Genomic DNA, 57,360 nt, shown 5'->3' with positions numbered 1-57,360 from the left:
TGCTGCTGGCGCTGGTGCTGCTGGTGACGTGGCTGCAGCGGAGGCTCGTACCCGACGAGAAGGCGGAACTGACGTGACCGACAAGCGCATTGCCGTCCGCCGGGCCACGGCCACCGGGCTGAAGTACCTGTCGCTGGTCCTCGCCTCGGCCGTCGTGATCGTCCCGCTGATCGTCATCTTCCTGACGTCCCTGAAGACCCCGCAGGAGGCGGCCGCGGACGACGCCGCCTTCTCGCTGCCCGGGGACTGGCTGAACTTCTCCAACTACGCCACCGCCTTCCGCGACGGCGAGATGCTGCGCGCCTTCGCCAATACGGGCTTCATCATGGTCTTCGCCGTCGCCGGGACAGTGGTGATCGGATCGATGACGGCGTACGCGATCGACCGCTTCCACTTCCGCTTCCGGAAGCTGGTGGTGGGGCTCTTCCTGTTCGCGTCGCTGGTGCCTGGGGTGACCACGCAGGTGGCGACCTTCCAAGTGGTCACGAGCATGGGGCTGTTCAACACCCGGTGGGCGCCGATTCTGCTCTACATGGGCACCGACATCATCTCGATCTATATCTTCCTGCAGTTCATCCGCGCGATCCCGGTGTCCCTCGACGAGGCGGCGCGGCTCGACGGGGCGAACTACTTCACCATCTACCGGAAGATCATTTTCCCGCTGCTGAAGCCGGCCACCGCGACGGTCGTGATCGTCAAGGGGATCACGGTGTACCAGGACTTCTACATCCCGTTCCTGTACATGCCGGCGAAGGATCTGGGCGTGATCTCCACATCCCTGTTCCGCTTCAAGGGCCCGTTCGGCGCGCACTGGGAGAACATCTCGGCCGGGGTGATCCTGGTGATCCTGCCGTCGCTGCTGATCTTCCTGTTCCTGCAGCGGTACATCTACAACGGGTTCGCGCGGGGCGCGGTGAAGTGAGGGGCGCGGTGAAGTGAGCGGCGCGGAGCACCGGCTGCGTACGCACCTGGAGGCGTAACACCCACGGCGCCCGGAGGCCCCGTTGTCACCGGGCGCACGACCTGCGGAGCACCTCCTTGACGTTTTGCGACCGATCGGTTCCTATCTGTTCGGCCACGCATCCGTCCACTCGACGAGGAGTGCTCCATGCCCCGACCCACCCACCGCCGGCGCCTGTTGACCAGAGCCGGCTCCGCACTCGCCGCAGGCGGCGTGCTCGCGGCGCTGCTCATCGGCCAACCGACGGCCGGCGCCGCCGAGGACAATCCCCATGAACGCGGCCCGGCCCCCACGCAGCAGAGCATCGAGGCCGAGAAGGGGCCCTTCGAGGTCGACAAGGTCACCGTCCCCGGCGGCGACGGCTTCGCCGGCGGCACGATCTACTTCCCCAAGGACACCAGCAAGGGCAAGTTCGGCGGAGTCGCCATCTCGCCCGGCTTCATGTCGTTCGAGGCCATGGTCTCCTGGTACGGCCCGAGGCTCGCCTCGCAGGGCTTTGTGGTCTTCACCATCGGCACCTTCACCCCGATGGACATACCGAGCAGTCGCGCCGACCAGTTACTGGCTTCGCTGAAGTTCCTGGTCGAGAAGAGTCCCGCCAAGGACCGGGTGGACGGCACCCGGCTGGCGTTGATGGGCCACTCGATGGGCGGCGGCGGCACCCTGCACGCGGCGGCCAGGACGCCGGGCCTCCAGGCGGCCATCCCGCTCACACCGTGGGAGCTCACCTCGGACTTCTCGAAGGTCCAGGTGCCGACGCTGGTCTTCACCGGACAGGCCGACTTCGTGGCCCCCGCCTCCATGGGGAAGTCGTTCTACCAGAGCATTCCGGACTCCACCGAGAAGGGCTATGTGGAATTGGCCGGGGGCAGTCATTTCGACCCCCTGTTCCCGAATGTCACCTACGCCAAGTACAGCATTTCCTGGCTGAAGCGATTCGTGGACAACGACACCCGCTACGACCAGTTCCTGTGCCCCGTCCCGAAGGACCCCAAGCTCTCCGCGATCGAGGAGACCTGCCCGCTCGGCTGACACAGCGGATCGACCGTACCGGGCCGCTCCCCCGCGCGCAGGAAGCGTCCGGTACGCCGCCGACCGCAGCCCGCGGCGCGCAGCCTGCCGGCGTCGATGCCGTACCACTGGCCGAGCTCACCGGTGAGCCGGTGCATGTTGCGCAGATGCGCACCCGCGTCGGACAGGAGCCGAAGACGACGGTCGTCGCGCCGTGCCGTACCGACTCGGTGAGGCCAGGAGCGAGCAGCACCTCGGCGTCGTAGTGGGTGTCGATGTCGATGAAGCCCTGTCAATACGTCCGGCCGCCGCTGCCGGAACCGCAGGTCGACTTAGGCTGGGGCGCATGGTGGACAACTCGGCGACCATGCCGCGGCGCCCGGAGCGGCGGACCCAGCAGGAGCGGCGCGAGGCGACGATCGGCCGGCTGATCGACGCGACGGTCGAGGCGATCGCCGAGGTCGGCTACGCCAGGGCCTCGCTCGGCGAGATCTGCACCCGCTCCGGAGTCTCCCGCGGCGGCCTCTTCCGCCATTTCGACTCCCGCCTCGACCTGATGGTCACGGCGGCGGACGAGGTGGCGCGGCGGCATATCGACCGGATCCGGGAGCAGTTCGCCGAGCTGCCGGAGCCGCCGACGCTCGCGGAGGCGTTCCGGCTGATGCGCGCCCGGCACCGGGCCACGGAGAACGTGGTGTGGTTCGAGCTGATGGTGGCCGCCCGTACCGACCCGGACCTGCGTGCCCGGCTGAGCGAGGTGGGCCGGCGCTTCTTCGACGACATCGTCCGGGTCGGCCGGACGGTGCCGGGCAGCGAGCTGTTCACCGACGCCGAGCTGGAGATGCTGCTCAACACCGTGGAGCACACCTTCGACGGCGAGGCCATCCGCCGCGAGATCGACCCCGACCCGGAGGCGGAGGAACAGCGCCTCCAGCTCATCAGCGAGTTCGCGGAGTTCTACGTCACGCGGCGCCTGACGGAAGCGGCGGACGGCGACACGGAGCGCGGGTGACCGAGCGACTTCGGGGCTAGCCGGCCTTGCGTCCGACGCCGGCGTATATCCACTGCCGTTCGGCGCCCGGGGGCACGGTCCAGCCCGGGCCGGGGCGCGGTGGCGATGGGGTGGCCGGCTCGGGGTGCCACAGGGATACGGTGGTCAGGCCCGGGTCGAGCAGGTCGAAGCCGTCGAAGAGCCGCATAATCTCCGCCCGGCCGCGCAGGGTGAGCGGGGCGCCGGCCTTCTCGTAGACGTCGGCGGCCTTCTGCACCCGGCCGTCGGTGTCGAACTCCGAGGTGGAGTGCGTGATGACCAGGTGGCTGCCGGGCGCCAAGGCGGCCCGCAGCCGGGCCAGGATTCCCGGCGGGTCCTCCTCGTCGCGGACGAAATGCAGCAACAGCAGCATGATCACGGCGACCGGCTCGTCGAAGTCGATGACGCCGTGCAGCTCGGGGGCGGCCAGGATGTCCTCCGGGCGCCGGACGTCGCCCTGGAGCACGGCTACCCCGGGCGCCTTGCCGAGCAGCGCCCGTCCGTGGCTGAGCACCACGGGGTCGATGTCGACGTAGGCGACGCGCGCGTCCGGGGCGGCGTCCTGGGCGATCTCGTGCAGGTTCTCGAGGCCTTCGACCGGCATGCCCGAGCCGATGTCGATGAACTGCCGGATGCCGGCGGCGGCCAGGTGCCGCACGGCGCGGCACAGGAAGGCGCGGTTCTCGCGGGCCAGCAGCGGCGCGTCCGGCACGTGCCGCCGGACCTCCTCCATGATCTCCCGGTCGGCGGCGTAGTTGTCCTTGCCGCCGAGGAAGTAGTCGTATATCCGGGGGACGTTGGGCGTCCGCAGGTCGAGCGGCGCCTTCGGTATCCGTCCTCCGCCGGCCTGTGACGGCTTGTCCATTCGCGGCCTCCCCTCGCGTCCCGGACGGGCCACAGAATACGTGCAAGCATGCGAGCATACCGACCTGGCCTTCCCGGACCCCCACCAACTCCGGTGCGGAGCAGCCGAGTTACCGGGAAGCGACGTAAGGAAGGAGCGCCATGCCGGACCACGGCATCGACCGGATCCCCGGCCCGTCCGCGGAGAGCGACGGCGTCAAGGCCATCGTGGCGGCGGGAGGACTGCACAACTACCAGCTGCAGCTGCACGCCGAATACGGCCCGGTGGTGCGGTTTCCGCTGCCGGGTGCGGACCTGGCGGTCTCGGTCGCCGATCCAGTGCTCCTGGAGGCGACCGCGAAGATCAACAAGCGGCCGGAGAAGCTGTTCGAGTTCCTGGTGCCGCTGCAGGAGTCGGGCAATGTGCAGACGCTCCCGGAGGCCGAGCACGTGCCCTGGCGTCGCGTCATGCTGCAGGTGCTGGCCGGACGCCCGTCGCACGAGGCGCACTTCGCGCAGTTCACCGCGCTGACGACCGCGATGGCCGACCGGTGGGCGGAAGCCGCCGCCCGCGGCCCCGTCGCGCTGCAGCAGGACCTCAGCCGGCTGTCACTGCAGATGGTCTGCGAGTACGCGCTGGGCAGCGGGCTGGAGTCGGAGGAGACCGCCGGCCGGGTGGTGGCCGCATTCGAGGACCTGCTCACCGACCAGCTGGCGAAGCTCTACCAGGTGGACGTGGGAGGCACGGAGGAGGAGCGCCGCACGCGCTCCGCGGAAGCCCTGACGTATCTGCGCGGGACCGTCGACCAGGTGCTCGCCGCACACCAGGAGCGCGGCGCCGGCGCGCGGACCGAGCAGAGCGACCTGGTCGCGGCCCTGGCCGAGGCGGGCGAAGCGGCGCCGCGGATCCGCGACACGGTGCTGATGACGATGATGGCCGCCCACCACACCACCGGCGTCGCCATCTCGTGGGCGCTGTACCTGCTGTCCCGGCACCCGGAGGCGGCCGAGCGGGTCGCGGAGGAGGTCGACCGGGTGCTGGGCGACCGCGAGGCGCCCGGTTACGGCGACCTCCGGCAACTGTCCTACCTGGACCGGGTGCTCCGGGAGGCGATGCGGCTGTATCCGCCGGGTCCTTACGGCGCCCGGGAGGCGACCGAGGAGCTCCGGCTGGGCGAGTACACCGTGCCCGCGGGCACGACCCTCTTCTATCCGTTCTGGGCCGTGCACATGAACCCCGAGTACTGGCCGGAACCGGAGGTGTTCGACCCCGACCGGTTCACGCCCGAGGCGTCGGCCGGGCGGCACCGGCTCGCCTACATCCCGTTCGGGATAGGGCCGCGCAGCTGCGAGGGCGCCGCACTGGCGATGGTCGAGGCCACGCTGGTGCTGGCGACCCTGCTCAAGCGGTTCCGGTTCCGGCCGGCGGAGGGCCGGACCGTCACGCCCATCGAGCGCTTCGTGCTGTGGGCCGCCGAGGACATCCACATGGAGCTCACCCCGCGCTGAGCGGCTCCGGTCTTCAGTCCTCCGCCGGGTCGGTCATCATCAGCGCCCGCAGCCCGTCCCTGATGACCTCGCCCACCTCCTCGCCGAAGAGCGCCTTCTGGAAGATGAAGCCCTGGGTGACCGCCATCAGCGTGCGCACGATGTGGTCCGTCGGGATGTCCTTACGGAGCTGCCCGGCCTCCTGGTACGCCGTGATCAGCTCGCCCCAGATGCCGCGCATCCGGTCGTAACCGTCGCGCAGTGCCGCGCGCAGCGACTCGTTGCGCGCGGCTTCGCCCCACACCTGGACCACCAGGCGCGGGAAGGCCTGCGGATCGCTCGCGCCGGCCAGCTCGCTCTGCTTCCTGAAGGCGACGTCCAGCACGCCCGTGAGCACGTCGGGCAGCGGGCGCAGCGGCGCCTCGTGCACCGCCGACTCGTACGCCGCCCGCATCTCACCGAAGGCGTCCGCGGCGACCGCCTGGATGAGCTCTTCCTTGCTGCGGAAGTAGCGGTACAGCGCCCCCGCCGACAGGCCCGTCTCGGCCAGCACGTCCTGCATGGATGAGGCGTGGAAGCCGTTGCGCGTGAAGGTGCGCTTGGCGCCGTCGATGATCTGGCGGCGCTTGGCGTCGAGGTGGGCCTGGGATACGCGGGGCATGCCCTCACCTTAAAACGAACGTTCATTCTTGACAAGGCAGCAGACCGGTAGGACAGTGGTGCCCAACGCAAAAACGAACGCTCCTTCTCTTAGAATCGGCACCCTGCCCGGAGGCCCGGATGTCCACCATGAACCGCAAGACGATCATCGCGATGATCCTCGTCCCCGTCGTGATCGCCCTCGCCCTGCTCGCCTTCGTCTGGCCCTCCGCCCGCCTCGCCCCACGCGACCTCCCGGTCGGCGTGGCCGGACCACCGACCGCCACCGCCCAGCTCGCCCAGCAGCTCGGCGCCCGCGGCGACGCCTTCGACGTCACGTCGTACGACACCGAGGCGCAGGCCCGCGAGGCGATCAAGGACCGCGACATCTACGGTGCCTTCGTCGTCACCCAGCAGGGCCCGAAGGTGCTCACCGCCACCGCCGCGAGCCCCACGGTCGCCCAGCTGCTGACCACCGCCGCGAGCGAGCAGGCCCCGCCCGGCACCAAGGTCGACACCGTCGACGTCGTGGCCGCGCCCAAGGCCGACCCGCGCGGCTCCGCGCTCGGCTCCAGCGTGCTGCCGATGGCGCTCGCCGGAGTGATGGCCGGCGCCGTTGTCACGATGATGGGGCTGCGCGGCACCCGCGCCGTCATCGCGCTGGTCGGCGCGTCCGCCGGGATCGGTCTGATCGGCGCCGCTGTCGCGGACAGCTGGCTGGGCATCCTGGCCGGCGACTGGTGGCAGGAGGCCGGCGCCTTCGGCCTGACCGCGCTCGCCGGCAGCGCCGCCGTGGCCGGTTTCGCCGCGCTCATCGGCCCGGCCGGCATCGGCATCGGCGCGCTGTTCAACGTCTTCCTCGGCAACCCCTTCTCCGGCGTCACCTCCGCGCCCGAGATGCTGCCGCAGCCGGTCGGCATGATCGGCCAGTGGCTGCCGCCGGGCGCCGGCGGCCAACTGCTGCGCTCCGTGGCCTTCTTCGACGGCAGTGCGGTGACCGGGCCGCTGATCGTGCTCGGCGCCTGGTCGGTGGGCGGCCTGGCGCTGATCGGGCTCGGCAGCGTCATCAAGCGCCGCCGGGACGACGACGGCACGAAGATCCTGGCCCGCTCGGACGACGACGCCGTAGAGCCGCTCCTCGCGATGAATTCCGCGGCCCCCGCGGGTCAGTAGCAGCAAGGGCCGCGAGACCTCCGTCACAAGGCCCGCGCAGGACGTCACAACCGCGGCGGGAGATCCGTCAAAAGAACAACAGCACAGTCGGCCATCGCGGACAGGATCTGTCCTATATGGCTCATAGATTGAAGACGTGAGCAGGGAAGAAGACGAGAGGACGGTACGGCCATGAACGGCTTCAACAGCCTCGCGACAGCGCTGATTCTGGCGCTCGTGTCGGCAGCCGCGTACGCCGGTGCGGCCGTCCTCCAGGAGCGGGTCTCGGCAGGCGGCGCCTCCGCCGCGAAGGCGCTGCTGCGCGGCAGCTGGTGGCTGGCGGTCGGGCTGAACCTGGCCGGCGCGCTGCTGCACGTGCTGGCCCTGCGCTACGGCCCGCTGACCATAGTCCAGCCGCTCGGCGCGCTGACCCTGGTGCTGGCCCTGCCGCTGCAGGCCGCGGTCGTGCACCGCCGGGTCAGCGCGGTGCAGTGGCGCGGCGCTGCACTGACGATGGCCGGGCTCGCCGGCATCGTGCTGCTGACCCGGCCGACCGGCCCCGACCAGGTCCTCTCCCCCACCCAGACCGCGATCACCGTGACGGCAACCGCCGTCGCGCTGGCGGCACTCGGCCTGACGGCGCTGCGGACGGGCAGCTCCACGGTGCGCAGCCTGGCGTACGCGACGGCCTCCGGCGTCGCCTTCGGCATCGGCTCCGTGCTGAGCCAGACGGTGGCGGTACGGCCGACGCTGGACACCGCGACCGTGCTCACCTCCATCGCGGTGATCGCTCTCGCCCCGGCCGGGCTGATGCTCGCGCAGGCCGCGTACCGCGGCGGGCTCGGCGCCCCGCTGGCCACCTCGAACCTGGTCAACCCGGCCGTCGCCGCGCTGGTCGGACTCACCCTGCTGGGCGAGCAGTTCAGCGGCGGCGCGCTCGGCATCGTGGGCGCGCTGGCCGCGGCGGCGGTGGCGGCGCGCGGGGTGTTCGCCCTGACCCAGCCGGAGCCCGCGGTCGCGCCGGCGCCGAAGCCGCGCTGGGCCGTCCCGCCGCAGCGCGGCACCGCGGCCGCCACGGAGGCGTACGTGCTGACGCCCTGATCCGGCCCCTCGGTCCTCGGCCCCGGCAGCGGTAGCGGGTTGCCGGGGCCGAGTCATGTCCGCTGGTCTATTGCGGGTCTTGACCTCAAGTTTGGTTCAGCTCCTAACGTCGCTGCCATGACGACAAACAACGCAGTCACCGTGCTCGGCCTCGGCGCCATGGGATCGGCCATTGCCAAGACCTTCCTCGACCGCGGCTACCGCACCACCGTCTGGAACCGCACCCCGAGCAAGGCCGCACCGCTCGCCGACGCCGGCGCGACGGTCGCCGCGACCCCCGCCGAGGCGGCGGCGGCCAGCCCGCTCGTCGTGATCGCCCTCCTCGACGGCCCCGCCGTCGACGAGGTGCTGAAGTCCCTCGGCACCGCCGTGGACGGCAAGGTGCTCGCGAACGTCACCAGCGGCTCCCCCGCCCGCGCCCGGGACACCGAGCGTTGGGCCCGCGAGCACGGCGCCGCGTATCTCGATGGCAAGATCATGGGCGACCCGCCCTACGTGGGCACGCCGGACATCATGTTCCCGTTCAGCGGCTCCCGCGACGCCTTCGCCGCCCACGAGACGACGCTGAAGGAGCTGGGCACCGTCGCGTACCACGGCGAGGACGCCGGCGCGGCCGCGGTGGAATTCCTGGCCCAGGTGGCGGTGTCGTACGAGCTCCTCATCGGCTTCCTGCACACGCTGCGTCTGGTACGGGCCGAAGGCGCCGACGTCACCGCTTTCGCCGACCGGGTCGGCGGCTCGCTCCCCCTCTACCCGGCGCTGCTCTCCTCGATGGCGCAGGCGGTGACCACCGGCGCGTACGGGCCCGACCTCGGCTCGCTGGACGTACAGGCCGCGCTCATGGATGACATGATCAGCCACCGCGAGTCCGTGGGCGTGGACGCGGTCCGGATGCGGGAGGTCAAGAAGCTGATGGACCGCCGGATCGCGGACGGCCACGGGGATCAGGGGTTCTCGAGCCTGTTCGAGGTGCTGGGAAAGGTGTGACCCAGCAAAAGACGAGCCGGCCCTCGCCCGGGGGAGGAGGCGAGGGCCGGCTCATCGCGGCAGCTGTGGGTTACAGCGCCTTGATCCGCACATCCCGGTACGAGACGACATCCGTCGTCCCGTGCACCTGGAGCCCGACATAGCCCTGGACCCGCTGCCTCCCGTCCGTCCCCGGGTCGTCCGCCCGGGGCGGGGAGAAGAGCTGACCGGGGGTGTTGTGGAACTCGTTGATCAGGATGCCGTTCCGGTAGACCGAGTAGTGCTGCCCGACCACCTTGATCTCGTAGTCGTTCCACACGCCCTTGTCCGTCGCCATGCCCTCGCCGTGGTTGTTCACGTCGAAGCCGTAGACGGACCCGGTCTTGTACTGGTCCCCGTACTCACCGTCGAAGATCTGCACCTCATGGCCGTACTTGATGGCCACCCACTCGGGCCGCGACTCCCCGGGGAAGTCGTGCGGCTGCGGGAAGCGGACGAAGACGCCGCTGTTGGCGCGGCTCGTCGACGGTGCGTCGTCGCGGAACTGCAGCTTCAGCGAGAAGTCGCCGTATTTCTGCTGCGGATACCAGAGCATCCCGAGCCCGGCCTTCGTAGTCCCAGACGTCATCGAGCCATCGCCATTGAGGCCGAACGACCCGCCGCCGACCTGCTCCCACTTGCCGAAGGTGTCTTGGGTGCCGTCGAAGAGGGTCTTGTAGCCCTTGCCGTCGACGCCGACGTCGCTGCGCTGCGCCGCGTCGTCGATCTCGGCCTTCTCGGCCTTGTCCAGGACGCCGTCGCCCTGCCACTCGGCGGTGAGCGTCTTGACATGGTCGACGAAGGCGGCGTGGCCCGGCCAGGCCTTCTCGTCCTGGATCACCTCATTGATCTTGCAGCCGGTGCCGGTGACCCGGTTCGGGACGCCGGTGGTCTCGGCGCCGACGAAGACGATCGGACGGTCGTCGTTCTCGGCGCAGTTGGGATCGGGGTCCGGGTCGCCCGGGGCGATGGTGAAGGTGACCGTCTTCGGCTCGGAGGCGTTGCCCGCCTTGTCGGTCGCCTTGTACGTCACCGTGTGAGTGCCGAGGGCGTGCACCATGAACGGCGCCGTATAGGTGGCGAACGCGCCGCCGCCGATCGAGTACTCGATCTTGCCGACCCCGGACCCGCCCTCGTTGTCCGTGGCCGTCAGCGTCACCGTCGCCATGTCCTTGAAGTAACCGGCGGAGTTCTTCTCCCCGGTGACCTCCGCGGCCACTTCGGGCGGCGTCGCATCACCGCCCGGCGCCTCGACGACCTTGAAGGCCACCGATTTCTCGGTCTCCACATTCCCGGCCTTGTCGGTGGCGCGGTATTTGACCGTGTGATCCCCGACGGTATTCACGACGACCGGCGCCTCGTAGGCGGAGAACTCCCCGCCGTCCACCGCGTAGTCGATACGGTCCACGCCCGAGCCCGCGTCCGTGGCCGCGAGGTTCACGGTGGCGCTGCCGACATAGTTACCGGCCGTGTCCTTGGTGCCGGTCACCTCGGCCTTCGTCTCCGGCGGCGTGGTGTCGGGCCCGCCCTCGGTGACGATCAGCTCGCCCTGCATCTGCTCATGGCCCGGGATGGCGCAGAAGAACCGGTACTTGCCCGGGGTGAGATTGACGTCCACCTGCCATTTGCCGCCCTGCGCGTCGTTCGGGCTGGCGGTGAGGTTCACCGACACGTCGTGGTTGTAGCCGGGCGTGGACGTGTCGAAGGTGAGGGTGTGCGTCATGCCGGTGGTGTTGCCGGTGGCGGCGCTGTTCTCGAAGACGATGGTGGTCGCGCCCGCGACCGCCGTCGACGGCTGGGTCTTGTACGCGGTCATGCTGTTGTCCGCGGTCCAGGTCAGCGTCTGCGCGGCGGCCTCGGACCGCTCCTTGTCCGGGTCCGCGGCCTGCGCGGTGAGCCCGGGCGACAGCAGCGCCAGGCACCCGACGAGCAGCGCGATCAGCGCGCGTCGTATCGACATGATCCGGTGTCTCTCCCTCACTTCCCCACCACCTGCTCGGCACTCGGCGTCGGCCCGCCACCGGTGTACGTGACCTGCCACAGCGCCGACTTGTCGTCGTAGTTGAAGAAGCCGCGGCCGTAGTCGAGGACGTAGAGCGTCCCGTCGGGGCCGAACTTCCAGTCCATGAGGTTCTTGATGCCGTCATTGCCCTTGGGGATCATCTTCGCCAGCGACTCGGCGTGGACGGGCGTGCCGCCCATGTTTCCCGGATCCATCAGCACGGCGTGCCGCGGCTGGTCCTGGTCGTAGAAGTCGCCGACGAACCACTTGCCGGACCAGTACGCCGGCCAGGCCCCGGCCCCCGCCTTCTCGGCGTCGTAGCGATAGACGGGCCCGTTCATGGTCGCCTGCCCGCCGCCCTTCAGCCACGGCAGCAGGAACTTCTCGTCACCGAGCTTGTAGCTCGGGATGCCGTTCGCGTCCCGCGGATAGTCGGGACCGCCGCCCTGGGGCGAGTACCAGATGGTGTTGTTACGGGCCGGCGGGAGGTCGGTCAGGCCGTCGTTGTTGGGCGAGTTGTTCTCCAGGTGCTGGCAGTCGTACCAGCCGAGCGGCTGCGTCGGGTCCGGCAGATTGCGGTCCCGGTACGGCTGCCGGTTGCCCATGCAGTACGGCCAGCCCTGGTTGCCCGCGCTGGTGATCACGGCGAAGGTGTCGTACTTCGCCGGGCCCCAGGTCGCCGACGGCTCGCCGGCATCCGGGCCGACCCACCCGGCGTAGAGGTAGTCGGTCTTGGGATCGACCCAGATGCGGGCGGGGTTGCGGACGCCCATCACGTAGATCTCTTTACGGGCCTTGCCCCCGCCGCCTTCCTCGCCGGTGAAGAGATTGCCGGCGGGGGTGGTGTACGTGCCGTCCGGCTCCGGGTGGATGCGCAGGATCTTGCCGTTGAGGTTGTTGGTGTTGCCCGCGGTCCGACGGGCGTCGGCGAAGGAGACGCCCTGGAAGTTGGGCTCCGGGTTATTGCCGGAGTAGCCGTCCGAGAAGCGGGAGGAGTTGTTGTCGCCGGTGGCGATGTAGAGATTGCCCTTGGAGTCCCAGGCCATGCCGCCGCCGGCGTGGCAGCAGCTGTGCGCCTGGACCGGCCACTTGAGCAGGGTCTTCTCGGAGGCCGGGTCGAGCTTGTTGGTGGTGAGATCGACCGTGAAGCGGGAGACGCGGCGCTCGGCCAGGTGCTTGGCGCGATCGAGCCCGGAGTGCGGCGTGTAGTGCAGGTAGACGTAGCCGTTGGTGAGGAAGTCGGGGTCGAGGGCGATGCCGAGCATGCCCTCCTCGACCTTCACCAGCTCATCGCCGCCGCCCTTGTTGCCGAAGACGTCGAGCGAGCCGACCTGGGTGACCTGCTTGGTCTTGGGGTCCCACACGTGGATGGTGCCGGGCCCCTTGCCCATCTCGGGGTTGTTCCAGTCGGTGACCACGGGGGCGCTCGGCCAGCGCCCGCCGCGCCCGATGTAGAAGACCCGGCCGTCATCGGCGACGGCGATGCCGTGCGGCTCGCCGATCTGGTCCTGCCGCTCGGGCTGGTTGGGCTTGGTCAGCCGCTCGGCCTTGTAGTTGGCGTCGATGGTGGCCTTGCAGTCGGCGCGGGAGAGGCGGGTGGTCCAGAGCAGCCCGCCGAAGAGGTGCTTGCGGAAGTTGTTCTCCGTAAAGCTCGAGGCGGTGCCGCCCATGCCCGTGTAGAAGGACCGGCCGCCGTCGTAGTCGCGGCACCAGGAGATCGGGTGGTCCCAGCCGTTGGCGCCCTCGCCGGGTGCGTACGAGCGCTCGCGGACGCGGGCGACGGTGTGCACGCTGCCGGAGGGGTTGGGCGCCCAGTTGAACCAGGTGTCCTTGCGGGCCCACTCCACCGGCAGCCCCTTCGTGCTCGGGTGCTGCCGGTCGCCGGCCTCGACGGTGGCGGTCTGCGGGTCCGCGGGGCTGGTGGCGGCCGGGCGGGTGCCGATGAGCTTGGTGAACCACTCGGAGGCGGGCTCGGACTTGGCCGCCTCATGGATGCCGAGGAAGCCGCCGCCCGACTGGACGTACTTGGTGAAGGAGGCTTCCTGCGCGTCGCTGAGCAGATCGCCCCCGGAGGAGAGGAAGACGACGGCGTTGTACGAGGCCAGGTCGGCGTCGTTGAAGACGGCGGGGTCCTTGGTGGCCGTGACGTCGAACTGCTGCTCCGCGGGCGCCTGTTGCCCCAGCTCGGTGATGGCCTTCACGCCGGCGGCGGTCACCGGGTCGGCCGCGTCCTTGCCGTGGAAGACCAGCACCGCGGTCTTGCCCGCGATATTCGAGCCGGGCGGCCCGTCGGCGGGAGGTGCGTCGGTACGGGCGGCGGCCGGACCGCCACCGCCGAATATCAGGCTCATGACAAGCCCAGTGGCGATGGCACCACCGGCCCAGCCGCGCACCTTCCGGCCTCTGTGCCTCATCGCGCACCCGCCTCCCCTGACGTGACAGCGTTGTCGGGGGGAAGCTAGACCGCTTTGGCCAACTCGCCAATACCTACTACCGAGTTTCAACGAACTTTGTCCTGCGACTGTTCAAACTCTTGTCGTGCTCATACCATCCGTGGCCGGTAGAGCTGGCTCATAGCGGAGGGCAGGCAGCGCATGCGGATGCCGGAGCGTCGCTTCTCGAGGAGAACCTTCACCACCGGCGCCGCGGCAGCGGTCGTGGCCCCCGCGGCCGCGCTGTCCACCAGCGCCGCGACCCGGCCGGACGGCGAGGTGGAGCCGAAGGGCGTCGTCAAGAACGTGACCATGTACGCCGAGGCCCTCCCCAACAACCAGCTCGGCTACGGCCTGGAGCCGGGAAAGGCCACGATCCCCGGCCCCCTGCTGGTCATCGACGAGGGCGACACCCTGGTCATCGAGCTGAACAACACCCTGGATGTCCCCGTCAGCATCCACCCGCACGGCGTCGACTACACGATTGACAACGATGGCACGGCGATGACCGACAGCGTCGTCCCCCCGGGCGGCAAACGCACGTACACCTGGTCATCGCACGCCCAACGGGAACGCTCCGACGGCACGATCGTGGCAGGCAGCGCCGGCTACTGGCACTACCACGACCACATGGTGGGGACCGAGCACGGGACGGGCGGCGTACGGAGGGGCCTGTACGGCGGCTTGATCGTCCGCCGGAAGGGCGACCCCCTCCCGGACAAGACCTTCACGATCGTCTTCAACGACATGACGATCAACAACAAGACTGGTGTGGCGGGTGACGAGGTCCCCAACTTCACGGCGAAGCTGGGTGATCGGGTCGAGATCCTGATGATCACGCACGGGGAGCTCTACCACACCTTCCACCTGCACGGACATCGGTGGGCTGACAACCGGACGGGGATGCTCACGAGTGCGGATGACCCGACGCCGCTGACGGACAACAAGATCTGCGGACCGGGGGATTCCTTCGGCTTTCAGGTGGTGGCCGGGGAGCTGGTGGGGTCCGGGCATTGGATGTACCACTGCCATGTGCAGTCGCACTCGGATCAGGGGATGGCGGGGATGCTGATCGTGCAGAACCCGGATGGGACGGTGGCGGGGAAGCATCGGCCTATGGCGGTGCCTAAGGCTGCGGGCAAGGATGCGAAGGGCGCCGAGGGCGCCGAGGATGCGAAGGCTTCGGGGCACGACGCGCACTGAGCCGCTGCCAGGCTCCGAACCGCCGCCGGCCTTGCCGGTCCTTTCACGGCTGCTCCGAACCGCCGCCCGGCTTCGAACCTCCGCAAGGCTCCCAACCGCCGCCCGGCAAGCCAAGGCGCCCCGCCCCCCTCTCCCCTTCCGCAGCCAGCCATCCGTTTCTCGCACCGCGCCCGGACGCGTCGCCGTCTCCCGTCGTAGCTCGGTGTGAGAAACGGAAGGCTGGCTACGGAAGGGGAGAGGGGGCGGGGGGCTTTCCGCTGCCGGGTGGTGGTTGGGAGCGGGGGAAGAAGAAAGAGGTCAATCCCCTTTTCCACTGAAAGCCAGCAGCCGCGGCACCCGTATTGCCACCGCCGTCAGGATGATGACCAGCAGCAGGCTGCTGACCACGGTCGTGGCCCGGACGCCGTATTCCTCCGCCACCGCCCCCAAGCCCAGCGACGCCACCGGGATCGCGCCGATGGCCAGTTCCTGAATGCCCAGAGCGCGGCCCTGGACCTCCGGCTCCGTCGTCATCAGGAGCAGTGTCGTCTGCAGGACGCCGAAGAAAGCGCTCAGTACGCCGATGCAGGCCATCAGCGTGAAGGCCAGCGGCAGTACCTCAGAAAGGGAGAACAGAGTCCACAGCCCACCCCACGTCGCCGTGCCGATGACAAAGACACCGCCCTTGAAGCGGAAGTCGCCCAGCCGCGCGATGATCAGCGAGCCCACCAGACCGCCCACCCCACTGCACGCCAGCAGCCAGCTCAGCCCCGTGGCATCCAGCGACAGCTCAGCCGCGAAAGCCGGCATGAAGCCCTGGAAGATCGGCCACAGAAGGACGTTGGTCGAGAGGGTGACGCCCAGGACCGCTGCCGACAGGCGGTTGGTGAGGACCGTGCGGATGCCCGCGGTGAGCATCCGCGTCACCGACTCGCGGTCGGCGTCCGATGCCGCCGTCTTACGGACCGAAGCCCGCCCCCGCAACGGCCACAGCGCCGCCAGCGACACCCCGTACCAAGCCGTCGAGATCCACAGCGATGCCTCCGCGCCCACCGCGCTGATCATCGCGCCGCCGATGGCGGGACCGACCACCTGGGTCATGTTCATCGCCATCGCGTTCAGGGCGTTGGCGTTGGACAGGTTCTCCCTCCCCACCAGGTCCATCACCAGCGCCATCCGCGCCGGCTGCGACGGTGACTGCGACAGGCCCAGCACCAGACCGCCCGCCAGGAGCAGCCAGTACGGGACCGTGAACAGCGATTCCGCCGCCGCCACCACCGACACCGCCACCAGCGCCCACACGCACGCCACCACCAGCAGCCGCACCCGGTCGTAGCGGTCCGACAGCACCCCCGCGACCGGGCCGAGCAGCATCGGTGCCAGCCGTACGGACGTGAACACCGCCAGCAGGAACTCCGACCCCGTCGACTCGAAGACCAGCCAGCCCAGGATCAGGGTCTGGGTCCATGTCCCGCAGAAGAAGAACAGGTTGGAGCACCAGAGCCAGCGGAATCCCGGGCTGGCCCGCAGCGATGAGAAAGCCCCCCTCGTTCCCATCTACGAGGTCGTGCGGCTGCCGAGCCGCTCCGCGGCCACGTACACCACCAGCGCCACCACCAGGCCGCTCACCGCGTCCGAGAACTGCGGCGCGTACCAGTGCACCAGCCCGCCCACCAGCGCCCCCGCCGCCCAGGCCGCGAAGGCCGTCGGGCGGACCGCCGTATCGGCACGGCCCTCCGCCCGGCGGCGCAGCAGCACCTGGTCGGCGATCAGCACGCCGCCCAGCGGCGGGACGAAGACGGACAGGATGACCAGCCAGTCGAGGAAGTGGTTCCAGACCCCCGCCAGCGCGGCGATCGTGCCGATGACGCCCAGGATCAGCGTCATCAGCCGCATCTTCGTCCGCGTCAGATGCGACCAGCTCAGCGCGCCGTTGTAGAGGCAATGGCTGCACACCGAGCCGAGATTGACGAAGACGAAGACCGCCGCCAGGGCGTCCAGCACCACGCCGTGGCCGCCCGTCAGGATCGGCAGGAAGTTGCCGCCCACCGTCGCCGCCGAGGCGATCGCGCCGGCCGCCACCACGATGCCGCCGGTGATCTGCGCGATCAGCGACGCCACCGGGAAGGCGGTCGCGGTCGCGAGCACCGCTTCCTTGCCATTACGGGACCAGCGCGTGAAGTCCGCCGTCATCGTCCCCGAGTCGGCGAAGGTCGCCATGATCATCGAGACGGCCGCGCCGAAGGTGATCGCGCTGTCGCCCGCCACGCCCTGGTAGTCGAAGATCGCGCCGAGGCTGTGCTCCCGCGCCACCAGGACGATGGCGATGACGCCGACGAGGATGAAGAGCGGGGCCGCCACCGCGCCCAGCCAGGACAGGGCGCGGATGCCCAGATACGTAATGCCGATGAAGAGCACGCCCGCGAGCACCGACACCAGCTGCTCCTGCCAGCCGAAGGCCTGGTGCAGCGTGGCCCCGGTGGCGCCCGTATTGAAGGCGAACCAGCCCACCACGATCGTCGCCAGGAAGCCGGACGCGACCACGTACCCGATGCGGCCGAACGTCTTCGTCGCCTGGAGCGCGAAGTTCTCGCCGGTCGCGCCCGAGCGGTAGCTGAGCAGACCGACGTACGCGAACATCACCAGGTTCGCGACCATGATGGCGCCGAGGCCGCGCCAGAAGCCCAGCATGGCGACGACGACGCCGCCGGGGACGGCGTTGGTGAGGATCATCGGGAAGCCGAACCACACCGCCGACACGGTCAGCAGCGACTTGCGGCGTTCTACGGGAACGGGGCTGTGCTCGTACTCGGAGTCGGCCGCCGCGCTGTCCGCGGCCGTGTCCAGGCCGGCCATCAGCCGATGACCTCGGCCAGCGCCGCGGCGGCCTTCTCGAAGGCCTCGACGGGCGGGTTGACGACGCCGGCGCCGATCATGCCGATGCCCGCGTCCTTGTGAGCGATGGCGGTGTTGATGATCGGGAGGATGCCGGTGTCCAGCACCTTCCGTACGTCGATGCCGGTCGGGATGCCCTGGAAGTCGAGGGCCGGGATGGTGACGTTGGGGTTCTGCGACGTCGTGATCTCGCCCATCTCCCGCGTGTACGCCATCGCCTCCTGCACCGTGCCGCCGACGAGCGCGACGATGGCGGGCGCGGCCGACATCGTGAAGCCGCCGAAGCCGTACGTCTCGGTGATCGCGCTGTCGCCGATGTCGCGGCCGGAGTCCTCCGGCTTGTAGCCGGCGAACATCGGGCCGACGACTGTCCCCGCCGGGCCGGTGAACCACTGGTTGCCGGCGAGGCCGGAGACGCGGATGCCGAATTCGACGCCGTTACGGGCCATGGTCGTCACGACCGTCGAGTTCTCGATGCCGTGCGCGGCGTCCAGGGCGGCCTTCGCGGTGGCCATCCAGGTCGGGCCGGAGAAGTAGTCGGACGACGCGATGAAGTCGAAGACCTGCTTCTTCTGCTCCGTGGTGAAGGACGTCTGGAGCAGCGACGGGGCCAGCGCCTGCTGCAGCAGCAGCGTGCCCGCGTTGTTGCGGTTGTGGCACTCGTCGCCCATGTGCAGCGCCTGCGCCAGCATCAGCCGCAGGTCGATCGGGCCGCCGATCTCCATGGCCTCCTTGAGCATGGGGCCGAGGACGTCGCGCATCCACACCAGCCGCTCGACGACGGAGCCGTCGTTGGCGCCCATGCGGAGGATCTTCGCCATCTGCTCGGAGAGGTTCGTGTACGCGTAGTTGCCGTGCGTCTCGTTCCTGACGATGTGCATGTACATCGACGCGGACGTCACGCCCGCCATCGAGCCGACGGCGTCGTGCTCGTGGCAGGGGGAGAAGGTGATCTCCCCGGAGGCGGCGAGGGCAGCGGCCTCGTCGAGGTCCTTCGCCAGGCCCTCGAAGACCAGCGCGCCGGTCACCGCGCCCTGCATCGGGCCGTTCATCCGGTCCCAGGTGATGGGCGGGCCCGAGTGCAGGATCGTCGTCGGGGTCATGCCGGGGACGACGTCGAGGGCGCGGCCGAAACCGACCAGCATCGGCTGGGAGTTGGCGATGCGCTCGACGGCCTCCGCATTGGCGGCCTCGATTTTCTGGGCGACCTCGAGGTCCCCCAGCGCGTCGAGGGCGGCGAGCACCTCGGGCTTGCCGCCGGCCGGCGGGGTCCAGTCGAGGGTGGTGACCTCGGCGCCCTGGGCGGCTATGTCGTCCTCGAACATGGCGAGGCCGACGTTGACGACGTTGAGGTCGCTGGAAAACAGGCTGTTGGTGGTGCTCATGCGTTCGTGACCTTCCGGGCGATGGCGCGGGCGTACTGGCCCGTCTCGGTGCTGCTGGCGGTGACGGTGACCCCGGCGGCCTCGAGGGCCGCGATCTGGTCGGCGAGGACCGGGGCGTCGCGGTCGGTGCCGAGGACGTAGCCGACGATCTCCAGGTGACGCCCCGCGTCGGCGGCGATCTGCCGGGCCTCGGCGATGGCCGGGAGCGTCACGCCCACCGGGTCCTCGTGGGCGCCGAAGCCGAGGATGAAGTCCATGACGATGACGGCGACCTCGGGATCGCGCGCCTCCTCCACCAGGCGGGCCAGGCGCAGCGACGGATCGATCATCGGGTGCGGACGGCCGTTGGTGAACTCGTCGTCGCCGAAGTCCAGGAAGGTGTGGCCGGTGCTGGGGCTGTCGGCGGAGAGCTTGCGGTCGGGGTTCTTCTGGATGTTGGACCAGACGTCGGAAGTGTCCTCCAGCAGCGCGTACATCGCCTCGTCGGTGAGGGTGCCGCCGCAGAACAGGCCGCGGACATAGCGCTGTTCGGCGCCCAGCTTCGCGACGACCGCGTCGATACGGGCGGTGTCGAGCTCTCCGGCGACGGCCTCCAGCTCCGTCCCGAGCCGTACGGCCTGCACGGCCGCGTCCTCGGAGCCGGTGGCGAAGTGCCCGCCGGCCGCGACGACGGCCTCCTCGGAGCCGCCGACGAACCACACGACAACCGGCTTCCCGGCGGTGGCTATCTCGGCGAGCACCTTCTTCTCCACGGCCGCGGCCGGCGGCTTGGAGATGAGGACGATGACGGACGTGGCCGGGTCGGCGGCGAGCGCGCGGATGCCGTCGATCATCATGATGCCGCCGACCTCCTCGCTGAGGTCGCGGCCGCCGGTGCCGATGAGCTGCGAGATGCCGGCGCCGAGGGCGTGCACCCGTACGGAGACCTCCTGCGAGCCCGTACCGGAGGCGGCGACGATGCCGACGGAGCCAGGGCGGACGGCGTTGGCGAAGCACAGGCCGACGTTGTTGATGATCGCGGTGCCGCAGTCGGGGCCCATCATCAGCAGGCCCTTGTCGTGGGCGAGTTGCTTGAGGGCGACCTCTTCCCCGACGGGCACGTTGTCGCTGAAGAGCATCACGTTGAGGCCGTTCTCGAGCGCCTTGCGGGCCTCGCGACCGGCAAACGTGCCGTTGACCGCGATGACGGCCAGGTTGGCGTCCGGGCGGTCCTGCGCGGCGGCCGCGATGGTCCGGTACGTCACGGCGCTCTCGCCGCCGGCCGGGGCCTTGCGGACGAGCAGCTCCTCGATCGCGGCGAGCACGGCGTCGGTGTCGGTGCCGTCGGTGGTCTCCGCCACGATCATGAGGTCGCCGGTGCCCGCCGCCTCCAGTTCGGGTGTGAGCAGGCCGAGGTTGCCCAGCACCCCCTTGTTCATCTCCGTGCCCATGGCCACGAAGGCCTGCGCCACACCGTCGAGGCCGTTGGCCTTCGTCGAAATGGCCATCAGGGACACGGAGTCGAAGTACGTGTTCTTTTTGACGACTGCTGTAGTGCTCACAGCTGCTGACCTCGCAGTTCTTTCTCCAGGTGCAGCCCGGTCACCAGACCGGACAGGGTGTCGGTGCCGGAGGTGTGGCCGTGGGCCAACGCGCGGCGGACCGGGTTCTTGAGGGCGTCGGCGGCCTGCGCGGTGTCCTGGCGACGGGTGGCGGGGATCGCGCACAGCACGTCGGCGAGGGAGGCGCGGACGCGGCCTGCGAGCGCTTCGCGGAGGGTGGTGGCGCTCAGCAGAGTCGTGCGGCCGGACCGCTCGTCGAGTACGTCGCCGAGCACGGTCGCGAACGGGCCGAGCCGGGTGCCGTCGAGCGCGGACAGCACGGCGATGCCGGTGAGGAAGTCGTCGCCGGCCGGGGTGAGTCCGGGGCCGAGGCCGAGGAGGGCGAGGACGCCGTCGCGGATGCCGGCCGGATCCCGGGCGAGGACGGCGCGGGTGAGCGCGGCCCGGCCCTCGTCGAGGGCGGCGCAGACGACGGACTCCATGGGCCAGGCGTTCCGGGAGGCGCCGAGCATGCCGCCGAACTCGCCGTGCGCGCGGGTGAGCGCGTAGAGCGAGCGGGCGGCGACGCCCAGGTGCTGCGGGGTGAGATCGCCGAGGGCGGGAAGGATGGTATGCCATTCCTCGGCGGGGTCCACATCGATCTCGATGCCGGGGAGTGCGATACGCCCCGGCGTGAACTCGACCGGCTGCCCCGCCTCGATGTCGTACGCCGACCAGTGCGGGGTGTCGACGACGAGCGTCCAGGGGGCGTCGCCCGCGTCCCGGCCGGCCAGTGCCATCAATCTGCCGTCCGGCAGCAGGAGGTTGAGCACCCGGTGATAGGTGCTCTCCACCCGCCCGCGCCCGAGCGGCGCGCGCAGGTGCGCGAGCAGTACGGCGTCGCAGGAGAGCGCGCGGAACACCGCATGTGTGCTGCGCACGGCTGTCACCGCCACTCCGGTCCGCTCCGAATCCATCACTCAGATTGGTATACCATTTACTTCGCAAGAGCAATTCAGTCAGAGGAGACTTATGCGCATCGTCGTGGCTCTCGGAGGCAACGCACTGGCCCGACGGGGCGAGCCGATGACGGCCGACCACCTGCGGGCCAACGTCCGGGCCTCCTGCGAGGCCCTCACCGACCTGGCCCGCGAGCACGAGGTGGTCATCACCCACGGCAACGGCCCACAGGTGGGGCTGCTGGCCCTGCAGAACCTCGCCTACCAGGACGTCGCGGCGTACCCGCTGGACATCCTGGGCGCCGAGACGCAGGGGATGATCGGCTACGTCATCCAGCAGGAGCTCTCCAACGCCCTCGCCGGCGAGCGCGACGTCGCCGCCGTCCTCACCACCACCGAGGTCGACGAGTCCGACCCGGCCTTCGACCGGCCGACGAAGCTGATCGGCCCGATGTACTCGGCGGACGACGCCGCCGACGCCGCGGCCGAGTACCGCTGGACCATCGCCCGCGACGGCAAGGGCTTCCGCCGCGTCGTCCCGTCCCCGGAGCCGCTGCGGATCATGCAGGCGCCGCTGGTGCGCGGCCTGCTGGAGGGCGGGCACCTCGTCGTCTGCGTCGGCGGCGGTGGCGTGCCGGTGAAGACCGACTCCAAGGGTCGCCAGATCGGCCTGCAGGCGGTCGTCGACAAGGACGCCGCCAGCGCCGCGCTCGCCGCCGAGCTGGAGGCCGACATGCTGGTGATGCTCACCGACGGCGACTACGTCAGCGAGAACTGGGGCACCCCCGAGCAGCGCGACATCCACACCGCCTCGGCGGCGGCGATCGGCGAACTCGCCTTCGCCGAGGGCTCGATGCAGCCGAAGGTCGACGCCGCGATACGGGTCGCCAAGGCCGGCGGCCGCGCGCTGATCGGCCCGCTGGACCGGCTGGACGACCTGATCGAGCGGCGTATCGGGACGGAGATCCGCCCGGATCTGGCGGAGGGCATCCGCTTCGTGTGAGCTCTCAGGCACGCACGAGCCCGCCACCCGGGCGATCGGGAGGCGGGCTCAGTGCTGTGCCGCTGGTGCTGCTACTCCTGCTCCTTCTTCGCCCGCAGATGCGCCGCCGCCGCGCTGCGCCCCGTCTCCAGGTGCTTCATCGCCAGGTCCTCCACCCGCGGCACGTCCCGGGCGGCGATCGCCTCGTAGAGCTCCTCGTGCTCCTGCGCCACCGCCATCAGGTCGTCGTGCCGGCTGAGCAGCCAGCGCATCCGGCTGCGCAGCGTCCGCTCCAGCTCGCTGAGCAGCTCATTGGCCGCCAGCCAGGTCACCGTCTCGTGGAAGTCGGCGGCCGCCCGCCGCGCCTTCACCGCATCGCCCTTGCGTGCCGCCTCCAGCTCCGCGTCCAGGTCCCCGCGCAGCCGCTCCAGGCCCTCGCGGGTGCAGCGCTGCGCCGCCAGCCGGAACGTCAGCGTCTCCAGCGCGGTCCGCACCTCGTCCAGGTCGGACACATCGGTCGGGCTGAACTCCCGCACCACCGCCCAGGTCCGCGGCCGCGGCGTGACGAGGCCCTCGTTCACCAGCGCCTTCAGCGCCTCGCGCACCGGCAGCCGGCTCACTCCGAGCTCGGCCGCGACCTCGCGCTCGACGAGCTTGCTGCCGGGCGCTCTGACCCCGTCCAGGATCTGGTCCCGCAGCTGCCGCGTCACCCGGTCCGATTCGGGCTCAAAACCTTCAGCGCTTGCCATGCGCCCCATTCTGTCATCAGCCCAGGACAGTAGTCGTTTTTGGTATACCAGAACGACACCTTTATCGACCGATCGGTTGACCCCGGCGCACGAGAACCGCCTCGACCATGGATTTACGGTCCCTCAGCCACCCCACAGAGAAGAGGAACCTCATGGCCACCATTCGCCGCACCACCCTGCTGCTCGCCTCACTGGCCGGCTCCGCCGTGCTCGCGACCGCCTGCAGCACGCCCTCGGAGGCCGAGGAGCTGCCGAAGGCGTCGGCCTCCCAGTCCGCCGACGCCGGCTCCGGCTCCGCCTCGTCCGGCGCCAAGAACAAGGAAGCCGACCCGGCCGCGAGCAAGGACCTCCTGGAGGCCGCGGAGAAGGGCGACGCCGACGCCGTTCGGGATGCCATCGAGCGCGGGGCCGACCTGGAGACCCGCGACGGCGAGCGCCACACGCCGCTGCTGCTGGCCTCTACCGGCGATCACGTAGAGGCCGCGAAGGTGCTCGTCGACGCGGGCGCCGACCCGGACGCCGTGGACCACCAGCAGGACACCCCGTGGCTGGTCACCGGCGTCACCGGCAGCGCCGAGATGGCCAAGGTGCTGGCCGAGGCGGAGCCGGACTACAAGCTCCTCAACCGCTACGGCGGCACCTCCCTGATCCCGGCGGGCGAGCACGGCCACGTCGAGTACATCCGGGAGGTCACCACCAACCCGAAGATCGACGTCGACATCGACCACGTCAACAACCTCGGCTGGACCGCCCTGCTCGAGGCCGTCATCCTCGGCGACGGCGGCGAGCGCCACCAGGAGTCGGTGAAGCTCCTCCTGGAGGGCGGCGCCGACAAGAACATCGAGGACAAGAACGGCATGACGGCCCTCGACCACGCCGAGGACAAGGGCCAGGACGAGATCGCGGAGCTGCTCCGGGGCTGATCCCCAGCGCAAGCGCGAGGGGCGGGCATCCAGCCGGACGCCCGCCCCTCACTCATGCCGTGCCGAGCGCTACGGCACTACCTTCTCGATCGCGATCGAGCCCTTCCCGGTCGCGGTCCCGCGCCCATTCAGCAGCGTGACCTCACCGAAGAACTCACGCCCCTCCGGCGCCGCACCCGCCGCGGTCACCGAGGCCTGCACCGAGGCCGACGCGCCATTGCCCAGCTTCACCGGCGCATCGTCCACCTCGACCGAGCCCAGCGAGGCCGCGTAGTACACATCGCGGTAGTCGTACTCCGTCGTGCCACCCGGCACCGCGTAGCCGTCCACCTCGATCGTGTACGTCCCCGGCTCCGGCTTCTCGATCGACACCGACTCCTCCGAGTCGCCGTCCGCGGCCTGGCCGACCAGCTCCCCGTCCCGGAAGACGAGCAGGTCCAGGTCGGCGCCGGGGTCGGAGGTGTTGCCGATCGTCGCGTCGAAGCGCTCCACGCCCTCGCCGATCACGACCTCCGTGGTCTGCGCCTCGCCCTCCTTGATGGACGGCCTGGCCTGCTTGGCCGAGCCGAGCGAGCCGCCCCGCAGCTTCCCGTCGATCGGCGCGAAGCCGTTGGTGACCTTGAAGTCCACCGGCGTCGGGGTGCCCGCCTTCGCCTCGGCGATCGTCGCCGTCTCCGGGTCGAAGGTGGTGCCCAGCGCGGTCGCCTCCACCGTGTACGGGTTGTCCAGCAGCGGCGACGTACGCCGCGACTCGACCTCGATCTCCCACACGCCCGGGATCGGGTTGGGGTAGGAGCGCAGGTCCGGACGGCAGGTGTTGGCCGGGTTGTAGTTCGGGTAGCACCCGGTCGTCGCGGTCGGGTCGGCCGGCAGGCCCCACGGGTCGATGGCGATCCAGCGGGTCTGGCTCTTGCCCTTGAGACCGCTCATCGCGACCTCGAGCGACTTCGCGCCTTCCGGCACCTTGATGAAGTACGACCTGGGGCTGTTGCGCTGCACCGAGCCGGACTCCTTGACCGCGTACGACGGCTTCGCCTGCGCCTTCGACGTGAGCACCGTGGCCAGCAGCTGCCGGTCCACGCCCTCCGTCCCGCGGTCGTCGACCTTCAGGATCGCGGAGTGTGCGCCGTGGCTGCGCGGGGTGGCCGCCACCTTCACCGTGACCGGCTTGTTCAGCGGCAGCGAGACCACGGGGGAGCTCAGCAGCCGGAAGGTGCCGTCATTGTTCTTCCAGGTCAGCGTGTGCAGGGAGGACTTCGCGGACCCCGAGGTGCGGGTCAGCGTCACCTCGTACGTCTCCGACTTCCCCACCGCGGGACCCGACTCGCGGTCGTAGATGCCGGTGCCGAAGCCCGGCGTCTTCAGATAGCCGTCGAGGGCGCTGTCCACGGGCGCCTTCACGCTGTACGCGTGCGCCGTGGCGCCGTCCTCGATCGACTCCCACGCCTCCTCGATGTCGATGAGGCCCGCACCTTCCTCGTATGCCTGCTCACCGGAAATGTGGCGGGCGGTCGAGGCCAGCGCGGTGCGCAGGGTGAGCGGCGAGAGGTCGACGCCCTTGCGCTTGGCCTGCGAGAGCAGCAGCGCCGAGGCGCCGGCGGCCTGCGGGGAGGCCATCGAGGTGCCCTGGAGCATCCCGTAGCCCGGCGGCAGCGCGTAGCCGGCCTCGGCGACGGGCTGGCCCGGCTGCCAGGTCGGGACGGAGTTGACCGACGCGCCCGGGGCGCTGATGGTCGGTGTCTGGCCGCCGTCCTCACGCGGGCCGCGGGAGGAGAAGGGCATCATCGCGTACGGATCCTCGACCTGGGAGCCGTAGTTGGCGGCCCAGGTGGCCTTGGAGACCGAGGCGCCGACGCTGATGACCTTGTCCGCGAGGGCCGGGTCGCCGATGGTGTTCACGCCCGGGCCCGAGTTGCCCGCGGAGATCACGAGCTGGACGCCGTATGTGTCGATGAGCCGGGTGTAGAGCTCGGCGCGGGCGTTGTTGCCGTCGTTGAGCGGCGGCAGGCCGCCGATCGACATGTTGACGATGTCGACGCCGCGCTCGGTGACCAGGTCGATCATGCCCTCGGTCAACGCGATGTTGGTGCAGCCACCGCTCCAGGTGCAGGCGCGCGAGGAGACGACGTTGGCGCCGGGGGCGGCGCCGTTCATCTTGCCGCCGAAGAGGCCGTTGGCGGCGGTGATGCCGGCGACGTGGGTGCCGTGCGCGCCCTCGACGACGCCGATGGAGACGAAGTCGCGCTTCTGCCCGACCCAGTCGCCGCCGTACGGATCCATCGGCACGTCCTTGCGGATCTCCACGACGAACGGGATCCGCTCGGCGATCGCCGTCGCCGGGTCGTCCTTGCCGAAGTAGCCGACCTGGTGGCCGGTCCCGTACGGCTTCATGACCTCGTCATTGCCGAAGTCGGCGTCGTCGCCGAGGTCGACGCGGACCGTGCCGGCCTTCGCGTCGTAGAGCAGCGCCCACGAGTCGGTGGTGTCGCCGTCGCGGTTGAGGTCGCCGGCCATCTCGCCGCCGGTGGTGGCGGACTCGCGGAAGAGGCTGACCTCGTACGAGCCCGCGGGGGCTTTGTACGTGCGGTTGTTGAAGGTGAAGGACGGGCCCTCGACCTTGGTGACCATCGGCCGCCAGGTGCCGTCGCCGTCCACGATCGGGTCGGTCGCGGTCACCCAGTCGGTGATCTTCCGCTCGCCGGTGGTGGTCTTCTGCAGCGCCGGGTGCGCCAGGTCCACGCCGGAGTCGAGGACACCGATGGTGACGCCGCGGCCGTCGGCCTTCGGGTGCTCCTCGACGAAGTCGACGGCGCCGGTCTCGTGGGACGGCTGGTACGGGTTCTTCGCCGGGGTGTTCTTGCCGGGCGCCGGATAGCTGCCGGTCACGTCGGCCTGCTCGCCCTTCACGGCGTCGGCGCGCGGCGAAGGATCGGGGAGCTTGACGACCTCGCGGAGGTCGATGCCGTGCACGCTGCTGAGCTTCGCGGCGCCCGCGATGGCGGCCTCGGCGCGCTTGGTGGGGACGGTGGCCCGTACGTACCCGAGCTTGTCGTACGTGCGCCCCACGGCTCCGCCCTTGACGGCGTCGAGCTGCTTCGCGACCTGCTCGGTCGCCCCGGGGGCGGTGGCGATCATGAACGTGACGTTCTTGTCGCCCTTCGCCTTGGCCTTCTCCAGCCGCTCCGCGTCGGCGGAACCGAGCTTGTCCGCGGCGGACTTGACGGTGGGCGGCCCGGGGTCCTGCTGCTTGGGCGCGGCGCCTGCCAGGCCCGGGGTGGCGGCCGAGAGGGCGGCGACCAGGCCGGCGGCGAGAACTACGCGGGTAGTGCGGACGGTGCGTCTCGCACCGGATATGCGTCTGGGCATACGGCATCCCTGTCATGACGTGAGACGGGACCGGCCCGCTGGGCCGATTGTCCGCATAGATAACCGCAAGTGAGGGTCGTTCAGCGAGGGTTGCCGGTGGCGGAATTCCGAAATGGCGGAAACCCGCCATGCCCATGTCCGGTTAACGGACGGTGAGCGCGGAGCCACGGCTTGGCGTGCATCCCATGGACATTCGCGATGGCGATGATCCACGTAGGGAATCGGACGCGCGCGTTTCTTACCCGTTCAGCCTGCGGTCATCCGGCCTGCCAAAGCTCCCTGGTGAGGGGCCGTACAGCGGCCGCACATTGCATTCGCATCTGGGGAGCAGCAATGAACGGGCTCAATCGCCGCGCCTTCCTCACCGCCGCCGGCGCCGTCGGCGTCGCGGGCGCAGCCACGGGCTTCGGCGTCAGCCTCGGCTCCGGCGGCAGCAGGGCCGCCGCCGCCGTCCCCCCGCCGTCCCTTGCACTCCTCCGCGGAGGGCGCGAGCATGGCGCCGTGGGCGCCGCCAAAGCCGTCGCGCCCTCCGCGGCGGGCACCACCCTGGAGACGGCGGCCGCCGCCCGCGGCCACGCCGGGTACCGGCGGCTGGCCAAGGGCCCCGGCTGGCAGCGCGTCATCCGCAACGACCTGGCCGGCGGCAAGAAGGGCCGCGACGAGCGCCGCAAGACCCTCGCCGCCTTCGCCCAGTTCACCGATCTGCACATCGTCGACGTGCAGCACCCGCTGCGCTACGAGTACCTGCGCACCGAGACCGCCAGCGCCTGGCGCCCGCAGGAGGCGCTGACGATCCCGGCGACGGTGGCGCTGATCGAGCGGGTCAACGCGCTCCGCAACGCTCCCGCGACCGGCGCCCCGCTGTCCTTCGTCATGACCACCGGCGACAACACCGACAACAACTCGAAGCTGGAGCTGGACTGGTTCCTGACCGCCATGTCCGGCGGCCCGATCGTCCCCAACAGCGGCGACCCGAAGGCGTACGAGGGCGTCCAGAACAGCGGCCTGCCGCTCTACTGGCAGCCGGAGTCCGACCACCGCGACTCCGACAAGAAGCTCGGCTTCCCGCGCGTCGACGGCTTCCTGAAGGCCGCTATCCGGGAGGCGAAGTCCCCGGGCCTCAACCTCCCCTGGTACTCCACCATCGGCAACCACGACCTGCTCCCCGGCGGCTGCTACGGCTCCTCGGTGAACGGCTTCTTCGCCGACTTCGCGGTCGGCGGCCGCAAGCTGGAGACGCTGCCGCCGGAGCAGGCGGCCCGCGCCTGGAAGGCGGTCAAGAAGGGCCTGGACCCGAAGGGCCACGACTTCGAGGAGCTGCTGCGCTCGCACCGGAAGAAGATGCGCGGCGTGACCCCCGACCTGCGCCGGGCCCCGTTCAGCCGCCGCGAATACGTGGCCGCGCACCTGGACCCGCGGCACCGGGGCGCCGGCCCGGTCGGCCACGGCTACACCCGCGCCAACCTGATGGAGGGCCACCTCTACTACACCTTCGAGATCGCCCCGGGCGTGCTCGGCATCAGCCTCGACACCACCGACCCCGGCGGCGACTACCGCGGCTCGGTGGGCACTTCGCAGCTGCGCTGGCTGGAGCGGACGCTGAAGCAGGCCCAGCGGGCGGACGGGGCCGCGTACACGATCGTCTTCAGCCACCACACCAGCGAGACGATGACGAACACCCAGCCCGACCCGTCCGCCCCGAAGGAGAAGCGGCACGGCGGCGACGAGGTCCTGGAGCTGCTGAAGTCCCACCCCGGGGTGCTGGCCTGGATCAACGGCCACAGCCACAAGAACAAGATCACGCCGCACGGCACCCTGTGGGAGATATCCACCGCCTCCCACATCGACTATCCGCAGCTGGCCCGCATCATCGAGCTGACGGACAACGGCGACGGCACCCTGTCGCTGTTCACCACCCTGATCGAGTCCGCGGCCCCCGACGCCGCGGACCTCACCGACCTCACCCAGACCGGCCTCGCGGCGCTCTACCGCGAACTGGCCTTCAACGCCCCGGCCCCGGACCGCGCGGAGCCGCTCACGGGGCAGCCGTCGGACCGGAATACGGAGCTGCTGCTGAGGAAGCCTTGACGGCCGGCGAGCCGCCCGCCGCGCGATCCCCCGCCGCCCACCGCGCGGCGGGCACCATCCCGGCCCCCGCCGCGAGGAAGACGCCCCCGAGCAGCAGCCAGCCGCCGGCGCCCCAGCCGAGAATCAGCGAGGTCAGCAGCAGCGGCCCCAGCATCCGCGCCACGGCCTGCCCCGACCCGAAGAACCCCTGGTACTGCCCGTGCTTCCCCTCGGGCGCCAGGCCGAAGCTGAGCTCCCACCCGCCGGAGGCGAGCATCATCTCGGCGGCGACCTGGATGACGGCCCCGGCGAGCAGCAGCAGCGCCGCGACCCAGGCCCCCGACCCGTGGGCCGCGGCGGCGAATCCCACGCAGGCGACCAGCATCAGCGCCCCGGCGCTCCGCACCGCCCGGGCGGCGGAGGTGATCCCGTTGACCCGCTGGGCGATACGGACCTGGAAGACGACGACGCTCACGGTGTTGAGCACCAGCAGCCCGGAGACCAGCCAGGCCGGAGCGTCGGTGCGGCGCACGATCCACAGCGGGATGATGAGGCTGAGCAGCGGCATGTAGAGCAGCAGGACGGCGTTGAGGACCGTGATGAGCGCGTACGGCCGGTCGCGTACGACGCCGAAGGTGGCTTCGCCGCCCGTCGCGGGCGGGGTGGGAGCGAGCTTCGGGAGCCGCAGCAGGACGAGCGCGGAGAGCAGGAAGCAGGCGGCGTCGAGCGCGAAGGCGGCCAGATAGGCGCTCTCGGTGCCGATGGCGAGCGCCACGCCACCGAGGGCGGCGCCGATCGCCAGCCCCGCGTTGGTCGTTGACTGCAGATGCGCCCGTACGGCGGTGCGCTGGTCGGGCTCGACCAGCCCCGCGAGCAGTGCCTGCCGGGCGGCGCCGAGCCCGCACTGGCAGCAGGTGTAGAGCAGGGCGGCCGCGAGGAAGGCGGGCCAGGACCTGGCGAAGAGGAACGAGGCGACCGCGGCGGCGGTGGCTATCGACAGCAGCACCGCCGTGCCGCGCGCTCCGCGCCGGTCCGCGAGATGCCCCAGCGGCACCCCGGCCACGGCTCCGAGCCCCCAGCCGAGGGTGAGCGCGAGCCCCACCCGGGCGGGGGAGAGGCCGACGATGTCGGTGAAGTAGAGCGCGGAGGTGACGTAATAGGCCCCGTCGCCGACGGAGTTGGCCAGCTGGGCGTAGGCGAGGCGGCGGGGCGAACCGGGTGGCGGGACGATCTGGTGTCCTGGCATGGGATGAGCATGCCAGGACAATGGACGGGGAGGGAGGGCCAGTCGCGGATGACGGCGCTGGTCCACTTGCTACCTCGGCAGCACCACGACATAAGCCGCGGGCTCCCGCTCCGACGCCGCCAGCAGCGCGGCCCGTACGACCTCGGCCTGCTGCTCCAGCGCCTCCCGCAGCTTCTTCGGCGTCACGTGCACGACCGTGATGCCCAGCCGCTCCAGCGTCTCCCGCTTGCGCGCGTACTCCGACCACAGCGCGTCGTCGTCCGTCCGCGGCGAGCGCGCGTCGATCTCCAGGGCCACCGCGTGCTCGGGCCAGTACGCGTCGAGCCCGCCCAGCGGCGGTCCGCCCGGCAGCCGCAGGTCCACGTTCCACAGCGGGTCCGGCAGCGCGTGCAGCCGCACCATCTCGTAGAGCCGGTTCTCCGCCATGGCCCGGCCCTCGGCGATGAGGGTGTCGACGGCGTCGACCACGTGCGACCGCGACAGCAGCCGCGCCTGCGTCAACTCCCGTACCACGGCGGCCGCTTCGCAGTGGCCGCCGCGCACCGCCTCGGTGAGCAGCCGACGCACGGCCGCCGCGTCGGTGAGCTGCCCGACGGCGTCCGCGAGCGCCCGCGGCACCGGCGCGACGGGCAGGTCGGTGACGTTCAGCGGCCGCGGCAGGGCGTGCGCCCGCACGATGTGCACATGCTCGGTCGAGCGCAGCCGCCGGGTGCGCGGCACCAGCACGTCGATCCGGTCGATGGCGGGCAGCGGCGGCGCGGTGGCGAAGCCGTGCAGGGTCAGCGCGGCGAGGCCGGTGATCATGGCATCGCCGTACGGATTGGGCCGGCGGCCGCCGCGGTCGGCGGGCGCGCTCTGCGCCGGTACGGACCCGCGCGGCCCGGCGCCGGCCGGGACCCGCCCGGCGTACAGCAGCACCGCGTGCAGCCGCTCCTCGCCGGTGGGCGGCCCGGAGTGCAGTAGGTACACGCCGGGCAGCAGCTGCTGCCAGGGGCCGCCGGGCCGGCAGCGCTCCGCCGCGAGGGCGGCGGTGATGCCGTGCTCGCGGAGCTGGCGGGCGGAGAGCACCCGGCGCTGGGCGCCGGAGAGCTCGTTGAGGGGGCGGGGGCTCAGGGGGGTGTTGTGGTTCATGCGCCCTGGATTCCCGGCTCCGACCGGCCCCCTAACCGCTGTTACACGTCCGTCGACAAAACCGGACAGCCCGGCACTAAAGGGCAAGCGTTCGACTGCCGATCAGCGTTGCCCGAACGGCCTAACGATCGAGGTCACGCGATCGAGGTCAGACCCTCGCGTCGCAGCGCTGCGCGCGCAGCGCCCGCGCCAGGTCGTCCCGCGATTCGAGCACCAGCCGCCGCAGCGCCGGGGGAGCGGAGGGGTGTTCCGCCAGCCAGCTGTCCGTCGCGGCCACCGTCTCCGCGCTGTCCTGCAGCCCCGGATACAGCCCGCGCACCACCGCCATGCCGATCTCGATCGACCGGTCGCGCCAGAGCCGCTCGATCACGTCGAAGTACTGGCCGGCATACGGCGCCAGCAGCCCGCGCTGCTCCGGCTGCGCCCAGCCGGAGATGGTGGCCTCGGTCAGGGCGTTGGACAGCTCGTCCGAGTCGACGACGTCCGCCCAGGCCTTCGCCTTGACCTCGGCCGACGGGCGGGCGGCGAGGCAGCGGGTCTCCCAGCGCTTGCCGGACGCGGTGTTGTCGCGGGAGAGCTCGGCCGCGATCCGCGAGGCGTCGGCGCGGCCCTTCGCCGCCAGGGTGAGCAGGAACGACCAGCGCAGCTCCTGGTCCACCTCGAGGCCGTCGATCCGGGCCTGGCCGTCCAGCAGCTGCTCGAGCAGCTGCAGTTCGGGCTCCGCGGTCGCCGTGGAGGCGAAGAAGCGGGCCCAGGCCAGCTGATGGTCGCTGCCCGGCGCCGCGCGGCGCAGCTCCCGCAGCGCCCCCTCGGCGGCCTTGGCCGCATACGCCTCGCGGTGCTCGGGCGCGGCATAGTGCGCCAGCGCATAACCGGCCTGCTGGTGCAGCGACTGCAGCACGCCGATCCCGCTCTCCTCGCCGGCGTACCGCAGCACCAGGTCGAGATAGTCGCCGGTCGGCATCAGCCCGTCCCGGGTCAGATTCCACACCGCGGACCAGCACAGCGCCCGCGCCAACGGGTCCTCGATCCGGCCGAGTTGCTCGCGGATCGTCCGCAGCGAGCGCTCGTCGAAGCGGATCTTGCAGAAGGTCAGGTCGTCGTCATTGACCAGCACCAGGTCCGGGGCGGTCTGCCCGACCAGCTCCGGCACCGTCGTGCGCGGCCCGGTGACGTCCACCTCGGCCTGGGCGTAGCGCACCAGCGCGCCGTCGGCGTCCCGGCGGTGGTAGAGCCCGACGCGGACGCGGTGCGGGCGCAGCTCGGGGTAAGCGTCGCTAGCCGGCTCCTGGTGCACCACCAGCTCCGTGACCCGGCCGCCCGCGTCACACGTCACCTGCGGCGTCAGCACATTGACCCCGGCGGTCTGCAGCCACGACCGGGACCAGGTCTTCATGTCCCGCCCCGAGGTCTCCTCCAGCACCGACAGCAGGTCGGCCAGCCGCGTATTGCCGTAGGCATGCCGCTTGAAGTACCGCCGCGCGCCCTCCATGAAGGCGTCCTGGCCGACATACGCCACCAGCTGCTTCAGCACGCTCGCGCCCTTGGCGTACGTGATGCCGTCGAAGTTGAGCTTGGCGTCCTCCAGGTCGTGGATGTCCGCCGTGATCGGGTGGGTGGTGGGCAGCTGATCGGCCCGATAGGCCCACGCCTTGCGCTGGTTGGCGAAGGTGATCCAGGCGTCCTTGAAGCGGGTGGCGCGGGCGAGCGCCAGGGCGCCCATGAAGTCCGCGAAGGACTCCTTCAGCCACAGGTCGTCCCACCACTCCATGGTCACCAGGTCGCCGAACCACATGTGGGCCATCTCGTGCAGGATGACGTTGGCCCGGCGCTCGTACGACGCCTCGGTCACCTTGCCGCGGAAGACGAACTCCTCCCGGAACGTGACCAGTCCGGGGTTCTCCATCGCGCCGATGTTGTACTCCGGCACGAAGGCCTGGTCGTACTTGCCCCAGGGATACGGGAAGTCGAAGGCGTCGTGGAAGAAGTCCAGGCCCTGCTTGGTGACCGTGAAGATGTCGTCCGGGTCGAAGTGCTTGGCGAGCGACTTGCGGCACAGCGCGCCCAGCTTGATGTCGAGCGAGCTGCCGTCGTCGAGGGTGCGCTGATAGCGGTCGTTGACGTAGTAGTACGGCCCGGCGGCCACCGCCGTGATGTACGTGGAGATCGGCTTCGTCGGCTCGAAGTGCCAGGTGGCCGAGGCGTCGTGGTGCTGCTCGGGGGCGCCGCGCTGCTCGCCGTTGCTCAGCACCAGCCAGTCGCTCGGGGCGGTCACCGAGAAGGTGAAGGGGGCCTTCAGGTCCGGCTGCTCGAAGTTGGCGAAGACGCGGCGGGCGTCGGCCGGTTCGTACTGCGTATAGAGATAGACCTCGCCGTCCTCCGGGTCGGCGAAGCGGTGCATCCCCTCACCCGTACGGCTGAAGGCGCACTGGGCGTCCACGACCAGCACATTCTCGGCCTGCAGCCCGTCCAGCTGGATGCGGGAGCCGTCGAAGACGGCCGCCACGTCGAGGCTGGTCCCGTTCAGCTGCACCGACTGGACGTACGGCGCGATCAGGTCGACGAAGGTGGCGGCGCCGGGGCGGGCGCAGCGGAAGCGGATGGTGGTCTGCGAGCGGAACGGCTGCGGGCCCACCGGGGCGACGGCCGGGCGCAGGTCCAGATCCACCTCATAGCCGTCCACGGTGAGCAGCTCGGCTCGCTGCTGGGCTTCCTCGCGGGTGAGGTTTTCACCGGGCACGACCGCTCCTAAATCTCAGCTGGCTTCGTCTCGCCTGTCGGACGATAAGAATCATGTCACGCACTGCTGACAGCCGCCGCTCCCGAGATGCCGTATCGCCCGCGGTCACCTAGCTTCCGGGCTATGGACGACCCCGTTGGAATACAGGCGATACCCCCGCTGGGCCGCGACGGCGGCCGCGCCGAGCCGTATCTGACCGGCGACGTCGCCGCCGCCCCGTACGGCAGCACGCTCCCCCGGCTGCGTGACCATCTGGTCCGGCTGTCCTGCCGCGTCATGGCGGGGCTGTGGCGGGCCATGGGGCTCCGGCACGCGGCCGGGATGCTGCGGCATTACGCGGGCGGCACCGGGCTCCCGTACCGGGCGGACGCGGCCTCGCTGATGGCCGTACCGGCGGCGCAGGAGGCGGTGGCCGAGCAGCTGGCGCGCTGGCGGGCGGAGGCGCTGCAGCGGTGGGCCGAGGAGGGCCGCGGGGAGAAGATCTACCGGGCCGACAGCGGCTGGCGCAGCCTGGTCATCGACCGCGCCGCCAGCCTCGACTGGTGGCTGGCGCTGCGCGGCCTGAGCTACCGCCTGGCCGGCACGGCGCACGTCGGCAGCGACGGCACGGTGACCGTCGACCACCGCTTCCAGGTGCACAAGAGCTGGAACTTCGACCACGGGGAAGCCGAGTACGGCATCCCGTTCTCGCCCTTCGCGCGGCTGCACGAGGCCGGCATCGCCCGCGAGTACGAGGTGATCGGCGAGGTCGACGGCCTCAGCTTTACGCGGCCGGTGCCCGGCGCCGCCGCCGGGCGTCGCGCAGCAGACCCAGCGCCGACAGTGCGATCGCCGTCGCACCCGTCGTGATCAGCTCGGCGCGCCCGTTCGGGGTACGCGCCATCAGCACCAGGATCGCCGCGATGGCGGCCAGCGCCAGCCAGGTGAGGTACGGGAACGCCCACATCTTCACCGTCAGCTGCTCCGGTGCCTCGCGCTCGTAACGCCGGCGCAACCGCAGCTGGGCGACGGCGATGAAGCCCCAGACGACCAGCACCGTGGCGCCGACCATGTTCAGCAGCCACTTGAAGAGGGTGTCGGGGAACCAGTAGGCGAGCAGCACGGCCGCGAAGCCGAAGGAGCAGGTGGCGGCGACGGCGCGGGCGGGGACGCCGGCGCGGTTGCGGGGCTTGAGCGCCCGCGGGCCCTGGTCGCGCTCGACCAGGGAGTGGGCCATCCGGGACGCGCCGTAGACGCAGGCGGCCATGGCGGAGACCAGGGCGAAGAGGATGACCACGTTCATGATCTGGCCCGCGCCCGGGACACCCAGGTGGTCGAGCGTGGCCACGAACGGGCCCTTCGCCGCCACCTCCGGGTCGTTCCACGGCAGCACCGTGACGGCCACCAGCATGGAGCCGATGTAGATCACCGCGATGGCGGTCATCGAGGTCTTGATCGCCTTGGCGACGTCGCGGCGCGGGTTCTCGCCCTCGGCGGCCGCGATGGTGGCGTTCTCCAGGCCGCCGTACGCGAAGGCGGACGCGATCAGCGCGGTGATCAGGCCGTCGCTGCCGTGCGGCAGGAAGCCGTGGCCCGCGCCGGTCAGATTGGCCGTACCGGCGGCGTCATTGCCCAGCAGGCCGAAGGCGGCGAGGGCGCCCAGCGCGAGGAAGAGGAAGATCGCGACGATCTTGACGCCGGCGAGCCAGTACTCGACCTCGCCGAACTTGGCGGCGACGGCCAGGTTCGCGCCCAGGACCAGCACCATGAGGACGGCCACCCACATCCACGGCTCGGTGCCGGGCAGCCAGCCGGTGACGATGTCGGCGGCGCCCATCGCCTGTGCGGCCACGGCGACGCTCATCAGCATCCAGTACATCCAGCCGGCGGTCAGGCCCGCCCAGGGGCCCATGGCGCGCTCGGCGTGGGTGGAGAAGGAGCCGGAGGACGGGTGCGCGGCGGACATCTCGCCGAGCATCCGCATGATCAGCATGACGAGGGCGCCGCCGATGGCGTACGCGAGCACGATGGCGGGCCCGGTGCCGGCGATGCCCTGGCCGGAGCTGACGAAGAGCCCCGCGCCGATGACGCCGCCGAGGGCGATCATCGTCATGTGGCGGGACTTAAGGCTGTGGGCCGGCGCCGGGCCGGTGGTGCCGCCGGCGGCGGTGGGCCTCTCGGCCAGGGTGGTCGGCATGCGCTCTTCCGGTGGTACGGGAGTGACCTCCCAAGCCTGCCCGCCGGGCGGCGGTGCGGCTGCGGGCGTAGGTCACCCGGCTGCGGGCCATAGGTCCCCGGGTTCCGCCGCCGGAGCGCCGTGGCGCCGTATCCTCGCCGGCGGATCGCGTGCCAGGGGAAGGGTCTGACCTTGAACACCTCGCTCGCGGAGGTCCTGTCCGCCGTCCTGCTGCTGGCGGTGCTGGCCTGCGCGGTCATCCGGCCCTGGGGCCGGTCGGAGGCGCTCTTCGCCGTCCCGGCCGCCGGGCTGGTCGTCGCCACCGGGGCGATCAGCCTCGACCACGCGGGGGAGGAGGCCGCCCGGCTGGGGCCGGTGATCGGCTTCCTGGCCGCCGTGCTGGTGATGGCCCAGCTGTGTGCGGACGAGGGCCTGTTCCAGGCCTGCGGCGCGTGGATGGCCCGTACCGCCGCGGGGCGCCCGCGCCGACTGCTGGCGCAGGTGTTCGTGACGGCGTCGCTGATCACGGCGGTCCTCAGCCTGGACGCCACGGTGGTGCTGCTGACGCCGGTGGTGTTCGCCACCGCCACCCGGCTGGGCGCCCGCCCCAAGCCGCATGTCTACGCCTGCACCCACCTGTCGAACAGCGCCTCGCTGCTGCTGCCGGTCTCCAACCTCACCAATCTGCTCGCGTTCGCCGCGAGCGGCCTGAGCTTCACCCGCTTCGCCGCCTTGATGGCCCTGCCCTGGCTGGTCGCCATCGGCGTCGAATACGTGGTCATCCGCCGGTTCTTCGCCGCCGACCTGGATGCCGGGGCCGCGGCCGCGCTTCCGTCCGGGCCCTCTGAGGTGCCGGTGTTCGCGCTGGTCACGGTGGCGGGCACGCTGGCCGGCTTCGTGGTGGCCTCCGTACTCGGGATCGACCCCGCGTGGGCGGCAGCGGCGGGCGCGGTGCTGCTGGCCGGCCGCGCCCTGGCCAGGGGCCGTACCACCCCGATGGCCATCGTGAGAGCGGCGGCGCTGCCGTTCTGCGCCTTCGTGCTGGCGCTGGGCATCGTGGTCCGCGCGGTCGTCGACAACGGCCTCGCCGACGGACTGGGGCACCTGGTCCCGGACGGCACCGGGCTGTTGGCGCTGCTCGGCATCGCGGCGCTGGCCGCCGTGCTGGCCAACGTGATCAACAACCTGCCCGCCGTCCTGGTGCTGCTCCCGCTGACCGCCCCCAGCGGTCCCGGTGCCGTCCTCGCCATGCTGCTCGGGGTGAACATCGGCCCCAACCTGACCTACGCCGGCTCCCTGGCCACGCTGCTGTGGCGGCGCATTGTGCGCGCCCACGACACCGATGTGGAGCTGGGCGAATTCACCCGCCTCGGCGCCCTCACCGTGCCCGCCGCCCTGCTGCTCGCCGTGCCGGCGCTGTGGGCCTCACTGCACGTGCTCGGAGCCTGAAGCCGCGACCGTCAGTCCCGGCAGATCAGCAGCAGCGCCCGGTCGTCCCGTACGTCCTTGGCGACCGCCTCGATCAGATGCCACGCCGCCCCGCGGAAGCTCGTGCTCGCGTACTTGTCCGCCTCGCCCGTCAGCCGGTCGATGCCCTCCGTCAGGTCCCGGTCCGGGCTCTCCACCAGCCCGTCCGTGAAGAGCATCAGCACGTCGCCGGGCCGCAGCGTGCCCTTCACCGGGTCGAAGTGCGCCCCGTCCAGCACGCCCAGCAGCGGGCCGTCCGCGGTCTTCTCCTCCCAGACCCCGGTGCCCTTGCTCAGCTGCAGCCCGGGTACGTGCCCGGCCGACAGCAGCTCGTAGTCGCCGGACTCCAGGTCGAGGACCAGATGGACCGACGTGGCGAAGCCCTCGTCCCAGGACTGGCGGAGGAGGTAGCCGTTCGCCGCCGGGAGGAAGTCGTGCGGCGGCAGCGAGCCCAGCAGGCCGCCGAAGGCGCCGGACAGGAGCAGTGAGCGCGACGCGGCGTCCATGCCCTTGCCCGAGACGTCCGTCAGGACGACCTCCAGGATCTGGCCGCGCTGCGTCCTGGCGGCGACCACGAAGTCGCCGGAGAAGGACTGGCCGCCGGCCGGGCGCAGTGACATCTCGGCATGCCAGCCGCGCGGCAGCCGCGGCAGCTTGCTCTGCACGCGGATGCGTTCGCGCAGGTCGAAGAGCATGGTGCCGCCGCGCAGCCAGGGCACGCCGACCCGGCTGCGGAACTGCGCGATGGTCAGCCCGGTGAGCCCCACCGCGGCGACCACCAGCACCGTGCCTGGCGTCACCCGGGCCGGGCCCTCCTTGTACGGGCCGAGCACCACCGTCTCCACTATCAGCGCGGCCGCCGCAGCGGCGTACAGCGCCAGCAGGCTCGCGGGCCGCAGCACCAGGCCGCCGACGATCACCGGCAGCACCAGCGCGGACGCGGAGATCCACTCGGGTGCGGTGATGGTGCCCAGCGCGATGGCCGGCACCGAGGCGAGCAGCACGACGAAGGCGATCCAGTCGGAGCCGTCCCCGCGGAAGTAGTCGACGCCGGAGCGGCGCACACTGATGCGGACCCGGTGGAAGGACTTCCGCCACCGCGCCACGGGGGACTTCTCCGCTCCCCCTGCGCCCGCACCACGTGCCATGCCCCGGGACCCTATCCACCCGATCGGCGACGCGTCGATTCGCGGCGCGCCGTCCGTGCTTTGCCCCGAAATCGTATGCGAATTGGCGTGCGCCAGGGTGAATTCCCCTGTTACGGATAGGGGATGACGATTGAGCTGCGGGAACTGCGAGCGGACGGCGTGGCCGACTGGTTCGGCACCGCGATGACGGCCTTCGGCGGCGTGCAGATGCCGGAGGAGAAGCGCGGCGGCTGGCTGCGGGTGATCGAGCCGGAGCGGTCCATCGCCGCCTGGGACGAGAGTCAACTGGTGGGCACCACAGGGGCGTACAGCTTTCGTATGGTGGTGCCCGGCGGCGCCCTCGTGCCGACCGCCGGCGTGACGTTTGTCACGGTGCTGCCCACGCACCGCAGGCGCGGGCTGCTGACGTCCATGATGCGGCGGCAGTTGGACGACGTGCGCCAACGCGGCGAGCCGCTGGCCGCGCTGCTCGCCTCGGAGCCGGACATCTACGGGCGATTCGGCTACGGCGCCGCCACCCAGGTCCTCTCCGCGGAGATCGACACCGCCCGGGTCACGCTGCGGATGCCCGAGGGAGCGGACGCGGTACGTATCCGCTTCGCGGACCCCGAGGAGTCGCTCGCCGCCTGCGAGACCGTCTACGAGCGCCTGCTGTACTCCCGCCCGGGCACCCTGGCCCGGCCGCCCGGCTGGGCCGAGAAGCAGCTCAGCGACATCGCCCCGGCCCCCGGCCAGTCGCAGCTCCAGGCCGTGCTGGCGACGACGGACGACGGCGAGGTGGCCGGCTACGCCCGCTACACGGTCACGCCGCAGAACCACAGCGGCGAGGGCACCGTCACCGCGCACGCCGTCCAGGCGCTGACCCCGGCGGCCGAGGCGGCGCTGTGGCGCTACCTCTTCGGCATCGACCTCACCTCGGTCGTGCGCACCCGCGCCACCCCCGTGGACGCCCCCTGGCAGCACCTCGTCTCGGACATCCGCCGCTGCGGCGTCTCCTACGGCGACGGCATGTACGTACGCATCGTCGATGTCCCCGGCGCCCTCGAGGCGCGTACGTATCTCACCCCGGTCGACGTCGTCCTGGACGTGACCGACCTCTTCTGCCCCTGGAACGAGGGCCGTTGGCGGCTGTTCGGCGACTCCTCGGGAGCCTCCTGCAAGCGCACGGAGGACCCGGCGGACCTGGCGCTCTCGGCGCGCGAGCTGGGCGCGGCGTACCTCGGCGGCGTCTCGCTCACCGCGCTGGCCGGCGCCGGGCGGGTCACGCCGCTGCGGGAAGGGGCCCTCGCCCAGGCGTCAGCGGCCTTCGGGAGCCATGTCGCGCCCTGGTTCCCTCACGGCTTCTGACAGCCGGGGCACCAGAAGAGGTTGCGGGCGGCGAGCTCCGCGGTGCGGATCTCGCTGCCGCAGAGGTGGCAGGGCATGGCCGCCCGGCGGTAGACGTACACCTCGCCGCCGTGATCGTCCACGCGCGGCGGGCGGCCCATCGCCTCAGGAGTGTGCTCGGGCCGTACGGTGTCGATCCGGCCGCTGCGCACGCCCTCGCGCATGAGGGCGACGAGGTCGGACCAGATCGCCTGCCACTCGTCCGCGCTCAGATCGCGGCCCGGCCGGTACGGGTCGATGCGGTGCCGGAAGAGCACCTCGGCGCGGTAGACGTTGCCGACGCCGGAGATCACCTTCTGGTCCATGAGCAGGGTGGCGATGGGCGTACGGGACCGGGAGATCCGCTCCCGGGCCTGCCCGCCGTCCCCGCCCCGCAGCGGATCGTCGCCGAGCCGGGCGTGCAGGGCGTCCTTCTCGCCGTCGGTGATCAGCTCGCAGGCGGTCGGCCCGCGGAGGTCGGCGTAGGCCGACCCGGTGAGGAGCCGCAGCCGCACCTGCCCGACGGGCGCCGGCGCGGGACCGTCCCCGAAGGTGACCTTCCCGTACAGCCCCAGGTGGATGTGGACGTGCCCCACCGCGGCGAAGTCCAGGAAGAGATGCTTGCCGTGGGCGTCGGTGCCGGTGAGGCGGGCGCCGTCCAGCAGCGCCGCGCCATCGGCGAACTTGCCCTGCGGGCTGGCGGCCCGCAGCACCCGGCCGGCGAACCGGATGCCGTACTCGGCCGCCAGCCGGTGGATCGTGTGACCCTCGGGCATCAGCTCTGCGGGTGGTGCGCGGGGACGTCCGGCAGCTTGCCCGTCTCCTCGTACGCGCTGAGCATGTCGATGCGGCGCTGGTGGCGCTCCTCGCCCGTGAACGGGGTGGACAGGAAGGCCTCGACAAAGCTCGTCGCCTCCTCGAGGGTGTGCTGGCGGCCGCCGATGCTGATCACGTTGGCGTTGTTGTGCTCGCGCGCCAGCTTCGCGGTGTCCAGGTTCCAGGCCAGCGCCGCGCGGGCGCCCTTGACCTTGTTGGCGGCGATCTGCTCACCATTGCCGGAGCCGCCGATCACGATGCCGAGGCTGCCCGGGTCCGCCACGGTGCGCTCGGCGGCGCGCAGGCAGAACGGCGGGTAGTCGTCGACGGCGTCGTAGATCAGGGCACCGCAGTCCACGGGCTCGTGGCCGTTGGCCTGCAGCCACTCGACGAGGTGGGCCTTGAGTTCGAATCCGGCATGATCGCTGCCGAGGTAAACGCGCATGGGCATGAGTTTGCCAGACCGGCGGAAGACAACGATCCGGAGACGGCCCTTCCGTTTGATCGCCCCCACAAGATCTAATCGTCCGGCTCGTCACCCGAGGCGCGAAGGAAATCCCCCCATATGAGCGTGCACACACGCGAAGAGGCCACCAAGACCGGCGATCCCGGCCCCGACGGCCTCAAAGCAGGGCTCAAGAACCGCCACCTGTCCATGATCGCCATCGGCGGTGTGATCGGCGCGGGCCTGTTCGTCGGCTCCAGCGCCGGCATCGCCAAGGCCGGCCCCGGCATCCTGATCAGCTACGCCCTGGCCGGCCTGCTGGTCGTCCTGGTCATGCGGATGCTCGGCGAGATGGCCGCGGCCAGCCCCGCCTCCGGCTCCTTCTCGGAGTACGCGGACCGGGCCCTGGGCCGCTGGGCCGGCTTCACCATCGGCTGGCTGTACTGGTTCTTCTGGGTCGTGGTGCTCGCCGTCGAGGCGACCGCGGCCGCGCAGATCCTCACCGAGTGGATACCCGCGGTCCCGCAGTGGTCGTGGGCGCTGCTGGTGATGGTGATCCTGACCGTCACCAACCTCGCGTCGGTGGGCTCGTACGGCGAATTCGAGTTCTGGTTCGCCGGCATCAAGGTCGTCGCGATCGGCGCCTTCATCGTGATCGCCGGCCTCGCCGTCTTCGGCATGCTGCCCGGCACGGACATGGCCGCACCCGGCACCGGGAATCTGACCGGACATGACGGCTTCCTGCCCAACGGGCCAGGGGCGATCCTCTCCGGCATGCTGCTGGTCGTCTTCTCCTTCATGGGCAGCGAGATCGTCACCCTCGCCGCGGGCGAGTCGGCGGAGCCGGCCAAGATGGTCTCCCGCGCCACCAACTCCGTGATCTGGCGGATCGGCATCTTCTACCTGGGCTCGATGGCCCTGGTCGTCACCCTGCTCCCGTGGGACTCGAAGAAGCTCGAGGACCAGGGCTCGTACGTGGCGGCGCTGAACCAGATCGGCATCCCGCACGCCGGCACCATCATGGACGTGATCATCGTCACGGCGGTGCTGTCCTGCCTCAACTCGGGCCTGTACACCGCCTCCCGGATGGCCTTCTCGCTCGGCAAGCGCGGCGACGCGCCGGCGGCCTTCGGGCGTACGAACAAGCGCGGCGTCCCGGCCGCGGCGATCTGGGCGTCGGTGGCCTTCGGCTTCGTCGCGGTGATCTTCAACTACACATCCCCGGAGACGGTCTTCACCTTCCTGCTGAACTCCTCCGGCGCGGTCGCGCTCTTCGTCTGGCTGGTCATCTGCCTGTCGCAGCTGCGCTACCGGAAGATCATCGAGCGGGAGATGCCGGAGCGGCACACGGTGAAGATGTGGCTCTTCCCGTATCTGACGTACGCGACGATCGGGCTGATCCTCTTCGTGATCGGCTACATGTTCTACGACAAGGACGGCCGCGAGCAGATGATCATGTCCGTCGTGGTCGGGGCGCTGGTCCTGGTCCTCGGCGTGGTGCTGCAGCGCCGCCGCGTGAAGCAGTTGTCGTAACACGACGACGCGGGCCGCCGGCTCTTGGCGGCAGCCCGCGTCCCGTCCCGGAGCAAGCCTCCGTTAACGTCGCAGAGTCCCCGTAAGAACACCCTCACCGCCGGAGCACCGATGAGCAGCAACGCCGCTATTACGAGCCCGGGCAGCGTCCTCGCCGACGTCCTGCCCGCCACCACCGCCACCCGCGCCCGCGTCCGCGACGCCGCGCTCGTCATCGGCGGCGCCGCGCTCACCGGCGTCTGCGCGCAGATCTCGCTCCCGGTGCCCGGCTCCCCGGTCCCGGTGACAGGCCAGACCTTCGCCGCGCTGCTGGTCGGCGCGGGCCTCGGCGCGCAGCGCGGCTTCCTCGCGCTGGCGCTGTACGCCCTCGCGGGCGCGGCGGGCATGCCGTGGTTCGCCGAGGCGTCGTCCGGCGTCGGCATGCCGTCGTTCGGTTACGTGCTGGGCATGCTGCTCGCCGGCACGGTCGTCGGCGCGCTGGCCCGCCGCGGCGGCGACCGGAACGTGTGGCGCACGCTCGGCACGATGGCGCTGGGCAGCGCGATCATCTACGCGATCGGCGTGACGTACCTGGCGCTGGCGCTCAACGTGTCGCTCTCGCAGGCGATCGCCATGGGCCTGACCCCGTACCTGCTGGGCGACGCCCTGAAGGTCGCGCTCGCCATGGGCGCCCTCCCGGCCGCCTGGAAGCTGGCCGGCCGCAAGGGCTGAACCCCCGGAGGGGGCGGGCCCAGGGCCTGTCTTACGGATCTTGCCGGGTCCCGCGCCGCCCGGCACGCACCCTCGCCGCACGGAGCCACCGGACCGGTGGCTCCGCCACAGGACCGGCGACACCGCACGCCGAGGCCACGCACCGGACGACGCTCCGGTGCCGCACTCAGGCCGCATGCTCAGCCGCTCGTGGCATACCCGTGCTCGCCGACAAGATCCATAAGACAGGCCCTACTTGCCCGCCCCCACCAGTTCCGGCTGCGGCTCGCCCGGGCGGACCCGCGCCAGCCAGTCGGAGCGGCCCGCCGCCAGCGGGCCGAGTACCGCGAGCACCAGGACGTACCCCGCGATGAACGGGGACAGCCGCGGGTTCAGGCCCGCGCTCGCCGCCATCGTGGCGAGGATCAGCGCGAACTCGCCGCGCGCCAGCAGCGTCGTCGCGACCCGGCCGGCCGGCCCGCGGCCGAAGTCGTACATCTTGGCCGTCGCCAGTCCGGCCAGCACATTCATGACGATGGTCAGCGCCACCGCGATCGCCACCGGACCGGCCACCGAGGGCAGATCCCCTGGATCGATCGACAGCCCGAAGGCGAAGAAGAAGATCGCGCCGAAGGCGTCCCGCAGTGGATGCACCAGCGTCATGATCCGCTTTGCGGAGGTCGTGCTGCCCAGCATCAGGCCGACCATGAAGGCGCCGATCGCGTCGGCCACCCCGAACCATTCCGACACCCCGGCCACCAGCACGGCGGCGCCGAGGAACGAGATGACGAGGAGTTCGTTGTCGCGGGTGTCGAAGAGCCGTCCGATGATCTTCGTGCCGTAGCGGGCGGCCGCCGCTAGCAACAGCAGGAAGGCCAGCGCCTTCGCCGCCTTGAGGGCCGCGTCGCCGGGCCCGTTCGTGCCGGACAGCAGCGGCTGCAGGATCGCCAGGTAGACGGCCAGGAACACGTCCTCGACCACGATGATGCCGAGGATTGGCTTGGTCTCGGGCGAGCCGACCCGGCCCAGGTCCACGAGGATCTTCGTCACGATCGCGGACGACGAGATGCCGAGCACTCCGGCGAGGACGAGGGCCTCGCGGGTGCCCCAGCCGGTCAGGAAGCCGAAGGCGAGTCCGGCGCCGACGTTGAGCAGGAGGTACGTGCCACCTGCCAGCGCCATCCGCCGGCCGCCCTGCTTCAGGTCGTCCATGTGGAATTCGAGGCCCAGGTAGAAGAGGAGCAATACCAGGCCGAGCGCGGAGAGCATCTCCAGGTCGTGCGGGTCGGCGACCAGGACGAAGCCGGGGGTGTTGGGGCCGAGCAGGATGCCGGCCAGGATGAACAGGGGGATCGTCGGCAGTCCGATGCGGCCGCCCAGACGGGCGAGCAGGGCGGCGGCCACGAAGGCGCCGCCCATCGCTATCAGTGTGTCGGCGTGTCCGATGCTTTCACTCCCAAAGAGTCGTTGGTCCTGCGAAGCAGGGGACGGACGTCTTTACTTAGTTTACCTTACAACTGTTGGTGGCCCCCTCGATTCGGGACGGCCTCGGGTTTTCCCCACCCCCGATCCGCCAGCAGCCGCCATGGTCCGTAAAGACCGTGATCCGTAGCTTCGAGATATCGGCTCGAAGAGAGGACACGACATGGGGCTGCGCCGCAGCAAGCGACAGAAGGCGGACGAAGGGCCGGAGGTCACGGGTACCCCCGGCCTCGCCGTCGAACTGCGCGGCGTCCGGCGGCAGTACGGGCGGGGGAGCGGTGCGGTGCATGCGCTGGCGGGTGTCGATCTGGCGCTGCCGCGGGGGACTTTTACCGCGGTGATGGGTCCTTCGGGGTCGGGCAAGTCCACGTTCTTGCAGTGCGCGGCCGGGCTGGACCGGCCGACTGCCGGGTCGGTGCGGCTGGGTGGCACCGAGATCACCGGGATGAAGGAGAACGAGCTCACTGAACTGCGGCGGAGTCGGCTGGGGTTCGTGTTCCAGGCTTTCAATCTGCTGCCGTCGCTGACGGTTGAGCAGAATGTGCTGCTGCCGATGCGGCTGGCGGGACAGCGGCAGGACCACCGCCTTGCCGGCGAGGTGCTGAATCGGGTCGGGCTGGCCGACAAGGCGAGGCGCCGTCCGGGCGAGCTGTCCGGTGGTCAGCAGCAGCGGGTGGCCATTGCCCGCGCGCTGGTGACCAGCCCGGATGTGGTCTTCGCCGACGAGCCGACGGGTGCATTGGACACCGGCACCGCTGCGGAGGTCCTTGGGCTGCTGCGGCATGCGGTGGATCAGCTGGGTGCCACCGTCGTGATGGTCACGCACGACCCGGCCGCGGCCGCGTGGGCGGACCGCGTGCTCTTCCTCGCCGACGGCACCTTCGCCGGCGGTCTGGACCGCGGCTCCGCGGAGCAGATCGCGGCCCGGATGACGGCGCTCACCGGCCGCGCGGGCGTCATGGCGGGTGCGGCGGCATGAAGCTGGCCCCTAACGGCCTTGCCCGCGCGGCCGTCCGCTTCAAGCCCGCGTCCTTCGCGGGCACGTTCGTCGCGCTGCTGATGTCCGCGCTGATCGTCTCGGCGTGCGGGATTCTCCTGGAAACGGGTCTGCGTGCGTCCGTGCCGGCCGAGCGGTACGCGAAGGCGCCGGTTGTCGCGGCCGCGGATCAGTACGAGCGCCTCGTCACGGGCAGCGGCGAGGACCGTACGGAGGAGGCGACCCCGCTGCCGGACACGGCGCGGGTGGACGCCGGGCTGGCCGCGAAGGCCGCCCAGGCGCCGGGGGCGAAGTCTGCGGTTCCGGACTTCACGTTCCCGGTACGGGCCGGGGACGGCGCGCTCACCGCGCACGGCTGGGGCTCGCACGCCTTCACCGGCACCGCGCTCACCTCCGGCAGCGCGCCCCGTACCGGCGAGGTCGTGCTCGACGCGGCCGCCGCCCGTACCGCAAAGGCCGGCGTCGGCGACACGGTCGCCCTCAACACCGCCGCCGGGCAGCGGGACTTCCGCGTCGCGGGCGTGGCCAAGGTAGGGCCGGGGGATACGGCCCGTAGCGCCGGCCCCACCGCCTGGTTCGCCGACGCCCAGGCCCCCACGCTCGCCGGACACCCCGGCAAGGCGGATGCCATTGCCGTCCTCGCCAAGGACGGCACGAAGGCCGACACCCTCGCGGACGGCGTCGAGAAGGCCCTGTCCGGCTCCGGCGCCAAGGTGCACACCGGCACCGACCGCGGCGCCGTCGAGGACCCGGGCCTCGGCTACGCCAAGGAGATGCTCGCCGGGATCGGCGGCTCCTTCGGCGGCATCGCCACCATGGTCGCGGTCTTCACCGCGGCCGGAACGGTCGCCCTGTCGGTCTCCCAACGGGCCCGCGAATACGCGCTGCTGCGCGCCATCGGTGCCACCCCGCGGCAGATCCGCCGCGCGGTCGCCTCGGAAGCGCTGCTCGTCGCCCCACTCGCGGGCATCCTCGGCACCCTGCCCGGCATCGGGCTCGCGCACTGGTGGTTCGGGCAGTTGCAGGACCGCGGCGCCATCCCCGAGGCCGTCCAGGTCCATGTCTCCTGGATTCCGCTCCTCGTCGCCGTCGGTGCCGGGCTGCTCACCGCGCTCGGCGCCGGCTGGATGGCGGGGCGGCGGCCCGCGAAGATCAAGCCGGGACAGGCCCTCACCGAGGCGTCGGTGGAGCGGCTGCGGCCCGGCATCATCCGTACGACGCTGGGCATCGGCGCCCTGGTCGGCGGCGGGTTCTTCACGAGCGTCGCCGCCGGTGAGGCGGGGGAGGACGCGGCCAACGCCGCGCTCGGCGTCGTGATGTGCTTCATGTTCGCTGTCGCGCTGCTCGGCCCGCTGGTGGCGCGGCTGTGCGCGGGCCTCTTCGGCCTGCCGCTGCGCGGCGCGGGCGCGGCCGCCTCGCTCGCGGCCGCCAACTCCCGCAGCAACTCCCGCCGTCTCGCCTCCGCGATCACCCCGATCGTGCTGGCCATGGCCTTCGCCTCGACGCTGGTCTTCATGCATACGAGCGAGAGCCACGTCGCGGACAAGCAGCTGCGCGCGGGCATCACCGCCGACCACGTGGTCACCGACCCGGCCGGGCTCCCGGTCGACACGGCGGAGCGCGCCGCCCGGGCGCCGGGCGTCGACGCGGCCGTCGGCGTGCTGAACACGCAGGTGCTGGTCCCGGTCGGCTCCGGCGGCGGCAGGTGGCTGCAGGGCTCGGCGGCCCAGGGCGTCACCGGCTCAGGGGCCGAGCTTGCGAAGGTGCAGGACCTGGACGTAACGGAAGGCAGCCTGGACCGGCTCGGCAAGGGCCGTATCGCCATCGACAAGACCCTGGCGACCTCGGCGAAGGTCGAGGTCGGCGACCGGATGCCGCTCTACCTCCCCGACGGCACCAAGGAGAGCCCCGAGGTCGTCGCGGTCTACGGCCGCGGCCTCGGCATCGCCACGGTGACCATGGACCGGGCATCGCTGGCCGGGCACGTCACGTCCGGCTTCGACAGCACCCTGCTCGTACGGGGCGGGGACGCCGCGTCGCTCAAGGACCTGGGCGAGGTCACCGACGCCTCCGGCTACGCCACCGAGCAGAGCCTCGACGCCAAGACGAACGCCTGGGCCAACTACACGATGGCCGGTGTCCTCGGCGGCTTCGCCGCCATCGCCGCCGTCAACACCCTGGTGATGACGGTCCTGGACCGCCGCCGCGAGCTGGGCACGCTGCGTCTCGTCGGCACCACGCGCCGCCAGGTGATGCAGATGCTCCGCTGGGAGGGCCTGCTGGTCTCCACGGTGGGCATCGTCCTCGGCTCCGCGATCGCCGCGGCCACGCTGATCCCGATGATGCGCGGCCTGACCGGCGAGGGGCCGTACGTGCCCCCGCTGATCTACGGATCCTTCGTGGCGGCCGCGGGCGGCCTGGCGCTGCTCGCGGTCACGCTGCCGGCGCGGGAGGCGCTGCGCCGCTGGTCGTAGCGGACGGGCATGCGGGCGGGCATGCGGGCGGGCGTGAGTAAGGGGCGGAAGCCAATGGCTCCCGCCCCTTACTGCACATCAGGCCTCAGAGCAGCGAGCGCATCTTGCCGCGGTGGTTCTTCGCCTCCGCCTTCTTGCCGGCGTCCTTCTTGAAGGCCCAGTCCATCTTGGGCTCCATCGCCCAGCGGAAGGCGCGCTGGAACGGTGGCGTACAGAGGAAGGTGATCAGGCCCGCGGCGAGGAAGGTCACCACGATCGCGCCCAACGGGGTGTGGACCCAGTCGTTCTCCTCGTACCAGCCCCAGAAGCGCGAGCCCTTCGCGATGAAGCCGTGCAGCAGATAGCCGTACAGCGTGCCCGCGCCGAGCACCGTGAACCACATCTTGCGCCGCGGCACCCAGGCGAAGAAGCAGGCGCACAACACCATCGAGGCGCCGAAGAGGGCGAGCGTCATCACGCCGCCGTACCAGGCGTGCGGGGCCTGCAGCTCCTGGGCGGAGTCGCGGCGGTAGAACCAGGCGGCGCTCATCCGGGGGGCCGCCCAGTAGGCGACCAGCAGCGCGACGGCGAAGACCGGCATCGACAGGAAGCGGCCGCGCCAGCTGTGCACCAGCTGGAAGTGCTCAGGCTTGAGGAACAGGCCGATGACGAAGAACGGCATGAACTGGAGCACCCGCTGCAGGTCCAGGTCATCGCCGATCTCCGGGCTCATCGCGGCGAGGGCGGCGATCGCCAGCGCGAGCGGGACCGGCCACTTGATCACGCGCCAGATGGGGGTGGTGACCCGCCAGACGAACAGGGCGATCAGGAACCAGGTCAGATACCAGGGGTCCAGGATGCTGAAGGCATAGCCCGGGTCGTCGTCCGCGTACCGCTTGAAGAGGGTGTATGCGATCTCGAACAGGATGTACGGCACCAGCACGCCGGTGACCAGGCGCTGGATCCGCTTGCCGGTCATGTCGAAGTTCCGCGACATGAAGCCGGAGATCATGATGAACGCCGGCATGTGGAAGGCGTACACGATCATGTACAGGGCGGCGGCGGCCCTGCTGTCGTCGCGCAGCGGCTCCCACGCGTGCCCGCAGGCGACGAGGACGATCGCCAGGTACTTCGCGTTGTCGAAGTACGGGTCGCGCCCCTTCGGCTTCGGCTTCTTCGCGGGCGGCCCGGCCTGCGCGGCGGCGTCCCCCTGGCCCGGGCGGGGCTGGTCGGGACGGCGGGTTGCTTCCGGGTGGGGGGCCGGGAAGCGGGTGTGGGCATCCGCAGGGGCATGCGGGTGCAGCGAGCTACTCACGGGCCCTCCTCCCGGGTGCCGGGGACTGAGGATCCGTGCCGCACTGCACGAGCGGGGGGGATAAAGGCAGCGGGGAACATCCCAGGAACCATAGCCTCCACGTGCCTCGGGAGTAAATTCAAAGTGGACTCATCTCACACTTGCCGTGTCGAGTGTCCGTTCGCCGCTGAATTACTCGTCTCCCGTACATGCCGATGACGTGCTGGGATCGGCACTTTGATCGGTTTTGTCCAACCTAAAAGGGACATAACCCCCGCGGAACCTGATCGCGATATGCCCGACTCATCGTGACTTGCCGGGCCGTGGTTGTATCTGCGACGCATCAACAGCGCGCCTTCTGCGGCGATCCCGGCGACGCTTCCGTTAATTCCCCGTGGCGTATTGGTGTGTACGGAAACGATCAGCTCGAAAATACCTGCCCAATGACCGCGGGGGGCGCGCGGGTCGGCCTGATTGCTCCGGCTGCCTACCACGCGCGCCGATTAATGGCAGGATGGAACGACGGGGTGGCGTACGGGCGGTGCGCCTCCTTGGGCGGCGTTGTTGGAGCAAGGGGTGATCAGGCGTGGCCATTTCACTGTCTGTGGTGCTGATGCTGGGCATCATCCTGGTTGTGCTCATGCGTGGCGGTTCGATCAAGGCCGGACCGGCCATCGTCGCGGTGCTCTTCGGCTTCTTCCTCGCGTCCACGGGCGCGGCCCCGGACATAAGGGACTTCCTCGACCAGCTCGCGGAGTCGATCAGCGCGGTCGGCTCGTAGCTCTGCGTCCCGGTCCGTACCGGTCCGTAAGCGGTCAGAAACCGAGAAGCATCGGCGCCGCGCCCCGCATAATCTGGTCGCCATGACCTCCAAGAAGACCACGGCCTCCGGACCGCATCCCGCCGACAGCCACGATCTGATCCGCGTGCACGGCGCCCGCGAGAACAACCTCAAGGACGTCGACGTCGAGCTGCCCAAGCGGCGGCTGACGGTGTTCACCGGGGTCTCCGGCTCCGGCAAGAGCTCCCTGGTCTTCGACACGATCGCCGCCGAGTCGCAGCGGATGATCAACGAGACGTACTCCACCTTCGTGCAGGGCTTCATGCCCACCATGGCGCGGCCCGAGGTCGATGTGCTCGACGGGCTGACCACCGCGATCACCGTCGACCAGCAGCGGATGGGCTCCGACCCGCGCTCCACGGTCGGCACCGCCACCGACGCCAACGCGATGCTGCGCATCCTCTTCAGCCGGCTCGGCAAGCCGCACGTCGGCCCATCCAGCGCGTACTCCTTCAATGTCGCCTCGGTGAGCGCCAGCGGCGGCATCACCGTCGACCGCGGCGGCGACAAGACCAAGACCGAGAAGGTCACCTTCACCCGCACCGGCGGCATGTGCACGCGCTGCGAGGGCCGCGGCAAGGTCACCGACATCGACCTCACCCAGCTCTACGACGACACCAAGTCGCTCGACGAGGACCCCTTCACCATCCCCACCTACACCGGCGACGGCTGGGTGGTGCGGGTGATCAGGGACTCCGGCTTCTTCGACCCGGCCAAGCCGATCGGCAAGTACACGAAGAAGGAGCGGCACGACTTCCTCTACCGGGAGCCGGTCAAGGTCAAGATCAACGGCGTCAATCTCACGTACGAGGGGCTGATCCCGAAGATCCAGAAGACCTTCCTGGCCAAGGACCGGGAGTCGATGCAGGCGCACATCCGGGCCTTCGTCGACCGGGCGGTCACCTTCCAGGAGTGCCCCGACTGCGACGGCACCCGCCTCAGCGAGGCGGTCCGGGCCTCGAAGATCAAGAAGATCTCGATCGCCGACGCCTGCCGCATGGAGATCCGGGACCTGGCCGAGTGGGTACGGGGGATCAAGGACTCCTCGGTGGCGCCGCTGCTGACCGCGCTGCAGCAGACCCTCGACTCGTTCGTCGAGATCGGCCTCGGCTATCTGTCGCTGGACCGGGCGTCGGGCTCGCTCTCCGGCGGCGAGGCCCAGCGCGTGAAGATGATCCGGCACCTCGGCTCCTCGCTCACCGACGTCACCTATGTCTTCGACGAGCCGACGGTCGGCCTGCACCCGCACGACATCCAGCGGATGAACAACCTGCTGCTGCGGCTGCGCGACAAGGGCAACACGGTGCTGGTCGTCGAGCACAAGCCGGAGGCCATCGCGATCGCCGACCACGTCGTCGACCTCGGCCCCGGCGCGGGTACGGCCGGCGGCACCGTGTGCTTCGAGGGCACGGTGGAGGGGCTGCGGAAGTCCGACACCATCACGGGCAAGCACCTGGACGACCGGGCGCGGCTGAAGGACACGGTCCGTAAGCCGACCGGCAAACTCGAGATCCGCGGCGCCACGGCGAACAACCTGCGCGACGTCGACGTGGACGTCCCGCTGGGCGTGCTGACGGTGGTCACGGGCGTCGCCGGCTCCGGCAAGAGCTCGCTGATCCACGGTTCCATCCCGGCCGCGGAAGGCGTGGTGGCGGTCGACCAGACCCCGATCCGCGGCTCCCGGCGCAGCAACCCCGCCACGTACACGGGCCTGCTCGAGCCGATCCGCAAGGCCTTCGCCAAGGCCAACGGCGTGAAGCCGGCGCTCTTCTCCGCCAACTCCGAGGGCGCCTGCCCGAACTGCAACGGCGCCGGGGTCATCTACACCGACCTGGCGATGATGGCCGGCGTCACCACCACCTGCGAGGAGTGCGAGGGCAAGCGGTTCCAGGCCGCGGTGCTCGAGTACCACCTCGGCGGCAAGGACGTCAGCGAGGTCCTCGCCATGCCGGTGACCGAGGCGGAGGAGTTCTTCGCCGCCGGCGACGCGAAGACCCCGGCCGCCCACAAGATCCTCCAGCGCCTCAAGGACGTCGGCCTCGGCTACCTCACCCTCGGCCAGCCCCTCACCACCCTCTCCGGCGGCGAACGCCAGCGCCTGAAGCTGGCCACGCACATGGGCGACAAGGGCGGCATCTACGTCCTCGACGAGCCCACCACCGGCCTCCACCTGGCCGACGTGGAACAACTCCTGGCGCTCCTGGACCGCTTGGTCGACTCCGGCAAGACGGTCATCGTCATCGAACACCACCAGGCCGTCATGGCCCACGCCGACTGGATCATCGACCTGGGCCCGGGCGCCGGCCACGACGGCGGCAAAATCGTCTTCGAGGGCACCCCGTCGACCCTGGTAAAGACCCGCTCGACCCTCACAGCCGAACACCTGGCGGAGTACGTGGACGCCTGAGCGACGTAGGATCCGGCGGCGTACTGCCGCCTACCGACGAGGTGAACGGGGACGTACATGGAACTCTTTCTTGCGAACACGGCCAGAGCGGCCGGGGCGACGGCGGGCCGCCTGTTCACGCTGATCCTGCTGGTGCTCCTGGTGGTCTACGTCATACGCCGCATACGCCGCCGCAAGTGACCGGCCGGAGCGGGGTGCCGGCCCGTCCCGTGGCTCACCGGCGGTACGCGGTGGCGACGATGGCGGGCAGCACGGCCAGGGCGAGGACGCCGCCGGCCAGGGCGAGTACGGGATAGCTCGCGGCAGCCACGACGAGGCCGGAGGCCATGCCGCCGGTGGCGCCGGCGATGGCGATGGAGACGTCGACCAGGCCCTGGGTCTTGGCGCGGGTGGCCAGCGGCACGGTGTCCGTGATGATCGCGGTGCCGGACACGAGGCCGAAGTTCCAGCCCAGGCCGAGCAGGGCCAGCGCCAGGGCGAGCAGGGCTACGGACTCACTGGGTGCTGACGCGGCAAGTACGCCCGCGGCCAGCAGGGTTGCGCCGGAGGCGGCGGCGATCTTCATGCGGCCGTAGCGGTCGACGAGCCAGCCGGTCAGCGGAGACGGCAGGTACATGGCGCCGATGTGGATGCCGATGACGAGGCCGGAGGCGGCGGTGGAATGGCCGTGGTCGTGCATGTGGACGGGCGTCATCGTCATGATCGCGACCATCACGAGCTGAGTCAGGACCATCACCAGTGCGCCCAGGAGTACGCCACCGGGAGCCTTCTCCGCGGGCTGCTGGGGTGACGTCGGACCGGTGCCGGCGGCGGCCTTGGCCGCGTGGGCGGCGTGCGCGCGGGCCAGGAGCAGCGGGTCGGGGCGCAGCCAGATGGTGAGGACAAGGGCGGCAAGAGCGTAGGCGGCGCCGGACAGCAGGAACGGGCCGGCCAGGTTGGGGATGCCGACGGTTTCGGCGAAAGTGCCCGTCGGCGAGGCGAGGTTGGGGCCGATGACGCCGCCGAGGGTGGTGGCGACCAGGACGGTGGAAACGGCACGGCCGCGGTGATCGGGGGTGGCGAGGTCGGCGCCGGCATAGCGCGCCTGGAGGTTGGTGGCGGTGCCGGCGCCGTAGACGAACAGGAAGAAGAACAGCAGCACCGGGTGGTCCGCGACCGCGGCGACGATGACGCCCGCGCTGCCGATGGCGCCGGTCAGGTACCCCGCGGCAAGTCCGGGGCGGCGGCCGCGGGCCTGGGAGATGCGGCCCACACCGACGGCGGCGAGCGCCGAGCCCGCGGTGAACAGGGCGCTGGGCAGCCCGGCGAGGCTGGTGGAACCGAGCATGTCCTGCGCCAGCAGCGCACCGACGGCGACACCGGCCGCCAGCCCGGCGCCGCTGAGGACCTGAGAGGCGACCAGGACGCGCAGGATGCGGCGCTGCGCCGCGGCGGGGGCGGATATGTCTGCGGGCGTGGCCAGGCCGGCCGTTTCGGTCACAGCAGGTCTCCGGCGTCAACGGGCATCTCGGACAGCCGCCACTCGAGCATGCCGTCGTTCAGGCGGACCGCGCGGCGGCCGCGGTCGGTCAGCAGCCGCACCGCGTCGTGGGCCAGCACGCAGTACTCACCCCGGCAGTAAACGACGACTTCCGTTTCCGCAGGGAGTTCGCCGATCCGCTCGGCCAGCTCGTCCACCGGGATGGACAGGGCGCCGGGGATGTGCCCGGCGAGGTACTCCTCCACCGGCCGTACATCCAGCACCACCGCCCGGCCGGATTCGATACGGGCCGCCAGCTCCGCCCGCGTGAGCTCCCGCGCGCCGTCGTCGCCGAGATAGGCGTCGCGAGCGGCGGGGACGGCGGCCTGGTGCGCCTCGGCCACCTTCCGCAGCAGCACGAACAGCTGGGCGACATCGTCGCCGGCGAGCCGGTAATGGATGCGCACCCCCTCGCGCCGGGTGGCGACGAAACCGGCCTGCTTGAGCGTCTGCAGGTGGGCGGAGGCCGTGGTCAGGTTCAGGCCCGCCGCCTTGGCCAGCGCGTCCACGGTGCGCTCGCCCTGCGCCAGCAGATCAAGCAACTCCAGCCGCTTCCCGCTGGCCAGGGCCTTGCCACTGGCCGCGAACGCGTCGTACAGCCGCGTTTTCGTGCTCTCCGCCATGGCTTCCTCCATGAATCCATGGATTATTGTAGTTCAGTCGAGGGAGCACGACCACGCGGTGGACCCCTCGATGAAGTACTCGACTTCGGGATCCAGTGGGGCGCACTCCAGGATCCCGGCCACTGCCGGCCAGGCCTCACGCGGCACCGGGTAGCTGTGCACGTACCAGGGATCGTCGGCGGCAGGCGGGACAACTGACCGCAATTTGACCAGCTGATCCTTGTTGATCGGGTGCTCACTGCAGAGCCATTCGTCCGCGCCGAAGCCCGCCAAGGCCCACTTCATACCGGGATCAGTAGAAGACATGCGCGGAGGCTACCCATCGCCGGTATGGCACGCAGAGGGATAACGACGACTGTGTCAGCTGGCCGCGTTCACATCAGGCTCGACGTGCTGCTCCGCGTTCGGGCAGGACCCGTCGTCTCTGAGGCGCGTGAAACAGCCTTCATGGAGTTCATCCCCGTCCTCGTCGCGAGAGATGGACAGGGATGCCCAGCAGTGTTCCTTGGTGAAGTCGGGGTCGAGTGGCCGTAGCCCAGACCGGAGGAAGCTCTTGCGCTGCTCCATCAGTTCTGGTTTGAGGTCCCCCCAGTCGGGACGGTCGCACTTCTGGAGCGGCTGCTCACTCATGATCCGCTCCAGGCAGGTGTTCTGCAGCCACTCGTACGCGCTGCGCAACGGCATGAACTTCGTGCGAGCCACACGGTGAACCGCCCGAGTATCGGCGGGATCACGCGAGATCTGCTCTGGGTCCTTGCCTAGGAAGCGGGCGAGCTGGACTCGACGCTCTTCGCGTCGTTGCCTGTCGTCGTCAGTCTCGCAGTGGAAGTTCCAGCGCTCATCCCGAACGTACAGTGCAACGGCCTCGCAGGCCTCGGTGCAGAAGATCCGTATCCTCCGAAGCCCCAAGTCGGGCAGCTTCTCCCCGCAGTTGCAGCAGAGTTCGGGGTCGAAGTACTTGAGATCAGGCATGGCGGCAGCGTAGGAGGGTCGGGCGGACGGCAACACCCTGGGCCAAAGCTCGACACTCATCACGGTTCGCGAAGCGCGAAACCTGACCGGTGTGGCACGTATGTGGCACGCGGAGGGGCAACGACCCTCAGAACGATCAAAGCCCCAGCCCGGCGATCATGTCGCTGAGCTGGGGCTTTGACTGCTGGAGCGGGCGACGGGAATCGAACCCGCGTAGCCAGTTTGGAAGACTGGGGCTCTACCATTGAGCTACGCCCGCGTGGGGTGCCGATCAGTTGCGGCACCGCGGGCATCGTAGCGGGTTCTGTGGGGGTCGCGCACACTCGTTCCGCTCGGGGCGGGCG

Annotated in this window: 46 protein-coding genes and 1 tRNA gene (1 of these 47 only partly in view); 22 read left to right on the top strand and 25 right to left on the bottom strand. The window is 70.7% G+C overall.

What is annotated here, in order from left to right; translation table 11 throughout:
* From G5C51_RS05275 to G5C51_RS05260, 4 genes are all read left to right on the top strand, one after another.
* On the top strand, positions 1–77 hold the final stretch of the coding sequence (locus tag G5C51_RS05275) for a carbohydrate ABC transporter permease (protein WP_165232449.1). It extends 814 nt beyond the left edge of the window; 77 of the gene's 891 nt are visible here — the last part of the coding sequence; the start codon falls outside the window, past its left edge; its stop codon occupies positions 75–77.
* Positions 74–922: a carbohydrate ABC transporter permease gene (locus G5C51_RS05270; RefSeq protein WP_338118019.1), complete on the top strand. Its 849-nt coding sequence runs from the start codon at positions 74–76 to the stop codon at positions 920–922. Before G5C51_RS05275 ends, G5C51_RS05270 begins: the two co-directional genes overlap by 4 nt.
* A gap of 186 nt (positions 923–1,108) precedes the next feature.
* Positions 1,109–1,993 carry a dienelactone hydrolase family protein gene (locus G5C51_RS05265; protein WP_165232443.1) on the top strand — a complete coding sequence of 295 codons (885 nt, stop codon included), beginning with the start codon at positions 1,109–1,111 and terminating at the stop codon, positions 1,991–1,993.
* Between the two features lie 325 nt (positions 1,994–2,318).
* Positions 2,319–2,984, top strand: a complete 666-nt coding sequence (locus G5C51_RS05260) for a TetR/AcrR family transcriptional regulator (protein ID WP_206313422.1) — start codon at positions 2,319–2,321, stop codon at positions 2,982–2,984.
* A 16-nt stretch (positions 2,985–3,000) separates the two neighbouring features.
* Here G5C51_RS05260 and G5C51_RS05255 read toward each other — a convergent pair whose 3' ends face one another.
* A complete protein-coding gene (locus tag G5C51_RS05255; RefSeq protein ID WP_165232425.1) occupies positions 3,001–3,867 on the bottom strand; it encodes an SAM-dependent methyltransferase in 867 nt (288 codons plus the stop codon).
* 140 nt (positions 3,868–4,007) lie between these two features.
* Here G5C51_RS05255 and G5C51_RS05250 point away from each other — a divergent pair, with 140 nt between their 5' ends.
* Complete coding sequence (locus G5C51_RS05250; protein ID WP_165232422.1) at positions 4,008–5,354, top strand: cytochrome P450; 1,347 nt, start codon at positions 4,008–4,010, stop codon at positions 5,352–5,354.
* A gap of 13 nt (positions 5,355–5,367) precedes the next feature.
* Here G5C51_RS05250 and G5C51_RS05245 read toward each other — a convergent pair whose 3' ends face one another.
* Complete coding sequence (locus G5C51_RS05245; protein WP_165232419.1) at positions 5,368–5,994, bottom strand: TetR/AcrR family transcriptional regulator; 627 nt, start codon at positions 5,992–5,994, stop codon at positions 5,368–5,370.
* Between the two features lie 119 nt (positions 5,995–6,113).
* Here G5C51_RS05245 and G5C51_RS05240 point away from each other — a divergent pair, with 119 nt between their 5' ends.
* The 3 genes from G5C51_RS05240 to G5C51_RS05230 all read left to right on the top strand — a co-directional run bounded on the left by G5C51_RS05240 (position 6,114) and on the right by G5C51_RS05230 (position 9,212).
* The gene (locus tag G5C51_RS05240; RefSeq protein ID WP_165232415.1) at positions 6,114–7,145 is read left to right on the top strand and encodes an ABC transporter permease; all 1,032 of its coding nucleotides are present in this window, start codon (positions 6,114–6,116) and stop codon (positions 7,143–7,145) included.
* Between the two features lie 171 nt (positions 7,146–7,316).
* Positions 7,317–8,225, top strand: a complete 909-nt coding sequence (locus G5C51_RS05235) for a DMT family transporter (RefSeq protein ID WP_165232413.1) — start codon at positions 7,317–7,319, stop codon at positions 8,223–8,225.
* Positions 8,226–8,342: 117 nt separating this feature from the next.
* Positions 8,343–9,212, top strand: coding sequence for an NAD(P)-dependent oxidoreductase (locus tag G5C51_RS05230; protein WP_165232410.1), 870 nt, complete (start codon positions 8,343–8,345; stop codon positions 9,210–9,212).
* A 70-nt stretch (positions 9,213–9,282) separates the two neighbouring features.
* On the opposite strand, the gene G5C51_RS05225 is transcribed toward G5C51_RS05230, so the two are convergent.
* Both G5C51_RS05225 and G5C51_RS05220 read right to left on the bottom strand, forming a co-directional pair.
* Positions 9,283–11,190, bottom strand: coding sequence for an OmpL47-type beta-barrel domain-containing protein (locus G5C51_RS05225; protein WP_165232407.1), 1,908 nt, complete (start codon positions 11,188–11,190; stop codon positions 9,283–9,285).
* A gap of 17 nt (positions 11,191–11,207) precedes the next feature.
* A complete protein-coding gene (locus G5C51_RS05220) occupies positions 11,208–13,646 on the bottom strand; it encodes a ThuA domain-containing protein (protein WP_165232404.1) in 2,439 nt (812 codons plus the stop codon).
* A 186-nt stretch (positions 13,647–13,832) separates the two neighbouring features.
* Here G5C51_RS05220 and G5C51_RS05215 point away from each other — a divergent pair, with 186 nt between their 5' ends.
* A complete protein-coding gene (locus G5C51_RS05215; protein WP_165232401.1) occupies positions 13,833–14,867 on the top strand; it encodes a multicopper oxidase domain-containing protein in 1,035 nt (344 codons plus the stop codon).
* A gap of 297 nt (positions 14,868–15,164) precedes the next feature.
* Here the strand turns inward: G5C51_RS05215 and G5C51_RS05210 are convergent, their stop codons facing one another.
* From G5C51_RS05210 to G5C51_RS43970, 5 genes are read right to left on the bottom strand one after another with little or no spacing between them, the layout of a single operon-like run.
* Positions 15,165–16,403 (bottom strand): MFS transporter, encoded by a 1,239-nt coding sequence (locus G5C51_RS05210; RefSeq protein WP_165232398.1) that lies wholly within the window; start codon positions 16,401–16,403, stop codon positions 15,165–15,167.
* Positions 16,404–17,702 carry a purine-cytosine permease family protein gene (locus G5C51_RS05205; RefSeq protein ID WP_165232395.1) on the bottom strand — a complete coding sequence of 433 codons (1,299 nt, stop codon included), beginning with the start codon at positions 17,700–17,702 and terminating at the stop codon, positions 16,404–16,406.
* Complete coding sequence (locus G5C51_RS05200) at positions 17,702–19,126, bottom strand: YlbE family protein (protein WP_165232392.1); 1,425 nt, start codon at positions 19,124–19,126, stop codon at positions 17,702–17,704. The genes G5C51_RS05205 and G5C51_RS05200 overlap by 1 nt, the downstream gene beginning before the upstream one ends.
* Complete coding sequence (fdrA, locus tag G5C51_RS05195; protein ID WP_165232389.1) at positions 19,123–20,667, bottom strand: acyl-CoA synthetase FdrA; 1,545 nt, start codon at positions 20,665–20,667, stop codon at positions 19,123–19,125. The genes G5C51_RS05200 and fdrA overlap by 4 nt, the downstream gene beginning before the upstream one ends.
* Complete coding sequence (locus G5C51_RS43970) at positions 20,664–21,587, bottom strand: oxamate carbamoyltransferase subunit AllH family protein (protein ID WP_165232386.1); 924 nt, start codon at positions 21,585–21,587, stop codon at positions 20,664–20,666. The genes fdrA and G5C51_RS43970 overlap by 4 nt, the downstream gene beginning before the upstream one ends.
* A 91-nt stretch (positions 21,588–21,678) precedes the next feature.
* Here G5C51_RS43970 and G5C51_RS05185 point away from each other — a divergent pair, with 91 nt between their 5' ends.
* A complete protein-coding gene (locus G5C51_RS05185; protein ID WP_165232383.1) occupies positions 21,679–22,608 on the top strand; it encodes a carbamate kinase in 930 nt (309 codons plus the stop codon).
* 71 nt (positions 22,609–22,679) lie between these two features.
* Here G5C51_RS05185 and G5C51_RS05180 read toward each other — a convergent pair whose 3' ends face one another.
* The gene (locus G5C51_RS05180) at positions 22,680–23,336 is read right to left on the bottom strand and encodes a GntR family transcriptional regulator (protein WP_165232380.1); all 657 of its coding nucleotides are present in this window, start codon (positions 23,334–23,336) and stop codon (positions 22,680–22,682) included.
* Between the two features lie 350 nt (positions 23,337–23,686).
* Between G5C51_RS05180 and G5C51_RS05175 the strand changes: the two genes are divergently transcribed.
* Complete coding sequence (locus G5C51_RS05175; RefSeq protein ID WP_240929404.1) at positions 23,687–24,259, top strand: ankyrin repeat domain-containing protein; 573 nt, start codon at positions 23,687–23,689, stop codon at positions 24,257–24,259.
* 69 nt (positions 24,260–24,328) lie between these two features.
* Here the strand turns inward: G5C51_RS05175 and G5C51_RS05170 are convergent, their stop codons facing one another.
* Entirely contained in the window at positions 24,329–27,625 is a 3,297-nt protein-coding gene (locus G5C51_RS05170; RefSeq protein ID WP_165232374.1) for a S8 family serine peptidase, read from the bottom strand.
* Between the two features lie 333 nt (positions 27,626–27,958).
* Here G5C51_RS05170 and G5C51_RS05165 point away from each other — a divergent pair, with 333 nt between their 5' ends.
* On the top strand, positions 27,959–29,713 hold the full coding sequence (locus G5C51_RS05165; RefSeq protein ID WP_165232371.1) for a TIGR03767 family metallophosphoesterase: 1,755 nt from the start codon (positions 27,959–27,961) through the stop codon (positions 29,711–29,713).
* Here the strand turns inward: G5C51_RS05165 and G5C51_RS05160 are convergent.
* The 3 genes from G5C51_RS05160 to pepN all read right to left on the bottom strand — a co-directional run bounded on the left by G5C51_RS05160 (position 29,661) and on the right by pepN (position 34,809).
* Positions 29,661–30,938 (bottom strand): MFS transporter, encoded by a 1,278-nt coding sequence (locus G5C51_RS05160; RefSeq protein WP_165232368.1) that lies wholly within the window; start codon positions 30,936–30,938, stop codon positions 29,661–29,663. The genes G5C51_RS05165 and G5C51_RS05160 overlap by 53 nt on opposite strands.
* A gap of 69 nt (positions 30,939–31,007) precedes the next feature.
* Positions 31,008–32,069 (bottom strand): hypothetical protein, encoded by a 1,062-nt coding sequence (locus G5C51_RS05155; RefSeq protein WP_165232365.1) that lies wholly within the window; start codon positions 32,067–32,069, stop codon positions 31,008–31,010.
* A 148-nt stretch (positions 32,070–32,217) separates the two neighbouring features.
* Positions 32,218–34,809: an aminopeptidase N gene (pepN, locus tag G5C51_RS05150; protein WP_165232362.1), complete on the bottom strand. Its 2,592-nt coding sequence runs from the start codon at positions 34,807–34,809 to the stop codon at positions 32,218–32,220.
* A 123-nt stretch (positions 34,810–34,932) separates the two neighbouring features.
* On the opposite strand from pepN, the gene G5C51_RS05145 reads away from it, so the two are divergent.
* Positions 34,933–35,658, top strand: a complete 726-nt coding sequence (locus G5C51_RS05145) for a hypothetical protein (protein WP_165232359.1) — start codon at positions 34,933–34,935, stop codon at positions 35,656–35,658.
* On the opposite strand, the gene G5C51_RS05140 is transcribed toward G5C51_RS05145, so the two are convergent.
* Positions 35,573–36,985 (bottom strand): amino acid permease, encoded by a 1,413-nt coding sequence (locus G5C51_RS05140; protein WP_420824784.1) that lies wholly within the window; start codon positions 36,983–36,985, stop codon positions 35,573–35,575. The genes G5C51_RS05145 and G5C51_RS05140 overlap by 86 nt on opposite strands.
* 171 nt (positions 36,986–37,156) lie before the next feature.
* Between G5C51_RS05140 and G5C51_RS05135 the strand changes: the two genes are divergently transcribed.
* Positions 37,157–38,413, top strand: a complete 1,257-nt coding sequence (locus tag G5C51_RS05135) for an SLC13 family permease (protein ID WP_165232356.1) — start codon at positions 37,157–37,159, stop codon at positions 38,411–38,413.
* 11 nt (positions 38,414–38,424) lie between these two features.
* Here G5C51_RS05135 and G5C51_RS05130 read toward each other — a convergent pair whose 3' ends face one another.
* The gene (locus G5C51_RS05130; protein WP_165232353.1) at positions 38,425–39,579 is read right to left on the bottom strand and encodes a PP2C family protein-serine/threonine phosphatase; all 1,155 of its coding nucleotides are present in this window, start codon (positions 39,577–39,579) and stop codon (positions 38,425–38,427) included.
* 123 nt (positions 39,580–39,702) lie between these two features.
* Here G5C51_RS05130 and G5C51_RS05125 point away from each other — a divergent pair, with 123 nt between their 5' ends.
* Positions 39,703–40,926, top strand: coding sequence for a GNAT family N-acetyltransferase (locus G5C51_RS05125; RefSeq protein ID WP_165232350.1), 1,224 nt, complete (start codon positions 39,703–39,705; stop codon positions 40,924–40,926).
* Here the strand turns inward: G5C51_RS05125 and G5C51_RS05120 are convergent.
* Both G5C51_RS05120 and G5C51_RS05115 read right to left on the bottom strand, forming a co-directional pair.
* On the bottom strand, positions 40,914–41,720 hold the full coding sequence (locus tag G5C51_RS05120; protein ID WP_165232347.1) for an Fpg/Nei family DNA glycosylase: 807 nt from the start codon (positions 41,718–41,720) through the stop codon (positions 40,914–40,916). The genes G5C51_RS05125 and G5C51_RS05120 overlap by 13 nt on opposite strands.
* Positions 41,720–42,205, bottom strand: coding sequence for a ribose-5-phosphate isomerase (locus G5C51_RS05115; RefSeq protein ID WP_165232344.1), 486 nt, complete (start codon positions 42,203–42,205; stop codon positions 41,720–41,722). Before G5C51_RS05115 ends, G5C51_RS05120 begins: the two co-directional genes overlap by 1 nt.
* A gap of 120 nt (positions 42,206–42,325) precedes the next feature.
* On the opposite strand from G5C51_RS05115, the gene G5C51_RS05110 reads away from it, so the two are divergent.
* Together G5C51_RS05110 and G5C51_RS05105 are read left to right on the top strand one after the other, a co-directional pair.
* Positions 42,326–43,738 (top strand): amino acid permease, encoded by a 1,413-nt coding sequence (locus tag G5C51_RS05110; RefSeq protein ID WP_206313421.1) that lies wholly within the window; start codon positions 42,326–42,328, stop codon positions 43,736–43,738.
* Between the two features lie 111 nt (positions 43,739–43,849).
* Positions 43,850–44,449, top strand: coding sequence for a biotin transporter BioY (locus tag G5C51_RS05105; RefSeq protein ID WP_165232341.1), 600 nt, complete (start codon positions 43,850–43,852; stop codon positions 44,447–44,449).
* A 231-nt stretch (positions 44,450–44,680) separates the two neighbouring features.
* On the opposite strand, the gene G5C51_RS05100 is transcribed toward G5C51_RS05105, so the two are convergent.
* Positions 44,681–45,847 carry a cation:proton antiporter gene (locus G5C51_RS05100; RefSeq protein ID WP_165232338.1) on the bottom strand — a complete coding sequence of 389 codons (1,167 nt, stop codon included), beginning with the start codon at positions 45,845–45,847 and terminating at the stop codon, positions 44,681–44,683.
* Positions 45,848–46,073: 226 nt separating this feature from the next.
* Between G5C51_RS05100 and G5C51_RS05095 the strand changes: the two genes are divergently transcribed.
* Positions 46,074–46,889, top strand: a complete 816-nt coding sequence (locus tag G5C51_RS05095) for an ABC transporter ATP-binding protein (RefSeq protein WP_165232335.1) — start codon at positions 46,074–46,076, stop codon at positions 46,887–46,889.
* On the top strand, positions 46,886–49,381 hold the full coding sequence (locus G5C51_RS05090) for an ABC transporter permease (protein ID WP_165232332.1): 2,496 nt from the start codon (positions 46,886–46,888) through the stop codon (positions 49,379–49,381). Before G5C51_RS05095 ends, G5C51_RS05090 begins: the two co-directional genes overlap by 4 nt.
* A gap of 85 nt (positions 49,382–49,466) precedes the next feature.
* Here G5C51_RS05090 and G5C51_RS05085 read toward each other — a convergent pair whose 3' ends face one another.
* Positions 49,467–50,675: an acyltransferase family protein gene (locus G5C51_RS05085; RefSeq protein ID WP_165232329.1), complete on the bottom strand. Its 1,209-nt coding sequence runs from the start codon at positions 50,673–50,675 to the stop codon at positions 49,467–49,469.
* A gap of 565 nt (positions 50,676–51,240) precedes the next feature.
* Between G5C51_RS05085 and G5C51_RS05080 the strand changes: the two genes are divergently transcribed.
* The 3 genes from G5C51_RS05080 (at position 51,241) to G5C51_RS43690 (ending at position 54,082) form a co-directional block, all read left to right on the top strand.
* Positions 51,241–51,435, top strand: a complete 195-nt coding sequence (locus G5C51_RS05080) for a hypothetical protein (RefSeq protein WP_165232326.1) — start codon at positions 51,241–51,243, stop codon at positions 51,433–51,435.
* Between the two features lie 82 nt (positions 51,436–51,517).
* Complete coding sequence (locus tag G5C51_RS05075) at positions 51,518–53,902, top strand: ATP-binding cassette domain-containing protein (RefSeq protein ID WP_165232323.1); 2,385 nt, start codon at positions 51,518–51,520, stop codon at positions 53,900–53,902.
* A gap of 57 nt (positions 53,903–53,959) precedes the next feature.
* Entirely contained in the window at positions 53,960–54,082 is a 123-nt protein-coding gene (locus G5C51_RS43690; RefSeq protein WP_276617593.1) for a hypothetical protein, read from the top strand.
* A 34-nt stretch (positions 54,083–54,116) separates the two neighbouring features.
* On the opposite strand, the gene G5C51_RS05070 is transcribed toward G5C51_RS43690, so the two are convergent.
* The 5 genes from G5C51_RS05070 to G5C51_RS05050 form a co-directional block, all read right to left on the bottom strand.
* Positions 54,117–55,382 carry an MFS transporter gene (locus G5C51_RS05070; protein ID WP_165232321.1) on the bottom strand — a complete coding sequence of 422 codons (1,266 nt, stop codon included), beginning with the start codon at positions 55,380–55,382 and terminating at the stop codon, positions 54,117–54,119.
* The gene (locus tag G5C51_RS05065) at positions 55,379–56,044 is read right to left on the bottom strand and encodes an ArsR/SmtB family transcription factor (protein WP_206313420.1); all 666 of its coding nucleotides are present in this window, start codon (positions 56,042–56,044) and stop codon (positions 55,379–55,381) included. The genes G5C51_RS05070 and G5C51_RS05065 overlap by 4 nt, the downstream gene beginning before the upstream one ends.
* A gap of 33 nt (positions 56,045–56,077) precedes the next feature.
* Entirely contained in the window at positions 56,078–56,350 is a 273-nt protein-coding gene (locus tag G5C51_RS05060; RefSeq protein WP_165232315.1) for a hypothetical protein, read from the bottom strand.
* A 54-nt stretch (positions 56,351–56,404) separates the two neighbouring features.
* Positions 56,405–57,016: a hypothetical protein gene (locus tag G5C51_RS05055; protein ID WP_165232312.1), complete on the bottom strand. Its 612-nt coding sequence runs from the start codon at positions 57,014–57,016 to the stop codon at positions 56,405–56,407.
* A gap of 185 nt (positions 57,017–57,201) precedes the next feature.
* Positions 57,202–57,275: transfer RNA gene (locus G5C51_RS05050), tRNA-Gly, on the bottom strand.
* Between the last annotated feature and the right edge of the window lie 85 nt (positions 57,276–57,360).

This window comes from Streptomyces coryli (genome assembly GCF_011044975.1).
In the GTDB taxonomy this organism is placed as follows: domain Bacteria; phylum Actinomycetota; class Actinomycetes; order Streptomycetales; family Streptomycetaceae; genus Streptomyces; species Streptomyces coryli.
Note: the sequence above shows the minus strand (reverse complement) of the source record. Positions and strands in the feature narration are given on the sequence as shown.

Excerpts from the sequence above, each read along its gene's own strand:
- G5C51_RS05215 (WP_165232401.1), top strand. The coding sequence starts at position 13,833 with ATGCCGGAGCGTCGCTTCTCGAGGAGAACCTTCACCACCGGCGCCGCG.
- G5C51_RS05140 (WP_420824784.1), bottom strand. The coding sequence starts at position 36,985 with ATGCCGACCACCCTGGCCGAGAGGCCCACCGCCGCCGGCGGCACCACC.
- G5C51_RS05240 (WP_165232415.1), top strand. The coding sequence starts at position 6,114 with ATGTCCACCATGAACCGCAAGACGATCATCGCGATGATCCTCGTCCCC.
- G5C51_RS05145 (WP_165232359.1), top strand. The coding sequence starts at position 34,933 with ATGGACGACCCCGTTGGAATACAGGCGATACCCCCGCTGGGCCGCGAC.
- G5C51_RS05170 (WP_165232374.1), bottom strand. The coding sequence starts at position 27,625 with ATGCCCAGACGCATATCCGGTGCGAGACGCACCGTCCGCACTACCCGC.
- G5C51_RS05075 (WP_165232323.1), top strand. The coding sequence starts at position 51,518 with ATGACCTCCAAGAAGACCACGGCCTCCGGACCGCATCCCGCCGACAGC.
- G5C51_RS05065 (WP_206313420.1), bottom strand. The coding sequence starts at position 56,044 with ATGGCGGAGAGCACGAAAACGCGGCTGTACGACGCGTTCGCGGCCAGT.
- G5C51_RS05235 (WP_165232413.1), top strand. The coding sequence starts at position 7,317 with ATGAACGGCTTCAACAGCCTCGCGACAGCGCTGATTCTGGCGCTCGTG.
- G5C51_RS05115 (WP_165232344.1), bottom strand. The coding sequence starts at position 42,205 with ATGCGCGTTTACCTCGGCAGCGATCATGCCGGATTCGAACTCAAGGCC.
- G5C51_RS05130 (WP_165232353.1), bottom strand. The coding sequence starts at position 39,579 with ATGGCACGTGGTGCGGGCGCAGGGGGAGCGGAGAAGTCCCCCGTGGCG.
- G5C51_RS05250 (WP_165232422.1), top strand. The coding sequence starts at position 4,008 with ATGCCGGACCACGGCATCGACCGGATCCCCGGCCCGTCCGCGGAGAGC.
- G5C51_RS05210 (WP_165232398.1), bottom strand. The coding sequence starts at position 16,403 with ATGGGAACGAGGGGGGCTTTCTCATCGCTGCGGGCCAGCCCGGGATTC.
- G5C51_RS05095 (WP_165232335.1), top strand. The coding sequence starts at position 46,074 with ATGGGGCTGCGCCGCAGCAAGCGACAGAAGGCGGACGAAGGGCCGGAG.
- G5C51_RS43690 (WP_276617593.1), top strand. The coding sequence starts at position 53,960 with ATGGAACTCTTTCTTGCGAACACGGCCAGAGCGGCCGGGGCGACGGCG.
- G5C51_RS05110 (WP_206313421.1), top strand. The coding sequence starts at position 42,326 with ATGAGCGTGCACACACGCGAAGAGGCCACCAAGACCGGCGATCCCGGC.
- G5C51_RS05260 (WP_206313422.1), top strand. The coding sequence starts at position 2,319 with ATGGTGGACAACTCGGCGACCATGCCGCGGCGCCCGGAGCGGCGGACC.
- G5C51_RS05155 (WP_165232365.1), bottom strand. The coding sequence starts at position 32,069 with ATGAACCACAACACCCCCCTGAGCCCCCGCCCCCTCAACGAGCTCTCC.
- G5C51_RS05245 (WP_165232419.1), bottom strand. The coding sequence starts at position 5,994 with ATGCCCCGCGTATCCCAGGCCCACCTCGACGCCAAGCGCCGCCAGATC.
- G5C51_RS05220 (WP_165232404.1), bottom strand. The coding sequence starts at position 13,646 with ATGAGGCACAGAGGCCGGAAGGTGCGCGGCTGGGCCGGTGGTGCCATC.
- G5C51_RS05230 (WP_165232410.1), top strand. The coding sequence starts at position 8,343 with ATGACGACAAACAACGCAGTCACCGTGCTCGGCCTCGGCGCCATGGGA.
- G5C51_RS05200 (WP_165232392.1), bottom strand. The coding sequence starts at position 19,126 with ATGAGCACCACCAACAGCCTGTTTTCCAGCGACCTCAACGTCGTCAAC.
- G5C51_RS05105 (WP_165232341.1), top strand. The coding sequence starts at position 43,850 with ATGAGCAGCAACGCCGCTATTACGAGCCCGGGCAGCGTCCTCGCCGAC.
- G5C51_RS05160 (WP_165232368.1), bottom strand. The coding sequence starts at position 30,938 with ATGCCAGGACACCAGATCGTCCCGCCACCCGGTTCGCCCCGCCGCCTC.
- G5C51_RS05165 (WP_165232371.1), top strand. The coding sequence starts at position 27,959 with ATGAACGGGCTCAATCGCCGCGCCTTCCTCACCGCCGCCGGCGCCGTC.
- G5C51_RS05255 (WP_165232425.1), bottom strand. The coding sequence starts at position 3,867 with ATGGACAAGCCGTCACAGGCCGGCGGAGGACGGATACCGAAGGCGCCG.
- G5C51_RS05225 (WP_165232407.1), bottom strand. The coding sequence starts at position 11,190 with ATGTCGATACGACGCGCGCTGATCGCGCTGCTCGTCGGGTGCCTGGCG.
- G5C51_RS05055 (WP_165232312.1), bottom strand. The coding sequence starts at position 57,016 with ATGCCTGATCTCAAGTACTTCGACCCCGAACTCTGCTGCAACTGCGGG.
- G5C51_RS05090 (WP_165232332.1), top strand. The coding sequence starts at position 46,886 with ATGAAGCTGGCCCCTAACGGCCTTGCCCGCGCGGCCGTCCGCTTCAAG.
- G5C51_RS05125 (WP_165232350.1), top strand. The coding sequence starts at position 39,703 with ATGACGATTGAGCTGCGGGAACTGCGAGCGGACGGCGTGGCCGACTGG.
- G5C51_RS05060 (WP_165232315.1), bottom strand. The coding sequence starts at position 56,350 with ATGTCTTCTACTGATCCCGGTATGAAGTGGGCCTTGGCGGGCTTCGGC.
- G5C51_RS05265 (WP_165232443.1), top strand. The coding sequence starts at position 1,109 with ATGCCCCGACCCACCCACCGCCGGCGCCTGTTGACCAGAGCCGGCTCC.
- G5C51_RS05180 (WP_165232380.1), bottom strand. The coding sequence starts at position 23,336 with ATGGCAAGCGCTGAAGGTTTTGAGCCCGAATCGGACCGGGTGACGCGG.
- G5C51_RS05185 (WP_165232383.1), top strand. The coding sequence starts at position 21,679 with ATGCGCATCGTCGTGGCTCTCGGAGGCAACGCACTGGCCCGACGGGGC.
- G5C51_RS05100 (WP_165232338.1), bottom strand. The coding sequence starts at position 45,847 with ATGGGCGGCGCCTTCGTGGCCGCCGCCCTGCTCGCCCGTCTGGGCGGC.
- G5C51_RS05120 (WP_165232347.1), bottom strand. The coding sequence starts at position 41,720 with ATGCCCGAGGGTCACACGATCCACCGGCTGGCGGCCGAGTACGGCATC.
- G5C51_RS05205 (WP_165232395.1), bottom strand. The coding sequence starts at position 17,702 with ATGGCCGGCCTGGACACGGCCGCGGACAGCGCGGCGGCCGACTCCGAG.